Annotated in this window: 44 protein-coding genes and 1 pseudogene (2 of these 45 running past the window's edge); 18 read left to right on the forward strand and 27 right to left on the reverse strand. The window is 69.4% G+C overall.

All coding sequences use genetic code 11. The features are described 5' to 3' along the window. Nucleotides 1-1,212 carry the 3' portion of a CHAT domain-containing protein gene (locus D473_RS0115690; RefSeq protein ID WP_026126999.1) on the forward strand. 711 nt of this gene lie to the left of the window's left edge, so only the last 1,212 of its 1,923 coding nucleotides appear in the window; its start codon lies beyond the left edge, outside the window; it ends in the stop codon at nucleotides 1,210-1,212. Between the two features lie 4 nt (nucleotides 1,213-1,216). On the opposite strand, the gene D473_RS0115695 is transcribed toward D473_RS0115690, so the two are convergent. From D473_RS0115695 to D473_RS0115710, 4 genes are all read right to left on the reverse strand, one after another. After that, nucleotides 1,217-1,870, reverse strand: a complete 654-nt coding sequence (locus D473_RS0115695; RefSeq protein ID WP_017610014.1) for an MBL fold metallo-hydrolase — start codon at nucleotides 1,868-1,870, stop codon at nucleotides 1,217-1,219. Nucleotides 1,871-2,039: 169 nt separating this feature from the next. Further along, on the reverse strand, nucleotides 2,040-2,855 hold the full coding sequence (locus tag D473_RS0115700) for an enoyl-CoA hydratase-related protein (RefSeq protein ID WP_017610015.1): 816 nt from the start codon (nucleotides 2,853-2,855) through the stop codon (nucleotides 2,040-2,042). A gap of 171 nt (nucleotides 2,856-3,026) precedes the next feature. Next, entirely contained in the window at nucleotides 3,027-3,623 is a 597-nt protein-coding gene (locus tag D473_RS0115705; RefSeq protein WP_017610016.1) for a DUF5998 family protein, read from the reverse strand. Nucleotides 3,624-3,688: 65 nt separating this feature from the next. Beyond that, on the reverse strand, nucleotides 3,689-6,409 hold the full coding sequence (locus tag D473_RS0115710; protein WP_017610017.1) for a bifunctional acetate--CoA ligase family protein/GNAT family N-acetyltransferase: 2,721 nt from the start codon (nucleotides 6,407-6,409) through the stop codon (nucleotides 3,689-3,691). 264 nt (nucleotides 6,410-6,673) lie between these two features. On the opposite strand from D473_RS0115710, the gene D473_RS0115715 reads away from it, so the two are divergent. After that, the gene (locus D473_RS0115715; protein ID WP_026127000.1) at nucleotides 6,674-7,609 is read left to right on the forward strand and encodes a carbohydrate kinase family protein; all 936 of its coding nucleotides are present in this window, start codon (nucleotides 6,674-6,676) and stop codon (nucleotides 7,607-7,609) included. Between the two features lie 232 nt (nucleotides 7,610-7,841). Here the strand turns inward: D473_RS0115715 and D473_RS0115720 are convergent, their stop codons facing one another. Continuing rightward, nucleotides 7,842-10,007 carry a RecQ family ATP-dependent DNA helicase gene (locus tag D473_RS0115720; protein ID WP_017610019.1) on the reverse strand — a complete coding sequence of 722 codons (2,166 nt, stop codon included), beginning with the start codon at nucleotides 10,005-10,007 and terminating at the stop codon, nucleotides 7,842-7,844. Nucleotides 10,008-10,448: 441 nt separating this feature from the next. Between D473_RS0115720 and D473_RS0115730 the strand changes: the two genes are divergently transcribed. The 4 genes from D473_RS0115730 to D473_RS0115745 all read left to right on the forward strand — a co-directional run bounded on the left by D473_RS0115730 (nucleotide 10,449) and on the right by D473_RS0115745 (nucleotide 15,328). Further along, entirely contained in the window at nucleotides 10,449-12,938 is a 2,490-nt protein-coding gene (locus D473_RS0115730) for a DNA gyrase/topoisomerase IV subunit A (protein WP_026127001.1), read from the forward strand. A gap of 145 nt (nucleotides 12,939-13,083) precedes the next feature. Continuing rightward, nucleotides 13,084-13,605, forward strand: coding sequence for a beta-class carbonic anhydrase (locus D473_RS0115735; RefSeq protein WP_017610021.1), 522 nt, complete (start codon nucleotides 13,084-13,086; stop codon nucleotides 13,603-13,605). A gap of 197 nt (nucleotides 13,606-13,802) precedes the next feature. Further along, nucleotides 13,803-14,129: a tetratricopeptide repeat protein gene (locus D473_RS0115740; RefSeq protein ID WP_017610022.1), complete on the forward strand. Its 327-nt coding sequence runs from the start codon at nucleotides 13,803-13,805 to the stop codon at nucleotides 14,127-14,129. A 56-nt stretch (nucleotides 14,130-14,185) separates the two neighbouring features. Next, the gene (locus D473_RS0115745; protein ID WP_017610023.1) at nucleotides 14,186-15,328 is read left to right on the forward strand and encodes an L-cysteine desulfhydrase Cds1; all 1,143 of its coding nucleotides are present in this window, start codon (nucleotides 14,186-14,188) and stop codon (nucleotides 15,326-15,328) included. Between the two features lie 105 nt (nucleotides 15,329-15,433). Here D473_RS0115745 and D473_RS0115750 read toward each other — a convergent pair whose 3' ends face one another. Continuing rightward, nucleotides 15,434-17,539, reverse strand: coding sequence for a DNA gyrase/topoisomerase IV subunit B (locus tag D473_RS0115750; protein WP_017610024.1), 2,106 nt, complete (start codon nucleotides 17,537-17,539; stop codon nucleotides 15,434-15,436). A 477-nt stretch (nucleotides 17,540-18,016) separates the two neighbouring features. Between D473_RS0115750 and D473_RS0115755 the strand changes: the two genes are divergently transcribed. Next, entirely contained in the window at nucleotides 18,017-18,241 is a 225-nt protein-coding gene (locus tag D473_RS0115755; protein WP_026115812.1) for a DUF7455 domain-containing protein, read from the forward strand. Between the two features lie 138 nt (nucleotides 18,242-18,379). On the opposite strand, the gene D473_RS0115760 is transcribed toward D473_RS0115755, so the two are convergent. Further along, nucleotides 18,380-19,060: a GNAT family N-acetyltransferase gene (locus D473_RS0115760; protein WP_026127003.1), complete on the reverse strand. Its 681-nt coding sequence runs from the start codon at nucleotides 19,058-19,060 to the stop codon at nucleotides 18,380-18,382. An 87-nt stretch (nucleotides 19,061-19,147) separates the two neighbouring features. Between D473_RS0115760 and yaaA the strand changes: the two genes are divergently transcribed. After that, nucleotides 19,148-19,888 carry a peroxide stress protein YaaA gene (yaaA, locus tag D473_RS0115765; protein WP_017610026.1) on the forward strand — a complete coding sequence of 247 codons (741 nt, stop codon included), beginning with the start codon at nucleotides 19,148-19,150 and terminating at the stop codon, nucleotides 19,886-19,888. 41 nt (nucleotides 19,889-19,929) lie between these two features. Here yaaA and D473_RS0115770 read toward each other — a convergent pair whose 3' ends face one another. The 3 genes and pseudogenes from D473_RS0115770 to D473_RS0115780 form a co-directional block, all read right to left on the reverse strand. Then, nucleotides 19,930-20,226, reverse strand: coding sequence for an MTH1187 family thiamine-binding protein (locus D473_RS0115770; RefSeq protein WP_026127004.1), 297 nt, complete (start codon nucleotides 20,224-20,226; stop codon nucleotides 19,930-19,932). A 320-nt stretch (nucleotides 20,227-20,546) separates the two neighbouring features. Continuing rightward, nucleotides 20,547-22,221 (reverse strand): annotated as a pseudogene (locus D473_RS25770) (RNA polymerase sigma factor). Between the two features lie 248 nt (nucleotides 22,222-22,469). Beyond that, a complete protein-coding gene (locus D473_RS0115780) occupies nucleotides 22,470-24,515 on the reverse strand; it encodes a SpoIIE family protein phosphatase (RefSeq protein ID WP_026127005.1) in 2,046 nt (681 codons plus the stop codon). 573 nt (nucleotides 24,516-25,088) lie between these two features. Here D473_RS0115780 and D473_RS0115785 point away from each other — a divergent pair. Continuing rightward, nucleotides 25,089-25,361, forward strand: coding sequence for a hypothetical protein (locus D473_RS0115785; protein WP_017610029.1), 273 nt, complete (start codon nucleotides 25,089-25,091; stop codon nucleotides 25,359-25,361). A gap of 210 nt (nucleotides 25,362-25,571) precedes the next feature. Further along, nucleotides 25,572-27,173: a hypothetical protein gene (locus tag D473_RS0115790; RefSeq protein ID WP_017610030.1), complete on the forward strand. Its 1,602-nt coding sequence runs from the start codon at nucleotides 25,572-25,574 to the stop codon at nucleotides 27,171-27,173. 21 nt (nucleotides 27,174-27,194) lie between these two features. Here D473_RS0115790 and D473_RS0115795 read toward each other — a convergent pair whose 3' ends face one another. The 4 genes from D473_RS0115795 to D473_RS0115810 all read right to left on the reverse strand — a co-directional run bounded on the left by D473_RS0115795 (nucleotide 27,195) and on the right by D473_RS0115810 (nucleotide 32,230). Next, a complete protein-coding gene (locus D473_RS0115795; RefSeq protein ID WP_026127006.1) occupies nucleotides 27,195-27,992 on the reverse strand; it encodes a tyrosine-protein phosphatase in 798 nt (265 codons plus the stop codon). Between the two features lie 42 nt (nucleotides 27,993-28,034). Then, complete coding sequence (locus D473_RS0115800) at nucleotides 28,035-28,769, reverse strand: nucleotidyltransferase family protein (protein WP_026127007.1); 735 nt, start codon at nucleotides 28,767-28,769, stop codon at nucleotides 28,035-28,037. A 62-nt stretch (nucleotides 28,770-28,831) separates the two neighbouring features. Further along, on the reverse strand, nucleotides 28,832-31,321 hold the full coding sequence (locus D473_RS0115805; protein ID WP_026127008.1) for an AAA family ATPase: 2,490 nt from the start codon (nucleotides 31,319-31,321) through the stop codon (nucleotides 28,832-28,834). Between the two features lie 213 nt (nucleotides 31,322-31,534). Beyond that, nucleotides 31,535-32,230, reverse strand: coding sequence for a ribonuclease HII (locus tag D473_RS0115810; protein WP_017610033.1), 696 nt, complete (start codon nucleotides 32,228-32,230; stop codon nucleotides 31,535-31,537). 697 nt (nucleotides 32,231-32,927) lie between these two features. On the opposite strand from D473_RS0115810, the gene D473_RS0115815 reads away from it, so the two are divergent. Both D473_RS0115815 and D473_RS0115820 read left to right on the forward strand, forming a co-directional pair. Beyond that, on the forward strand, nucleotides 32,928-33,584 hold the full coding sequence (locus tag D473_RS0115815; protein ID WP_017610034.1) for a hypothetical protein: 657 nt from the start codon (nucleotides 32,928-32,930) through the stop codon (nucleotides 33,582-33,584). Between the two features lie 197 nt (nucleotides 33,585-33,781). Beyond that, nucleotides 33,782-33,979, forward strand: a complete 198-nt coding sequence (locus D473_RS0115820) for a hypothetical protein (protein ID WP_017610035.1) — start codon at nucleotides 33,782-33,784, stop codon at nucleotides 33,977-33,979. Nucleotides 33,980-33,994: 15 nt separating this feature from the next. Here D473_RS0115820 and D473_RS0115825 read toward each other — a convergent pair whose 3' ends face one another. Both D473_RS0115825 and D473_RS0115830 read right to left on the reverse strand, forming a co-directional pair. After that, entirely contained in the window at nucleotides 33,995-35,434 is a 1,440-nt protein-coding gene (locus D473_RS0115825; RefSeq protein ID WP_017610036.1) for an SPFH domain-containing protein, read from the reverse strand. Next, nucleotides 35,435-37,180: an SPFH domain-containing protein gene (locus D473_RS0115830; RefSeq protein WP_026127009.1), complete on the reverse strand. Its 1,746-nt coding sequence runs from the start codon at nucleotides 37,178-37,180 to the stop codon at nucleotides 35,435-35,437. 254 nt (nucleotides 37,181-37,434) lie between these two features. On the opposite strand from D473_RS0115830, the gene D473_RS0115835 reads away from it, so the two are divergent. Next, entirely contained in the window at nucleotides 37,435-37,740 is a 306-nt protein-coding gene (locus D473_RS0115835) for a hypothetical protein (RefSeq protein ID WP_017610038.1), read from the forward strand. Nucleotides 37,741-37,879: 139 nt separating this feature from the next. On the opposite strand, the gene D473_RS0115840 is transcribed toward D473_RS0115835, so the two are convergent. Together D473_RS0115840 and nrdR are read right to left on the reverse strand one after the other, a co-directional pair. Next, nucleotides 37,880-40,699: a vitamin B12-dependent ribonucleotide reductase gene (locus D473_RS0115840; protein ID WP_017610039.1), complete on the reverse strand. Its 2,820-nt coding sequence runs from the start codon at nucleotides 40,697-40,699 to the stop codon at nucleotides 37,880-37,882. Between the two features lie 79 nt (nucleotides 40,700-40,778). Further along, nucleotides 40,779-41,261 (reverse strand): transcriptional regulator NrdR, encoded by a 483-nt coding sequence (gene nrdR, locus D473_RS0115845; RefSeq protein ID WP_026115817.1) that lies wholly within the window; start codon nucleotides 41,259-41,261, stop codon nucleotides 40,779-40,781. A gap of 576 nt (nucleotides 41,262-41,837) precedes the next feature. Here nrdR and lexA point away from each other — a divergent pair. Continuing rightward, on the forward strand, nucleotides 41,838-42,542 hold the full coding sequence (gene lexA, locus D473_RS0115850) for a transcriptional repressor LexA (RefSeq protein ID WP_017610040.1): 705 nt from the start codon (nucleotides 41,838-41,840) through the stop codon (nucleotides 42,540-42,542). 9 nt (nucleotides 42,543-42,551) lie between these two features. Next, nucleotides 42,552-43,640 carry an alpha/beta fold hydrolase gene (locus D473_RS0115855; protein WP_026127010.1) on the forward strand — a complete coding sequence of 363 codons (1,089 nt, stop codon included), beginning with the start codon at nucleotides 42,552-42,554 and terminating at the stop codon, nucleotides 43,638-43,640. A 159-nt stretch (nucleotides 43,641-43,799) separates the two neighbouring features. Here D473_RS0115855 and D473_RS0115860 read toward each other — a convergent pair whose 3' ends face one another. The 3 genes from D473_RS0115860 to leuS form a co-directional block, all read right to left on the reverse strand. Then, nucleotides 43,800-44,429 carry a hypothetical protein gene (locus D473_RS0115860; protein WP_017610042.1) on the reverse strand — a complete coding sequence of 210 codons (630 nt, stop codon included), beginning with the start codon at nucleotides 44,427-44,429 and terminating at the stop codon, nucleotides 43,800-43,802. After that, nucleotides 44,426-45,040, reverse strand: a complete 615-nt coding sequence (locus tag D473_RS0115865) for a hypothetical protein (RefSeq protein ID WP_241474804.1) — start codon at nucleotides 45,038-45,040, stop codon at nucleotides 44,426-44,428. Before D473_RS0115865 ends, D473_RS0115860 begins: the two co-directional genes overlap by 4 nt. A 92-nt stretch (nucleotides 45,041-45,132) precedes the next feature. Further along, nucleotides 45,133-47,628, reverse strand: coding sequence for a leucine--tRNA ligase (leuS, locus tag D473_RS0115870; protein WP_017610044.1), 2,496 nt, complete (start codon nucleotides 47,626-47,628; stop codon nucleotides 45,133-45,135). 290 nt (nucleotides 47,629-47,918) lie between these two features. On the opposite strand from leuS, the gene D473_RS0115875 reads away from it, so the two are divergent. Continuing rightward, nucleotides 47,919-49,478: a long-chain-fatty-acid--CoA ligase gene (locus D473_RS0115875; protein ID WP_017610045.1), complete on the forward strand. Its 1,560-nt coding sequence runs from the start codon at nucleotides 47,919-47,921 to the stop codon at nucleotides 49,476-49,478. A 120-nt stretch (nucleotides 49,479-49,598) separates the two neighbouring features. On the opposite strand, the gene D473_RS0115880 is transcribed toward D473_RS0115875, so the two are convergent. Further along, complete coding sequence (locus D473_RS0115880) at nucleotides 49,599-50,411, reverse strand: carbohydrate ABC transporter permease (RefSeq protein WP_017610046.1); 813 nt, start codon at nucleotides 50,409-50,411, stop codon at nucleotides 49,599-49,601. Nucleotides 50,412-50,650: 239 nt separating this feature from the next. Between D473_RS0115880 and D473_RS0115885 the strand changes: the two genes are divergently transcribed. Next, a complete protein-coding gene (locus tag D473_RS0115885) occupies nucleotides 50,651-50,938 on the forward strand; it encodes a hypothetical protein (protein WP_017610047.1) in 288 nt (95 codons plus the stop codon). 68 nt (nucleotides 50,939-51,006) lie between these two features. On the opposite strand, the gene D473_RS0115890 is transcribed toward D473_RS0115885, so the two are convergent. The 5 genes from D473_RS0115890 to D473_RS0115910 all read right to left on the reverse strand — a co-directional run bounded on the left by D473_RS0115890 (nucleotide 51,007) and on the right by D473_RS0115910 (nucleotide 56,894). Beyond that, nucleotides 51,007-51,903 (reverse strand): carbohydrate ABC transporter permease, encoded by an 897-nt coding sequence (locus D473_RS0115890; RefSeq protein ID WP_026127013.1) that lies wholly within the window; start codon nucleotides 51,901-51,903, stop codon nucleotides 51,007-51,009. A gap of 102 nt (nucleotides 51,904-52,005) precedes the next feature. Beyond that, nucleotides 52,006-53,307: a sugar ABC transporter substrate-binding protein gene (locus tag D473_RS0115895; protein WP_017610049.1), complete on the reverse strand. Its 1,302-nt coding sequence runs from the start codon at nucleotides 53,305-53,307 to the stop codon at nucleotides 52,006-52,008. 171 nt (nucleotides 53,308-53,478) lie between these two features. Continuing rightward, entirely contained in the window at nucleotides 53,479-53,964 is a 486-nt protein-coding gene (locus D473_RS0115900; RefSeq protein WP_017610050.1) for a hypothetical protein, read from the reverse strand. A gap of 131 nt (nucleotides 53,965-54,095) precedes the next feature. Next, nucleotides 54,096-55,382: an SAM-dependent methyltransferase gene (locus tag D473_RS0115905; RefSeq protein ID WP_017610051.1), complete on the reverse strand. Its 1,287-nt coding sequence runs from the start codon at nucleotides 55,380-55,382 to the stop codon at nucleotides 54,096-54,098. A gap of 69 nt (nucleotides 55,383-55,451) precedes the next feature. Then, the gene (locus D473_RS0115910; protein ID WP_017610052.1) at nucleotides 55,452-56,894 is read right to left on the reverse strand and encodes an FAD-binding oxidoreductase; all 1,443 of its coding nucleotides are present in this window, start codon (nucleotides 56,892-56,894) and stop codon (nucleotides 55,452-55,454) included. Between the two features lie 201 nt (nucleotides 56,895-57,095). Here D473_RS0115910 and D473_RS0115915 point away from each other — a divergent pair, with 201 nt between their 5' ends. Further along, on the forward strand, nucleotides 57,096-57,671 hold the 5' portion of the coding sequence (locus D473_RS0115915) for a glutamate racemase (protein ID WP_017610053.1). The gene runs 207 nt beyond the window's last position; 576 of the gene's 783 nt are visible here — the first part of the coding sequence; its start codon is at nucleotides 57,096-57,098; its stop codon lies off the right edge, out of view.

Consider the following 57,671-nt stretch of genomic DNA (forward strand, 5'->3'; position numbering starts at 1 on the left):
CACATCGTGCGTGCGGGGCTGGCGCAGGCCTTGTCCGCGGGTGCCGTCGAGACGGCCCTGGAGTGGGCCGAACTGACCCGCGCCTCGACGGAACCCCTCGTTCCCGGTCCGGCCTCGGTTGCAGACCGAGAACACACCGATGCCTACAGGTCCTCGCACGCACGCTCGGGTGCAGCCGGCGCCGAGGCTCGGGCCCGGGAGTGGGAACGGGCCCGATGGCGTTCGTTCTACGCACCGCACCTCCGCCGGGCGCTGGCTGCCCCAGAGGCTCCCCCACCGGCCCGGGGCAACACGCAACCGTGGCGTCCGGTCACGGACGCGCTGCGGGGCCGCCTCGGCGAGTGGGCCTACGTGCGTTACGTGCAGGACGACGACCGGGCCTGGGCGCTGGTGGCCTCGGACGTCGGGGTCGAGGCGTTCCCGCTGGGGCCGGCTGCGGTGCTGTCCGGGCGGGCCGCACGCTTCGCCGCCTGTGCCCCTGGCGGTCCCGGGTACGCGCGGGCTGCGGACGAGGCGGGCAAGGCGCTTCTGGGCCCGGTGCTCACGAGGGTCGGCGACCGGCCCCTGGTTCTGTCGTGGGATCCCTTCCTGGGGGAACCGCCGTGGGGCGCCCTCCCGGCGCTGTGCGGGCGTCCGTTGTCCCTGGTGCCATCGGCGCGCGCGTGGATGGAACGGTCCTTCCGGGGGCCGTCCCTGGACCGTGTCCTGCTCGCGTCGGGCCCCGTGTTGCCCGGGGCCGCGGACGAAGTGGCCGCGCTGTCCCGCCTGTACCCGCAGGCACGGGTCCTGTCCGGGGCGCGGGCCCGGCCGGAGGCGGTGCTGGAGGGGATGGAGCGGGCCGACCTGGCCCACCTGGCCGGACACGGGCACGTGCCCGGGCGTGCGGCGATGCTCGCATCGGTGGAGTTGGAGGGGGCGCCGCTGCTCGCCTGCGATCTGGCCGGGCTCGACCGGGTTCCGTCGGTGGTCACGTTGGCCACGTGCTGGAACGGGCGCGCGTTCGGGCGCCGTTCCGGCCCGCCGTTGGGGTTCGTGGGGGCTTTGCTGGCCCGGGGTGCCCACGCGGTGGTGGCCAGTCCCGTCCCGGTGCGCGACACGGAGACGGGTGCGGCCATGCGGGGGTTCCACCGGGCCTTGGCGGCCGGGACACCCGTGCCCGAGGCGGTCGCGCTCCACCTCGGGCGTGCGGGGTTCTGTTGCTACGGCGGGTGAGCGTCTACCAGCCGCGCTCGCGCCACTCCCCGAGGCCGGGGCGCTCGGCGCCGAGTGTGGTGTCACGGCCGTGACCGGGGTAGACCCACGTGTCGTCGTCCATCGTGCCGAAGACCCGTTCCTCCACGTCGGAGAGGAGGCTGCGGAAGTCCTCGTCGGACCACGTGCGGCCCACGCCGCCCGGGAAGAGGCTGTCCCCGGTGAACAGGTGGGTGTGCCCCTCGGGGTCGTCGTAGCGCAGCGCGATCGACCCGGGGGTGTGCCCGCGCAGGTGGATGACGGTGACCGAGCATGCCCCGACGGGGATGCGCGCGCCGTCCACTGCGGGCTCGTCCACGGACACGGGCAGTTCGTCGGCATCGTCGGGGTGGGCCACGGTACGGGCGCCGGTCTGGCCGACGACCTCGGCCAAGGCCTGCCAGTGGTCCTGGTGGCGGTGGGTGGTGATCACCCGCGCCAGCCCCTTCTCACCGACCAGCTCGAGCAGACGGTCCGCCTCGGCTGCCGCGTCGATGAGTACCGCCTCGCCGGTGGCACGGCAACGCAGCAGGTAGGCGTTGTTGTCCATCGGTCCGACGGCCAGTTTGTTGATCGTCAGGTGCGATAGTTCTCGCAGGTCGGCTGGGCCGCCGACCCTGATGTCTCCGGAGTAGCTCACCCGACCATTGTGGCCTGAGGCCGGACTCGTACAAACCCCGCCCCGGGAACCCGGTCCGGGGATCGCACACCGCCGCTGTCCTGCGGAGGCCCTCCGAAGCCCGAGATCCCCTGCCCGGAACGACCCCCGGCCCCTGGACCGGGGCGCGGGGCCCGAGCGCGTGGTCGGGTCAACGCGACCAGGAGGGCGGGCGCTTCTCGAAGAACGCGGCGCGGCCCTCGGCCGCCTCCTCACCGGCGAAGAACTCCGCGGACAGCTCACCCATGCGGGTGAAGGCCGCGGCGCGGCGCTCCGGTACCGCCTCGCTGCCGCCGCCGACCTCGCCGAGCAGCTGCTTGGTACGCGACAGCGCGGCGGGCGCGGCCGCGCGCAGACCCTCCAGCACCCGTTCCGACTCCTCCTCCATCTCCCCGTCGGGCACCGCCTGGGTGATGAGCCCGGCCTCGACCGCCGCGTCGGCATCGAACTTCTCCCCGGTGAGGAAGTAGCGACTGAGCCGGCGCGAATGCATCCGGGCCGACACGGGCACCGAAATGATCGCCGGGACCGCCCCGATGCGCACCTCGGTGAAGGCGAAGGTGGCACTCTTGGGAGCGAGGGCGATATCGGCCGCGGCCACCAGGCCGATGCCGCCGGCGCGCGCGACACCGTTGAGCACCGCCACCACCGGCTTGGGTCCGCCCATGATCTGCTCGAAGATCTCCGGGAGCTCGGGCGCGGGTTCGATCTCCTCACCCTCCAGGGTGGCACCGATCTCCTTGAGATCGGCCCCGGCGCAGAAGACCGTTCCGGTGGCGGTGAGCACGACCGCGCGCACCTCGTCGTCGGCCAGGGCGGCGGCCAGGGCCTCGGACAGCTCCGTCCGCAGGCGTGCGGAGAGTGCGTTGCGGTTGCGAGGGGAGTCGAGGGTGACGGTGGCGACGGCCCGTTCGACGGTGAGTGTCACCAGCGGGGTGTCGCCGGTGGGGGGCTGCTGCTGCGTCATAGCAGTCGACCTTTCCGGTCCGTCCCCGTCGGTGGGGTGGACGTGAGGACTCGTGTATTGCGTGACGCACCACACGTTAGGCCACCGCCCCCGCACGAGCCTTGCCCGGCCCCGGCGACGACGAGGGCACCGCCCCACCTCGGTGGTGACGGTGCCCTCGAAGAATGCAGGTCAGCGGTTCCCGCTCGCAGCGGAGAGCGCGTCGGCGAAACCCATCATGGAGCGCACGGCGTCGGGGCCGTCGGCCGCCTCGCTCACCCGCAGGGTGAGGGGTTCGGCGGTGATGGCACCGGTGTAGCCGTGGTCGAGCTCGCAGCTCTCGTCGGCGCAGGCGGCCGGTTCGAGATCGATGTGGGCGACCGCTCCCCAGTTCACCGACAGGTTGACACTGAGTACGAGCTCGCTGGGCAGGTTGCCTGATGTGTATTGGGCCGGGTTGGGCACGACGCGGGTCAGGCCCACCGACTGGACGTTGCCGAGTTGGATGCTGTCGGTCGTGGTGGAGGCGTGCGAGGTGCCCCCGGGGTCGGTGGGCGGGTGCTCGTCGGTGTGGCAGACCACGAGCCGGGTGGCGGTCAGCAGCATCACCGTGATGTGCCGACGCATCTCCATCGCCGGGTCGAAGGTCGCCTCGTGGTGCACGACGAACGCCTCGGCGTCCTCCTCGCCCAGGGCGTCGGCGACCGCGTCGATGACCAGCGCGGGATAGTACCCGCTTCGTTCGATCTCCGAACGCCAGTCCGCGGAGACGGCTCGTGTTTTCCTCATACTCCTATCCTGCCCCCTACCACCGACATTTTGCGACCGGGATCGGAAAAGCCCAGGCCACATGGTCAGAAGGTCACCCCGCGCAGGCGACGCGGCCCGACGTCGGGCCGGACCTCGGGCGCCTCGCGCAACCACGCGCGCGCGCCCAGCACGTGGGCGCCGGTGGCGTTGACCAGGACCGGGTCGAGGTCGATGTAGCCGATCTCGGGGAAAGCCTCCACCAGGCGCGAGACCCGGATCAGTAGTTCCTCCAGCGCTTCGACGTTGGGCTGTTCGGCCAGGGAGGTCGATCCGGCCGGCAGCCCGAACAACAGGGGCGCCGCACGCACCGCGTGGATGAGGTCGGCGGCGTCCATGTCACTGAGCGGGGCCAGGCGGAAGGCGCGGTCGTCGAGGAGTTCGGCGGTCACGTCGGCCAGCCCGAAGGAGACCACCGACCCGAAGGACTGGTTGTCCCCGGCCCGGACCACCGTGGGCACGCCGGGCGCGGCCATACGCTGCACGACGAGCTCCGCTTCACCACTGAAGCGGTCGGCCAGGGAATTGTAGGCGCTGCGCACGTCCTCGGGGGTACGCAGGTCGGCCCGCACGAACGTGCCTCCGGCGCGTACCCGCAGGTCGGGGGCGTCGGCTTTGACGACCACGGGGTAACCGAGCTGCCCGGCGGCCACGACGGCCTCGTCGGCTGAGGTGGCGTTGATGTCGGGATAGACGGCGACACCGTAACTGGCGAGGAGGTCACGGACGTCCTGCCCGGGGATGGCGGTCTCCTCGTCGTAGCGGCGCTCGCCGCCGAACCAGGCCACGTCCTCCTCTTGCGGGGTGTCCTTGTCCAGGGCCCGGGTGATGACCGCGCGTGCGCGGGCGCGGTCGATGTCGGGCAGTTCGGGGTGGCGTCCGGACTTGCGGTTGCGCCACTGGGCATAGCGCGTGGCCAGGGCCAGCGCGCGGACGGCGTCCTCGGGGGCGGGGTAGGAGGGCACGGATCCCTTGAGGGTCTCGCCGCTGTCGCCGACGTGGCGCAGCTCCTCGGGGAGACCCTGCCGTGCCAGGTAGGTGGTGACGATGGGCTTGTCCGACTCCTGGGCACGGGCCCGCAGCACCCGTGCGACGTCGTCGGAGATGGGGTGCAGGGCCGGGATGAACACGACCACGACGGAATGGACGTCGGGCGCGGACAGAGCCGCTTCCAGAGCGAGGTCGAAGTCCTTCGCGGTGGCTTGGGGACCCAGGTTCACGGGCTCGTGCGGTTTGAGGCCCTGACGTACGGCGGCGTCCTTGACCAGTAGTTCCAGGGAGTCGGAGTTGCCGATGATGCCCACGCGCGGCCCCTCGGGCAGCGGCTGGTAGGCGAAGACCTGGGCTGCGTCGAACATCTGGGTGATGTCGTCGACGCGTACCACACCGGCCTGCTGGAACAGGGACGTGACGGCGTAGTCGGGCAGGGAGAGCCCGCCGGCGGCGTGACCGGTGGGGGTCGCCTGTGCGGAGCCGCCGCTGCGTACGGCCACGACGGGCTTCTGCTTGGCCAGACGCCGGGCCAGACGGGTGAACTTGCGCGGGTTGCCCAGGGACTCCAGGTACTGGAGCACGACCCCGGTGGTGGGATCCTCCTGCCAGTACTGCATGAGGTCGTTACCGGACACGTCGGCGCGGTTGCCGGCCGAGACGAAGGTCGACAGGCCCATGCCGCGTTCGGCCACACGCTGCAGGATCGCACGGCCCAGGGCGCCGGACTGGGAGAAGAACCCGATGGGGCCACTGGGCGGCAGGTCGGGCGAGAGGGTGGCGTTCAGGGACACCTCGGGGTCGCTGTTGGCGATCCCGAGACAGTTGGGGCCGACCACACGCATACCGGCCGCGCGGGCTGTGCGCACCAGTTCGTCCTGGCGGGCGCGCCCATCGGAGCCGATCTCGCCGAAGCCGGAGCTGACGACGACGAGCCCGTGCACACCCTTCTCGGCGCACTCCTCCACGACGGGCAGGACCGAATCGGCCCGCACGGCGACCACGGCCAGGTCGACCTCGTCGGGGATGTCGCTGACCGTGGGGTAGGCACGCACGCCGGCCACGGCCTTGGCCTCGGGGTGGACGGGATAGACGGGTCCCTGGAAGTCGCCGCCGAGCAGATTGCGCAGGGAGGTCTGGCCGATGGTGTGGGCGGTGCGGCTGGCGCCGATCACGGCGACGGACTCCGGGTAGAGCAGGCGGGCGATCGAGCGCGATTCGGCGCGCTGTTCGCGGGCCTGCATGACTTCCTTGGAGTTGTCGGTGGGCTGCAGGTCCAGCGTGAGGCGGATGACGCCTTCGTCGAAGGTCTGCTGGGCGGTGTACCCGGCCTCGCGGAAGACGTTGACCATGCGGCGGTTCTCGGGCAGGACGTCGGCGATGAAGCGGCGCACGCCCCTCTCCCGCGCGGCCGCGCCGATGTGTTCGAGCAGGACCGATGCGAGGCCGCGGCCCTGGTGGGCGTCCTCCACCACGAAGGCGACCTCGGCCTCCTCCGGGGCGATCTTGTCGTAGCGCACCACCGCGACGAGTGAGTCGGAGATGGTGGCCACCAGCCCGACGCGGTCCTCGTAGTCGACGTTGGTGAACCGGTCGACGTCCCGGTCGGACAGTTTCGGGTAGGGCGCGAAGAACCTGTAGTAGATCGTCTCCGGCGAGAGCCGGGCGTGGAACTCGCGCAACAGGTCGGTGTCTTCAGGGGTGATGGGGCGCATGTGCGCGGTGCCGCCGTCGGTCAACACGACGTCGGCTTCCCAGTGGTTCGGGTAGGACTGCACGACTGCGAGACTAGACGACATTCGGTCGAAACTGGGGAAAGTCTTCGGGGCGGGTACAAAAACACCGGGATGATCACCCAGGGTCAGAGCTTTCCCAACGATCGGCACAGGTCCGTGGTTCCCCTTGCTGTGAGCCGATCACGCCCTGGACACGGCGTGTCCGGGGCGCTGTCACTTCGTTACACGTAGCTGACAGTTCACCTGTTAACGTCGTTCGGGCACAGATTCTCATAACCCTCGGCGGTGGCTGGCGAAATGACACGAGTGGTCGTAATCGGTGATCTCATGACCGATGCAGTCGCGCGCGCGTTCCACCCGTTGGCCCGCGGCAGCGACACCCCTGCATCAGTGGTCATGTACGGCGGAGGCTCGGGCGCCAACACCGCCTCGTGGCTCGCCGTGGAGGGCACCGACACGACCTTCGTCGGTCGGCGCGGCTCCGACATCACCGGCCGCACCCGCGAGATGGAGCTCATGGGCTACGGGCTGGACTCGCGCATGGTAATGGACCCGGAGCGCCCCACCGGTACATGTGTGGTGATGATCACACACCGAGGCGACCGCACGATGCTCAGCGACCCCGGCGCCAACGCCCGCCTGCAGCCCGAGGACCTGCCCCGCGACGTGTTCGCCCCGGACGGGCACCTGCACGTGTCCGGCTACACGCTCATCAACGAGAGCTCCCGCCGTGCGGCCCGTGTGGCGCTGCGGACGGCACAGGAGACCGGGATGTCGATCTCGGTGGACAGCGGTTCGCACGCGCCGCTCAAGCGCGCGGGGGCCGAGGAGTTCCTGGAGTGGACGCAAGGTGTGCGGCTGCTGTTCGCCAACATGGACCAGGCCAAGGTGCTCACCGGCCGCGAGGAGCCCGAGGCCGCCGCCAAAGTACTGACGGCGTGGTTCCCGAACGTGGTGCTCAAACTGGGTGACGAGGGCGGCCTGTGGGCGTCCAAGACCCGTGAGGACTGTGTGAGGGTTCCGGCCGAGCCGGTGGAGCCCTCCCCGGGATCGGTCGGTGCCGGCGACGCGTTCATGGCCGGGTTCCTGCCCGCGTGGCTCATGGGACGCCACCCCAAAGAGGCGCTCGGACGCGCCCAGCGCCTGGCGGCACGTGCCCTGCACCAGCCGGGTGCCCGCCCCGACCTGGGCGAGAGCGAGCCGGTACGGCGCGGAGCCCCGCGCAGCCAGCGCACCCGCTGACACCCGCAGCACGTCCTTCCCCCGAGCGGTTTCGCCGCGCTCCGCGCGCACATCCCTCGACCACGCCGTCCCGCGGCGACCCCGCGGTGACCGCGCCCCCACGTGCACCCCGCAGGCGCCCCACACCGCCGTGTGTGATGAGCGCTGCGTGTGATGAGCACGGAGCAGGGGAGCGGGACACGGCCCCGCACCACGGATTCTCACCGGGCCTCTGCCGCAGACCGACCCCGGCTCACGCGCCGTTGCTGGCGAGCGTGAGCGGCAGGACCGCCGGGGCACCGGAGCGTCGTAGCAGCGAGGCGGCCACGGTCAGGCTCCACCCGGTGTCGACGTGATCGTCCACCAGCAGCACCGGCCCCTCCGACCGCGACGCCCGTTCTGCCGTCTCGGGGCCGATCCGCAGGGCAGCGTGCACCTGGGCCAGGCGCAGGGCGCTGTTGTGCCGCCGCTCCCCCGGCCCGGCGGCGCTGCCGTACTCCAGGGAGCCGAGGGGTTCCATCCGGCCGAGACGGGCGATCCGCGCGGCCAGGTCGGTGATGAGAACCGGTCGGGACACCGACGGCATCGCGGCCACGGCCACGGGGCGATGGGTCCAGTCCCAGTCGGCCAGCACCCGCACCAGCCCTTGGAGGACCCGTTCGCTCACGGGTTCGTCCGGGGCATCGGCGGCCAGGAGACGGCGCAGTTCGGTGCCCCAACCGACGTCTGTGATGCGGGCCAGGGCACGCCCCTCCTCGTGGCGTTCGCCCTCGGGCACCCGTCCGCTGAGCGGTACGTCGAGCGTCTTCATCCCGGTGGGCCACTGGCGGCGCGCACTGATGGGCGTACCGGGACGGTCGAGCAGTCCGGCGGCGGCGCTGCGCCGGTCGGGGTCGACCTCGGTGGGCCAGTACTGGCCGGTACACACGTCGCAGCGCCCACAGGGGCGTGCCTCGGGGTCGTCGAGCTGGGTGCGCAGGAACTCCATGCGGCACGTGGTGGCGGCGATGTAGCCGAGCATGGCCCGGCGCTCGCGCTCCCGGGCGGCCGCCACGGCGGTGTAGCGCTCCGCGTCGTAGACCCAGGGATGGCCGGTGCAGACCCAACCTCCGCGCACGCGCTGCACCGCCCCGTCGACGTCGAGGACCTTGAGCATCTGCTCCAGGCGGGAACGGCGCAGGTCGACACGGGTCTCCAGCCGACTGATGGAGAGCGGTTCGCCGGCCTGTTCGAGCACGTCCAAGGTCTGTCGGACGGTCTGCTCGGGCGGGAAGGACAGGCTCGCGAAGTAGTCCCAGATCTGGGTGTCCTCGCGCCCGGGCAGCAGCACGGCGTGGGCCCGGTCGAGCCCGCGGCCGGCACGTCCGACCTGTTGGTAGTAGGAGATGGGTGACTGGGGCGCGCCCAGGTGGATCACGAAACCGAGGTCGGGCTTGTCGAAACCCATGCCCAAGGCGCTGGTGGCGACCAGGGCCTTGACCTCGTTGGCAAGGAGGGCGTCCTCGGCCTCCCGGCGCTCCTCGGGATCGCTCTGGCCGGTGTAGGCGCGCACGGCCATGCCCTGTTCGGACAGGAACCGGGCGGTCTCCAGGGCCGCGTTGACGGTGAGGGTGTAGATGATTCCGGAACCCTCGATGCGGGGCAGGTACTCGGCCAGCCATCCGAGGCGGGCGGTGGGATCGGGCAGTTCGGCGACGGCCAGGCTCAGGCTCTCGCGTTCGAGAGGACCGCGCAGGACGAGGGTCTCCTGGCGTTCGTCCCCCGAGCGCAGCTGTTCGGCGACGTCGTGGGTGACCCGTTCGTTGGCGGTGGCGGTGGTGGCGAGGACGGGGATGCCGTCGGGCAGGTCGTGCAGGAGCCGGCGGATCCGCCGGTAGTCGGGGCGGAAGTCGTGTCCCCAGTCGGAGACGCAGTGCGCCTCGTCGACCACGACCAGGCCGGCCCCTGCGGCGAGCTCTGGTAGGACCCGGTCACGGAACTCGGGGTTGTTCAGGCGCTCGGGGCTGATGAGCAGGACGTCGACGAGACCGGCCTGGACGTCGGCATAGGTGGACTCCCAGTCCGTGGTGTTGGAACTGTTGATGGTCCGGGCCTGGATACCGGCGCGTTCGGCGGCGGCGATCTGGTTGCGCATGAGCGCCAGAAGCGGGGAGACGATGACGGTGGGCCCGGCCCCCGCGCCCCGGCGCAGGGCCGTGGCGACGAAGTACACGGCGGACTTGCCCCACCCGGTGCGCTGCACGACGAGGGCCCGGCGCTGGTGGGCGACCAGGGCGTGGATGGCCGTCCACTGGTCCTCGCGCAGCCGGGCGCCGTCCCCGGCCAGGGCGCGCAGATGGTGTTCGGCGCGCTCGCGTAGTGCGGCTTCGTCCGAGGCCACCTGGGTGTCGTGGGTGCCGTCGTGCGTGGGGGTCCTCATGCGTTCCTTGTTACCAGAGCCGAGGGACCCGGAATCGGTTGTCCACAGGCCTGATGAGGAGCGCCACACCTCTGGCCCCGGACCAGGCAGAGGAGGCATCGGCCCGCAGGGACCACCACGAGACTCGGGGTAACGGGACAGCCACTCTTCCCTGTCCCGGCATTGCCCTTCGTCCGCGGCGGCTGAACACTCTGCCGTCAGGGCCCACGTCCAGCTGTGCCGACAGCACTCACGGTCACGCGCGAAAGGCGACCGGTGCAGCGGCCGAGGCCCGCCCGAAGCACATCCCCCAAGTGTGCGGGGGTGGTTCTCGTCCCGGTCCGCTCGCGGGACGAGAACCATCGCCCATACCGACAAAAGCACCGCAGTCACGCGACTCACACCCGCCGGACCGGGCTCCGGCGTACGTTCCACTCCTCGGAACAGGACAGAATGACGTTCATGGCCCGTACTACTTCCCGTCCCCCCGAGGATCTCGCCGAGAAGATCATCGACATCGACGTCTCCGAGGAGATGCGCGGCAGCTTCCTGGAGTACGCGTACTCGGTCATCTACCAACGCGCACTGCCAGACGCCCGCGACGGCATGAAGCCGGTGCAGCGGCGCATCCTCTATCAGATGAACGAGATGGGACTGCGGCCCGACCGCGGCCACGTCAAGTGCGCCCGCGTCGTCGGTGACGTCATGGGACGCCTGCACCCGCACGGCGACTCCGCGATCTACGACGCCCTGGTCCGGCTCAGCCAGTCCTTCGCGATGCGTGTGCCGTTGGTGGACGGCCACGGAAACTTCGGCTCCCTCGGCGGCGACGACGCCCCCGCCGCCATGCGCTACACCGAGGCGCGCATGGCCCGCCCCGCACAGCTGCTGGTCGAGGGCATCGACGAGAACGTCGTCGACTTCAAGCCCAACTACGACGGGCAGGAGACCGAGCCCGAGGTCCTGCCCGCCGCCTTCCCGAACCTGCTGGTCAACGGCTCCTCCGGGATCGCCGTCGGTATGGCCACCAACATGGCCCCCCACAACCTGGGCGAGGTCATCACGGCCGCGCGGCACCTGGTGCTGAACCCCGACGCGAGCCTCGAGGAGCTCATGGAGTTCGTCCCGGGCCCGGACCTGCCCACCGGTGGCACCATCGTGGGACTGGACGGGATCCGCGACGCCTACGCCCGCGGCCGCGGCAGCTACAAGACGCGTGCGACCGTCTCCATCGAGAAGGTCTCGGCCCGCCGCACCGGCCTGGTCGTGACCGAGCTGCCCTACAACGTGGGCCCGGAGAAGGTCATCAGCCGCATCAAGGAGCTGGTGCAGTCCAAGAAGCTCCAGGGCATCTCCGACCTCAAGGACCTCACCGACCGCAACCAGGGGCTGCGCCTGGTCGTGGAGCTCAAGAACGGCTTCAACCCCGAGGCCGTCCTCGAGGATCTGTACCGCCTGACGGCGATGGAGGAGTCCTTCGGGATCAACAACGTCGCTCTCGTCGACGGCCAGCCCCGCACTCTGGGCCTGCGCGACCTGCTGCAGGTCTACGCCGACCACCGGCTCGAGGGGGTGCGCCGCCGCAGCGAGCACCGGCGGGACAAGCGCCGCGAGCGCCTGCACCTGGTCGACGGGCTCATGGTGGCGCTGCTCGACATCGACCGTGTGATCGCCCTGATCCGCGAGGCCGACGACACGGCCGGAGCGCGTGAGGCGCTCAAGGGCGCCTACGAGCTCTCCGACGTGCAGGCCCGCTACATCCTCGACACCCCGCTGCGTCGCCTGACTCGTTTCGACCGGCTGGAGCTGGAGACCGAGCGCGAGAAGCTGAACAAGGAGATCGAGGAACTCACCGCGATCCTGGAGTCGGACAAGAAGCTGCGGCGCGTGGTCGCCAAGGAGCTCAACGCCATCACCAAGGAGTACGCCACTCCGCGCCGCACGCAGCTGCGCGATAACGACGGCCAGGCCCGGGCCGCGGTGATCCCTCTGGAGATGGCCGACCAGCCCTGCCACGTACTCATGGGTACCGACGGCACCATCGGGCGCAGCAAGGGCGCGACCCTTCCGTCCGCCTACGAGGGCATCCGTACCACACACGACTCGGTCGCCACCTCGCTGCCGACCACCTCGCGTTCGGAGATCGGCCTCGTCACCGACCTGGGACGGTTGATCCGGTTGCCGGTGGTGGAACTACCCGAAGTGCCCGACTCGGCCGAGGAGGCGCCGCCGTTGGCGTCCGGCCTTCCCGTCGGGGAGTTCGTCCAGCTCGGGGACGACGAACGTGTGGTGTCGGTGGTGGGCATGCACGCCGAGGGGCCCGGGTTCGTCCTGGGCACACGGGGCGGTGTGGTCAAGCGGGTCGCCCCGGACCAGCCACCGAACAAGGACGATTTCGAGGTCATCGCACTCAAGGACGACGATCGGGTGGTGGGCGCCACCCAGCTGTCCACCGGTGAGGAGGACCTCGCTTTCATCACCTCCGAGGCGCAGCTGCTACGTTTTTCCGCGTCGGCAGTGCGGCCCCAGGGCCGTCCCGCTGGCGGCGTGGCCGGGGTCCGGTTGACCGAGGACGCCCGGGTGCTGTGGTTCGGGTCCGTGCCGAGCCCGCAGGACTCGGTGGTGGTGACGGTCTCCGGGTCCTCCCGGACGTTGGACGGAACCGACGGCGGAACTGCCAAGGTCACCCCGTTCGAGTCCTATCCCAGCAAGGGCCGGGCAACCGGCGGTGTGCGCTGTCACCGCTATCTCAAGGGCGAGGACACCCTGTTGTTCGGCTGGATCGGTCGTACCCCGGAACGTGCCGCGCGTGCCGACGGCAAGCCGGTGCGCCTGCCCGACCCGAACGACCGCCGGGACGGGTCCGGGGAGGCGATGAGGAGCCTCGTGACCTCAGCGGGGTCGGGGCAGACCGACTCAGGCATCACCCCCGTGGAAATGCCGCCCTCCTGACCCCGTGGAGCGGCCACCGTCCGGTACCGGGCGTGTGTCGTGACGTGCCGTGCGCAGGGATCCGTTGCCTGCGCACGGCCGCACGACGTCCCTGCGGTGTGCACGGCCGTGCACACCGACGATCACGACGAGGAAGGGCACGAGAATGAGCCAGTCCGACAAGACCCCCTCCGCCTTCGACGACGTGTTCTCGGCCAACGCCGAGTACGCCGCGAACTTTCAGCTGAAGGGCTTGCAGCCCGTCGCCCAGCGCGGTCTGGCTCTGATCACGTGCATGGACTCGCGCATCGAGCCCCTGGACATGTTGGGTCTGGAGCCCGGTGACGCGAAGATCCTGCGCAACGCGGGCGCCCGCGTCACGGACGACACCCTGCGAACGCTGGTCCTGGCCGTGTACCTGCTCGGTGTGGACCGTGTACTGGTGCTGCCGCACACCCGCTGCAAGATGGCGTCCGTGGAGGGCGACGACGCGGTGCACGACGTCATCGAGGAGCAGTACGGCGTGGACACCCGGAGCCTGGAGTTCCACACCGACAACAACCAGCGGGGCGCGCTCCGCCACGATCTCGAGCGCATCCGCCACCACCCGCTGCTTCCCGAGGGCCTGCCCGTCACCGGCGCCATCTACGACGTGGACACCGGCCGTGTGGACCCCACCGGCCTCTGAACACGTGACAGGCCGACGGAGCAGCACCGGCGTGCGTGGGCAGGTGGGAAACACACCGCGTGTGCCGGGGCGGAGAACCCGCTCACGGTGAACGCGCCGCGGGCCGCGGTGGTGGGTAGGTCTCCTGGGGGGCGGGGAATGCCGACGTCCTCCGGGCGGTTCTCACCCCCAGACGGCTCGTCGTCGAGAGGAGCACCGTGGCTGACAGCACCTACGACACCTTCAACCGCGCCCGCCTGTTCATGGAACTCGGCGACCCCATCTACGCGGCCCGCATCCTCGAACCCGTGGCTGATGAGGAGACCGAGAACCGTTCCATGATGGAGCTGCTCGGACGTGCCTACTTCGGCTCGGCACAGCTCAACAAGGCCGAGCGCACCTTCCGCCGGCTCATCGAACTCGACCCCGTCGACAACTGGGCGCACATCGCTCTGGCACGCACCCTCGAACGGCAGAACCGCTACGAGGAAGCGGCCACCTACCGCCGGATGTACTCGGTGATGTCCGGCGGCAGCCTGGACTGACACCGCACGCGGCCGCGCCGAGAGCTCTCCGGCGCGGCCCGACTATGGTGGCTGCCATGATCTCACCTCCACCGCACGTCCCCGAACCCGGCGAGAACCCCCCGTGGGTCGAACGCGACACCCGCACCACACGCCGGTGGGCCGACGAGGCCGTGCGCAAGGTGATGGCCGACGCCAACCGCTCGGCCGACACCCACCTGCACGCCTTCCCCCTCCCGGAGGAATGGGGCATCGACCTCTACCTCAAGGACGAGTCGGTCCACCCCACGGGCAGCCTCAAGCACCGCCTGGCCCGGTCCCTGTTCCTGTACGGGTTGGCCAACGGGTGGATCGCCGAGGGAACGACGATCGTGGAGGCCAGCTCCGGGTCGACCGCGGTCTCGGAGGCCTACTTCGCGCAGTTGATCGGGCTGGAATTCGTCACGGTCATCCCGCGCAGCACGAGCCCGGAGAAGATCGCGCTCATCGAGAGGTACGGCGGCCGCTGCCACTTCGTCGACGCTCCCCCGGCGATGTACACCGAGGCCGAGCGCCTGGCCGCCGAGACCGGCGGGCACTACATGGACCAGTTCACGTACGCCGAGCGGGCCACGGACTGGCGGGGCAACAACAACATCGCCGAGTCGATCTTCGAGCAGCTGGCACTGGAGCGTTATCCCCATCCGGAGTGGGTCGTCGTGGGGGCCGGTACCGGGGGCACTTCGGCAACCATCGGCCGCTACCTGCGTTACCGCCGCCTGGGCACTCGGCTCGCTGTGGTCGACCCCGAGAACTCGGCGTTCTTCCCGGGGTGGGTGACGGGCGCCTCCGACTACGGGACCGGTAGGCCCTCGGGCATCGAGGGGATCGGCCGGCCCCGCATGGAACCGAGCTTCGTCCCCTCGGTGATCGACCTGATGATGCCGGTGCCCGACGCCGCCAGTATCGCGGCCATGCGGGACCTGCACGACCGGACGGGACTGTCGGCGGGCGGCTCGACCGGAACGAACCTGTGGGGTGTGTGGCACCTGATCGCCCGCATGCTCCGTGAGGGCCGCAGAGGCAGTGTGGTCACGCTCATCTGCGACGGCGGCGAGCGTTACCAGCACAGCTACTACGACGACACGTGGGTGAAGGAGCGCGGCATGGATCCGGCCCCCTACCGCACGGCGATCGAGCGGCTGCTGTCGGAAGGTGTGTGGGAGCCTCCCCGCGCCTGATCCTCGCCCGTGAAACAGGAACGGTGGCCGCGATCCCCGGAAGGCAGGGCGTTGCGACCACCGCCAGGGCCCCGGCCCACGGCCGGGTCCCTGGTGTTCGGTGCCTCAGGCGTCGATACGTGCGGCGTCGAGCTCCTGCGCGCCGTCCTGGATGAACCGGCGGCGCGGGGCCACCTCGTTGCCCATGAGCAGGCTGAACACGGACGCGGCCTCCTCGGCCTGTTCCACCTGGATACGGCGCAGCGTACGGTGGCTCGGGTCCATGGTGGTCTCGGCGAGCTGGTCGGCGTCCATCTCACCCAGACCCTTGTACCGCTGCACCGGTTCCTTCCAGGAGATACCGCGCTTCTCGAGGTCGAGCAGGATGCGCTGCAGCTCGGCGTCGGAGTAGGTGTAGATGTAGCGGTCTTCCTTCTTGGCTCCCCGCTTGCGCTTGGTGTTGGTGATCTCGATGCGGTGCAGCGGCGGTACCGCCGCGTAGACCCGCCCGGCCTCCAGCATGGGGCGCATGTAGCGGTAGATGAGGGTGAGCAGCAGGCACCGGATGTGGGCGCCGTCGACGTCGGCGTCGGCCATGAGGATGATGCGGCCGTACCGCGCGGCGTCGATGTCGAAGCTGCGCCCGGAACCGGCACCGATCACCTGCAGGATGGCGGCGCACTCGGCGTTCTTGAGCATGTCTGCCACCGACGACTTCTGCACGTTGAGGATCTTGCCCCGGATCGGCAGCAGCGCCTGGAACTCCGAGTCGCGCGCCAGCTTGGCGGTACCGAGCGCGGAGTCCCCCTCGACGATGAAGAGCTCGCTGTGCTCCAGGCCCTCGCTGCGGCAGTCCACGAGTTTGGCCGGGAGCGCCGAGCTCTCCAGGGCGTTCTTGCGGCGCTGGGTCTCACGCTGCTGGCGGGCGGCCAGGCGGGCCTTGGCGGCGCCCACGACCTTCTCCAGGACGTTGCGTGCCTTGGCCTTGTCCGCGCGCTTGGTGGAAGCGAGCCATTCCTTGAGGTGCGAGCCCATGATCTGGGAGACGATGCGCGTCGCGGCGGAGGTGCCGAGGATCTCCTTGGTCTGGCCCTCGAACTGCGGTTCGGGAAGGCGCACGGTCACGACCGCGGTCAGGCCCTCCTGGGTGTCGTCCTTGGTGACGGGGTCGTCGCTGTTCTTGAGGAGCTTGGTGGCGCGCAGCTGGTCGTTGATCACCCGCACCAGGGCACGTTCGAACCCGTTGAGGTGGGTTCCGCCCTTCGGAGTGGCGATCACGTTGACGAAGGAACGCACGGTGGTGTCGTAGCCGCTGCCCCAGCGCAGGGCGATGTCGACCTCGAGGCGGCGCTCGACGTCGGTGGGCACCATGTGCCCCTCCTCGTCCAACACCGGCACGGTCTCGTTGAACGTGCCGCTGCCCTGGACGCGCAGCACGTCGCTGACGGCCTCGTCGGTCGCCAGGTAGGTGCAGAACTCGCCGATCCCGCCGTCGAAGCGGAATTCCTCCTCGTAGTGGGGGGCGCCCTCGGTGCGCTCGTCGCGCACGGCGATGGTGAGCCCGGGGATGAGGAAGGCCGTCTGGCGCGCACGGTCCATCAGGGACTCACGCGCGATGTCGGCTTCCTTGAGGAAGATCTGGTTGTCGGGCCAGAAGCGGATGCGGGTGCCCGTGTTCTTCTGGGCGACCTTGCGTACCTGCTCCAGGCCGGAATTGGGGGTGAACTCGGCGTCGGGCCCGGCACCGCCGAAACGGCCGGCGATGCCGCGACGGAAGCTGAGCGCGTAGGTGTGGCCCTGGCGGTCGACCTCGACGTCGAGTCGGGACGAGAGGGCGTTGACCACGGAGGCTCCGACACCGTGGAGTCCACCGGAGGCGTTGTAGGAACCGGAGCCGAACTTGCCGCCCGCGTGGAGCTTGGTCATGACGAGCTCGACACCGGAGAGACCGGACTTGGGTTCGGCGTCCACCGGGATCCCGCGTCCGTCGTCGGCCACGGAGACGGAACCGTCTGCGTGGAGGACGACATCGATGCGGGAGCAATAGTTGCCCAGGGCCTCGTCGACGGAGTTGTCGATGATCTCCCACATGCAGTGGGTGAGGCCTCGGCTGTCGGTGGAGCCGATGTACATGCCCGGCCGTTTGCGCACCGCCTCAAGACCTTCGAGGACCGACAGGTGCCGGGCGGAATAGTCCTCGGGGTCGTGGACGGCTGCGGTCAAGGCGGTCACTCGGACATCTCCTGCGTCTTGAGGGCCATCGGGCTCCAGTAGCGGTGCGTGCCCTTTGTACCGCGCCGCACTGACTGAACGAGGGGCGGGCCGCGCCGAAGAGTGGTGATCCCTCACACGGTCGTCGGGACGGGAGGGGACAAAAGTGGCCGGCGGTGTGCGTCCGCCGCTGGGTGCGCGACGGCATCGGGTGTTCCGCGCGGTCGGCGGGTCCTACCTCGCGCGAGACTACCACCTCCCCGCGTGTGCAACCGGTGGCAGCGGCCGGGAAGCTCCCGTGGTCCGGGGATGCAGAACCAGCACGAGGGGTACACCGTTGACAAGGGCCGACGCGCAATGACATTGCTCCCGAAAGAGGACGAAAGGGAATCATCCCGGCTGATTCCGCTGTCGGCGTACAGGGGATCAGGTTGGGAACGTCCGCGCCGGGTTAGATGTTGTCAGAGGTGACTAACGCCGAGTATTGAGGATGGCGAAGTGACTGGAACCCTTGCCCCCACCCAGCCGCTGACGGCTGCTGACCGTTGCGACCGCTGTGGTGCACAGGCGTATGTCCGGGTACTGCTGAACTCCGGCGGCGAGCTGTTGTTCTGCGCTCACCACATGCGCAAGCACGACGACTCGATCCGAAAGATCGCCTCGGACATCCAGGACGAGACGGACAAGCTCCACGAGAGCAACAACGCCACGGACGAGCGTTAGCCACGGCACGGTCGCGGGACCTTCCCGCGACCGGTACGGCACAACAGAAAAAGCTTGTGTAGGCGGCGGTCCCTCGGGGCCGCCGCCTACGTTTTTTCTGGGGCTCGCGCACCGGCCCACACGGCCCCGGGACGCCTCTCAGCCGAGGACCCGGTTGTGGTACCGGCTCGCCGGCACGAACCCGAACCCCTCGTACAGACCGAGCGCCGGACCGTTGCCTTCGACCACGCACAGGTAAGCGCTGCGAGCACCCTTGTCGTGGGCCCAGGTGAGCAGATCCCCGAGTACACCGCGCCCCACGCCCCTTCCCCGTGACGCGGTGGCGGTGACCATGGAACAGATCGCCGCGGATTCCCCGTCGACCACCACACAGCCGCGTCCCCGCCCGCCCGGCGCGACCCCGTAACCGGCCGCGACCTGACCCAGGATGCGTTCGACCCCGCGGGCCTGGCGCTCGGAACCGGCGGTCAGGGCCGACCACTCCAGAGTGGGACGGGTCCCGATCTGCGTGGTTCCGGGCCCTTCGGGGCGTCGGACGAGGCCCCGCTCGAGCACGAGGGTGGGCTCGACCTTCCGGTATCCGGCCGCGGCCAGCCGGATGCCGGTCCCCTCCTCACCCGGCCAGACCTGCACACAGGGGGCGAGGCCGTGTCGGCGATAGAATCCGGTCACCACATCGACGTCGGCGCCGGGTTCCAGGACGAGTGCGCAGTTGGCCCGTTTGGTGACACCCTCGCTCCTCCCCAGGCGCCACCCGCCGCGTTCGACCGTCTCCAGCGCGGGCCAGTCGGCGGCCACCCGCCGCGCCCACTCGTGCATGTCGGCCTCCTCACCTCCGGAAGCCGCGATGTTACCGGGGTTTACCATGGGTGCGTCCTTCCGCCCCCTCCCCATCTGGAGTCCTGCATGCTCGTCCTCCTGCCGCCCTCGGAGGGCAAGGCCACCGACGGCGACGGTCCACCGCTCGACCTGGCTTCTCTGACCCTTCCCGGCCTGACGGCCACGCGCGAGGAGGTCATGGCGGCGCTCATCGAGGTGTGCTCGGGCCCCGAGGAGGAGGCCCGCGGGATCCTGGGGCTCTCCTCCACGCAGACGGACGCGCTCAAACGCAACCTGTCACTGGAGACGGCACCGACCCTGCGCGCCGACCAGCTCTACACCGGGGTTCTCTACGACCGCCTGGGCCTGGCCGACCTGCCCCGCACGGACCGGCTGCTCGTCTTCTCCGGATTGTGGGGCGCGGTGGGCCCTGCCGACCGGTTGCCGCCCTACCGGCTGTCCATGGGGGTCAAACTGCCGCCGCTGGGCGGGCTGGGCGCGTACTGGCGCCGGGCCGCGAAGAAGGAACTGGACGAGTTCACCGAGGGGCACCTGCTGGTGGACTGCCGCTCCTCGGCCTACGCGGGCGTCTACAGGAGCAAGGCGGCACTGGCTGTACGAGTGCTGCGCGAACGTGTGGTGGACGGGCAGGCCAGGCGGTCGGTGGTCAGCCACATGGCCAAGGCCACCCGTGGCGACATCACCCGTTCACTGCTGCTGGAGAACGTGGACGCGCGCACCCCGGAGGAGCTCGCCGATGCCCTGCGCGACCTGGGACACACAGCGGAGCTCGGCCAGGGACGGCTCGATGTCATCGTGCGCGACTGAGCCGGTCCCCGACCGAGCTCCTGGTGTTCAGGACGTGTGGGTCACCGGTTGCCGAGTTCCCGCTCGATCGCGTCGACCTTGCCGTGCAGGGCGTCGCTGACGCCCTCACGGATGTCGGCCTTGATGCTGAGCGAGACCCGGGAAGTGCCTTGGCCGGCAGCCTCGGTGGCACGCCTGACGACGTCCATGACCTCGTCCCACTCACCTTCGACAGTGGTGAACATGGCCGAGGTCTCGTTGGGGAGGCCGCTCTCGCGCACCACCCGGACCGCTCGGGCCACAGCCGGCGCAAGAGACTCGCTATTACCTTCCGGGGCTACGGAGAACGCAAGGATCATGACCCCATGCTGCATCCGCCCCCGGGGCACTTCAAGCATGTCCTTCGGAAACGCACACGAGCCGTCACCCGCTGTCACGATACGACCCAGTATCGCAACTTTATGCCACACCTACAGCACCTGCGGCAGCATGATGCCGTCGGATGGAACACGCCTTGGTGAACACGGGTGCCGTACACACCTCGCGGAGATCAACGCTGACTGATCGCCACACCCGCGCGCGGGCGGGGGCACTCGACGCGACGATGCGCCGCCCCGAGGGGTCGGGGCGGCGCATCGGAGCCGGTCTCTTCGGTCTGACTCACTACCTGTGACGGGACCTAGTCCAGGTAGTCACGGAGCACCTGCGAACGCGACGGATGACGGAGCTTCGACATCGTCTTGCTCTCGATCTGCCGGATGCGCTCACGGGTGACACCGTAGACCTTGCCGATCTCGTCTAAAGTCTTCGGCTGGCCGTCGGTGAGACCGAAGCGCATCGACACGACGCCGGCCTCGCGCTCGGAAAGGGTGTCGAGCACCGAGTGGAGCTGCTCCTGCAGGAGGGTGAAGCTGACCGCCTCGCCCGGCTGGATCGCCTCGGAGTCCTCGATGAGGTCACCGAACTCGCTGTCGCCGTCCTCGCCCAGCGGTGTGTGCAGAGAAATCGGCTCTCGGCCGTACTTCTGCACCTCGACGACCTTCTCCGGGGTCATGTCGAGTTCCTTGGCCAGCTCCTCCGGGGTGGGCTCGCGGCCCAGGTCCTGGAGCATCTGGCGCTGCACACGCGCGAGCTTGTTGATGACCTCGACCATGTGCACCGGGATACGGATGGTGCGTGCCTGGTCGGCCATGGCGCGCGTGATGGCCTGGCGGATCCACCACGTGGCGTAGGTGGAGAACTTGAAGCCCTTGGTGTAGTCGAACTTCTCCACCGCACGGATCAGACCGAGGTTGCCCTCCTGGATGAGATCCAGGAACAGCATGCCGCGGCCGGTGTAACGCTTGGCGAGCGAGACGACCAGACGCAGGTTGGCCTCGAGCAGGTGCTTCTTGGCGCGCCCGCCGTCCTCGGCGATCCAGTCCAACTCGTCGCGCAGTTCGAAGGCGAGGGCGTCGCTCTCGTCGGAGAGCTTCTCCTCCGCGAACAGGCCGGCCTCGATGCGCTTGGCGAGCTCGACCTCCTGCTCCGCGTTGAGCAGCGGCACTTTACCGATCTGCTTCAGGTAGTCCTTGACCGGGTCCGCAGTGGCACCGGCAGCCACCACCTGGGCTGCGGGGGCGTCGTCGTCGTCCTCGTAGAGGACGAAGGAATCGTCCTCGCTGGTGGGCTTGGTCGGGGCGCCCACGGCCTCGGGCTTGGCCGGCTTCTTCTCGGTCTCGGCCGGGTCCTCGACCAGCTCCAGCTCGGCGCCGGTGTGCTCGAGGTCGTCCATCTCCTCGTCGGCGAACTCACCGGCGGGGGCCAGCTCGAGGTCCTTCTTGCCCGACTTCTTGGCCGTGCCGGCCGTGCCGGCCGTGCCGGCCGTGCCGGCCGTGCCGGCCGTGCNTCGTGCTGGTCTTCTTGGCCGCGCTCTTCTTGGAGGTCGACTTGGCGGTGGTCTTGGCCGCCGCAGTCTTCTTCGCAGCGGGCTTCTTGGCCTCCGCCTTCTTGGCAGGGGCCTTCTTCTCCTCGGCCTGCTCGTCGTCGGAGGAGTCCACGACGGCGGTGACCGTCTCGGGCTGTTCCTCCGCAGCGGCCGCACGTGCGGGTTTGGCCGCGGCTGCGGGCTGGTCGGCCGAGCGCGTCCCGGTGGACGCGGCACGGTTGGAGTTGGAGGAGGACTTGCGCCGCGAGGAGGACTTGCGCCGCGAAGAAGCCGATTCGGGAACGAGGACCGTCACACCTTCCTTGGCGAGGCTGCGGAGCACGGACTGCGCCTGGGACATGGGGATTTCGGCCTCTTCGAAGGCACGGCGCACGTCCTCGGGCTCAAGAAAGCCCTGGGACCGCCCACGCTCGATCAGCTGCTGAATGACGGGCTCTTGCAGTGACTCGGACTGCTTCGAGCGAGTCGAACTGGCAGATGACACAAACACCTCTCGAACGGACGTGTGGCGAGACTTCGGACCCGGTGGCCCGCCTGGCCGGGACCGGGCACGTCACCCTCTCCCACCTGCGGCCTGGGATCCCCCACGGGGCGGGGAAGCCGAGCTTCATCCCCGCGTCGCGGGATGGAACGGCTTCTTCACTGTAAGCAAGACATTGGACTTGTTCGTACGGTCTACCGCTCCGGCGCCGAATCGATCACCGGAAGTTGAACAGCGAGCAGCGTGACGTCGTCGTCCTGCTCGTACCCTTCGAGCATGCTCTCCACAAGGTACTCCAGCATCTGCTGTGGGTCGCCCACGACCTCCGGCGGCGCCTCCGACGCCACGTGGACGAGCTCGTCCAACCCGGCGTCGACGGAGCGTTTGCGGTTCTCGACCAGTCCATCGGAGTACAGGGCCACGGTGTTACCGGGTTGCACGAAGAATTTGTGATGACCTCGCTCCGAGCTGATCCCCAGCGGTGTGTCCGGGGCGGTTTCCAGCAACGAGGGACCGGCATTTGCGACCAGCAGCGGCGGCAGGTGCCCGGCGTTGCTGAGATCGAGCTGGCCCGTGACCGGGTCGAGAACGAAGTAGACCAGTGTTGTGACTTGGTCCATTCCCTCTGTGGCCTCGAACATGCGGTCCAATCCGGTCAGCACGTCCGCGGGTTCGGGCATGGAGAAGGCCAGGGCCCGCAGGGCGTTGCGGATCCGGCTCATCCCGGCGGCGGCCGGGATACCCTTGCCCATGACGTCGCCGAGGACCCCGGCCACACGCCCGTCCGGCAGGGGGAAGGCGTCGTACCAGTCCCCGCCCACCTGCACGTGTTGGGAGCCGGACCGGTAGAAGGCGGTCAGGTTGACGCCCTCCACCTCGGGGAGTTCCTCGGGCAGCAGGCTGCGCTGGAGCTCCTCGGCGGTCCCGTGCTCGCGTTCGTAGAGCATGGCCCGTCCGATCGCGAGGGCGCACTGACCGGCCAGGGCCTCCAGGAAGACCCGTTCCTCCTCGCCGACCTCACGCGGGTCCGTGAAGGCGAAACGCAGGGCGCCGATGGGGCGCCCGCCGACCATCATCGGCAGGGCGGCCCAGGCTCGTTCGGGGGTGGCCTCGATGAGTTCCTCGACCTCGGGGGCCTCCTGCAGGAGCGCACGCAGGTCGGCCGGGCAGTCCACCAGTACCGCCTGCCTCCTGGCGACCGCGTGGGCGGCCACGTCGGGATGGTGGAGGGGGAACGCGCGCCGGGGCAGATCATGGCCCTGGCCGGCGGCCATGACCCGCAAGCCGGAGTGGTCGCGGTCCAGCAGGACCACGGAGGTGTGGTGCGCGCCCACGCCGGAGCGCCCGATGTCGCTCATGGCGTGCACGACCTCATCGGCGGTCAGGGCCTCGGCCAGGTCGGAGGTGGCCTTCTGCAGCCGGGCCGTACGCATCGCGGCCTCGCTCAACTGCTGGTTGAGGCGTTGGCGCAGTTCGAGGGCCTCGCGCTCGGTGGTGACGTCGACGAGGGTTCCGACCCATTCGGCGGTCTCTGCGCCGTCCATGATCGGGTGGGCCCGGGCCCGGAAGTGGTCGTAGCCGCCCGAGCGGGTACGCAGGCGGAACATGGCGTCGAAGGGGGTGATGTCGAGGACGGCGTCGCCCCAGGCGCGCTCGACCCGTGGACGGTCGTCGGGGTGGAGCGCGTCGAGCCAGCCGTGGCCCGTGAAGTCCTCGGGGGCCTGGCCGGTGATGGCCCGCCACTTGGGGCAGTCCTCACGGAACTCCCCGCCCGGGCCCGCGGTCCACACGATCTGGTTGCCGGCCTCGAGCAGGGCGCGCAGGCGCTGCTCCTCACGGCCGACGCCGTCGTTGCGTGCTGCGAGGAGGGCGACGTGGTACTCGCCGGCGACGGGTTCGGTGACGGGGAACCAGGTCAGCTCCCACACCTGGTCGTCACGGGTGTGGTGGCGGTCGCGCACTGCCTGGCCGCTCTCGCGCACGGATTCCAGGGATTCGCGGTAGGCGGCGGCGCGGCCGGGGTCCTCGTCCTCCTCGAGCAGGGCGACGGGTTCCCGGCCCAGGCACTGGGCAGGGGTGCGCCCCAGCAGGTCGGCCATGCGTTTGTTGATGGTTCCGAACGTGCCGTCCGGGCCGAGGAGTGCGAAACCGATGGGGGAATCCGTCAACAGGGACGTCACCGCATCGGGAAGTTCCGCCTGGTCGATTCGCGGTGGCGGAATCGATGTCTCGGCGCTCACGTACTCGACACCTCCGGAACCCTGGGATTCCCCAACGGTGTTTCGTGGGGGTTTCTGTCTGGACCGCGTGGCCCCTGTCGGTCTGGGGGCGTCCACGACCGATGTCGTGGAAGGCGCGGAACCGAAGTGCGCTCGGGGGGCTCCGCGACCTTCGGGAGTCACGCTCCATGACTCCTCTCGGCCGCTGTCACGGCACAAGCATAAGACACACGGATCCTCACGCAACGGCCGTCGTCAGCCCGACAGGACCATGAAGGCGGAACGTAAAGGGTAAACCACTGAACGGTCTGATGGTGGTGACGGGGTCGCGCCCGGACCGCGTGTTCTCCTGCGCTTTCCTGTTCTCGGTACTCTGGTGAGCTTTGCAATGAACACGCCGAAACTGATCCGTTATATGCCCGAATCGTCCACTTTAAAGTATTGACCTGCAAGGACGGCGTCCGCCGGGTAAACGTCCGGTGTCCGAGGTTTTATCAGGCACGAGTGGCGGCGGGGGTTGACAGTCGTTCCAGAACAAGTGAAATGGGTGAAGGTCACCGTCCAGACCATCTTCAGCTAGGGGTGTGAGCGAGAATGCTCCAGACCTTCCCGGTCCAGGATCTGAGCCGGATCTCAGCACGGCTCCACGACGAGTACAGCGCGCTGTCCCACCGACGTGTGGAGCGCTGCGTCAGCGACACCTGGAAATGCGCCGAACACCTGGGGATCGCGGTCACCCCGCACCTGGTGGAACGAGTGGCGCGCGAGCACCTGGAAGCCATGGTGACCCCCTCGCAACCGGACCGGGACGCACCGTCGACCGGCGCACTGTTCACCGGTCACCACCCGGTCCCGGGAGCGCGCTGAGACGGGGCCGGACACGAAGGGCACGCAGGTCCACCTCGGACCGCGTGCCCTCGACGTGTGTCGGTACAGGCCACGGCCCCCGTGGCCGCCACAGACCCGACAGACGGCGACGCCCCATCGTAATCTCTGGCATACCCTCTGGTGGTGCCCTCCCCAACGCCTTCTTCACCTGCAGACCCCGAACCCGTCCCCACCGCCGTCTTCGACGAGATGCTGCGTGCGGCCAGAGCCCTGTTGGCCATGCGCCACCCGCTCGACGCCGAGATCGCCTTCAGCGACATGCTCGGCAGTTGGTGGGGCGAGCGTCTGCCCGGTGTGGACGTCGAACGCCTTCTCGGTGAGGGCCTCATCGCCCACGCCACCACCTCCGACCGCCCCGCCGGGCTGGGGATCCTCGCCGCGGTGACCGCTCTGGGCACCAACGACACCCAGCGCACCCTGGCCGAACAGGGGGTCATGGCGCTGCGTGAGCGGGGTCTGACCGTCCCCCGGTGGGCCACCCAACTGGGTTGGGTCACGCCACTGTCGGCCCACGTCAACGGCGACCGGTTCGGCGACATCGACGAGGTGGTGCTGGTCTTCGGACGCGAGAGCGAGCCGGGTGGCGCTTCCCCGGAGGCCGAGCACGCGCTGATCCTGGTCCAGGACCACAACGGCGGCGGAGTGCTGCGGGACGCCTGGATCACCACGAAGGTCGAGACCCTGCTCGAGCAGTGCCGGGAACGTGCCCGGTCCGACGACTTCGCACGTTTCGAGGAGCTCGATCCGGCCACCGCCCGGGCCGTGTTGGAGCGGGCCCTGCGCCGCACCGAGCAAGTGGTCTCCGGCGCCGACCGTTCGGAGGCCCCGGTCCCCCAGGCCGTGGGGTTGACCGCCTCCGATCTGACCGGTGGCTCGCTGGCCACGCACTTCGCCCTGGCCAACTCACGGGTGCGGCACCTGCCGGAGCCCTCACCGGAGGCACCCTCGCCCGTTCCGGTCTGGCGGCGCGACCGGCGCGCCATGCTTGCCGCGCGGTTCCTGTCCTCCGACGAGGCGGCCGAGCTGTCCGACTCCTACGCTGCGAGCCGCTGCACCGACCACATCATCACTCACGGGTGCGACATCGACAGCGGGCGTCCCCTCCGGGTGAGCCCGCGCAAGGTCGAGTCCTTCCTGCTGCACTGGCTGCCCGGACGGGTGGTGCTGCTGCCCGAGGAACAGGAAGCCATGCCGCACGTACTGGCCGCGTGGGTGCGGTGGGCCGGATCGCGCGACGGGCTTCCGGAGGTCGCGGTCGGCGCGACCCTCGACGCGGTGTGGGAGTCCACCGCCGCTTTCGCCCGCACCTACCGGGACCCGGCCCGGCCGTTGGGTCTGCGCCAGGAGGCCGTGCGCCGGCTGTTGCCCGACGGCGACTTCGCGGCGCTGGCCCGGCGCATGTTCGCGTTCCCGCTCATGGCCAGTGAGATCGTGGCCTGGGCCCCGGACGAGTTCGACCTCGACACCTCGCAGGGGCGCCGTGCGCTGTTGCGGCTGGACCATTTCGGTGAGTACGACGCCACGACCCCGCACAACGGCCGCCATTCCAGCGGACGGGACCACTGGTACCGGCCGGTGACCGGGCGCGATCCCGACCGCGAACGCGAGTTGGACCGGCTCGAACGGTTGGCTGTGCGGCTCTGGCACGGGCGACCGCCCAACCTGTGGGCGGCCGCCCGCCGTATGCTCGACCGGAGCGTGGCCCGTCCCACGGTGCTCCGGGCGTTGGACGAAGTACTCGGTGCTGCCACGAGCGAGAGTGAGCTGCGGCGCAGGCTGGATTCCCTCTGACCGGCAGCGCATCCGGGAACCTCACACCAGCATGCGCTCGCGCAGGGCCTCCAGGGTCGCCCCGTTCACACGCAGCCCCTCGCTCACGTAGGTGTCGAAGGATCCGTAGGCAGCGTCGACCTGATCGAAGGCGATGTGCAGGTACTCGGCACGCACCCGTGTCATGGGCACGACGTCCTCCCAGTCCAGCCCGCTGTGCTCCGACAACAACCGCATCCACTTCTCGGTGTTGGCCTGGCGGGTGTTGCTCTCCATGTAATCGCCGACGACGGTCCCGCGTTCCACACCCAGCAGGGTGAGCAGCAGCGCCGCGCCCCATCCGGTGCGGTCCTTGCCGGCGCTGCAGTGGAAGACCAGCGAGGTGGGCCCCTTGGCCGCACGTTCGACCAGGTCGCGGTAGCCGGCCAGGGCCTCGGTGTCGTTGACGAGGTCGCGGTAGACCTTGTCCATGAACCGTGTGGCGCCCCCGTTGCCGAACATGGCCCGTGCGGCCTCCGGGTCCGTGAGGGTCCGGGAGAAGTTGGCGCCGGCCTTCTCGGGGTCCTGGACACCCACGACGGTGTACTCGGCACCCTCGGGCACGATGTCGGGCAGGTTCTCGCGCTCGTGGGAGGTGCGCAGGTCGAGCAACTGGCGGATGCCCAGGCCGTTGAAGGTGGACAGGTCCTCCTCGGAGACCGAGTGCAGGGCGTCGGAGCGGAACAGCAGGCCCGGGCGGACGGTGCGCCCGCTCTCGGTCCGGTGTCCGCCGAGGTCGCGGAAGTTGGGGGCGCTGGGGAGGATGAATCCGTCTCTGTTCACGAAGCAGACCATATCCATCGCCCCGTCACCAGGTCACGGGGTGCCGGGGCGATGGAGGGATCAGCCCTGCTCGCGGAGGGCGGCGATCTCACCGCCGGCTTCCTTGACGTCCTTGGCGGTGTCGACGCCCCGCCAGAAACCGTCGATGCGGTAGGCGGTGAGCTCTCCGTCCTCGGCCAGCTCCGGGAACGTCGAGGACTCGTGGTCGCCCCGGGCCGGAAACAACGGTGTGATGGCGGGCTCGAACAGGTACACACCGGCGTTGATCCACACCGGCAGCAGCGGGCTCTGGGTGAACCCCTCGATGCGGTCGTCGGCGTCGACGTCGACGATGCCCCACGTGGTGCGGAACCGGGCGAGGGCGAGGGTGGCCAGACCGCCCTTGGTTCGGTGGTGCTCGGTCAGCTCCGCGAGGGAGAACCAGGTGAGCACGTCGCCGTTGAGGGCGAAGTAGGGGGCGTTCTGGTCGTTCAGACCGGTGGCCGCGTAGCGCAGAGCCCCGCCCCGTCCCAACGGTTCGTCCTCGACCAGGAGGGAGATCTCGGGGCCGCCGGTACGGGCCGACAGGTGCTCACGCAGCACCTCGGCCTTGTAGCCGCAGGAGACCACGACCTGCTTCACGCCGTGGTCGGCGAGCCACTCGAGCTGGTAGTCGATGATCGGGCGCCCGGCCACCTCGACCATGGCCTTGGGCCGGGTATCGGTGTAGGGCCGCAAACGGGTCGCCTGACCCCCGGCGAGGATCAACGCCTGGGTGACCGGTGTCTGGGGGTTCGGGGATGTAGCGCTCGTCATGGGGAGGACCATAGCAGCACGTCACACCGGATCCTCAGCGGACTTACCGCCGGTAACACCCATCAGGCCCCCTGCGTTGCCTCGCCGTAGGCCAGACGGACGTCCTCACTGGTCAGACGGGTCAGATCGGCGGCGGTGGCCGACTCCCCGATCTCCTGCGACACCCGCAGGTCCCGGTGCGAACAGGCCTTCTCGAACAGGGAGCGGGCGAACCGTCCGTTGCCGAGCTCGTCGATCAGGCCGTCACCGCACACGTGGCCGAAGATGCTGTGCAGGTCCGCGAGCGCGTCCTCGTCGAAGGTGTCACCGGTCCGGGCCGCCACGGTCTCGGCGATCTCGGTGAGCTCCCCGGGGCTGTAGGAGGGAAACCGCACACGCACGTCGAAACGGGAGGCCAGACCGGAGTTGGACCTCAGGAAACGCTCCATCTCCGCGGGGTAGCCGGCCAGGACCACCACCAGCCGGGACCGGTCGTCCTCGGCCCGCTTGAGCAAGGTCTGGATCGCCTCCTGGCCGAACGCGTCCCCGCCGCTGTAACCGGGGTTGACGAGCGAGTAGGCCTCGTCGACGAAGAGCACGCCCCCCAACGCGCGGTCGACCAGTTTGTCGGTCTTGAGCGCGGTCGCCCCCAGGTGCTCTCCCACCAGGTCGGCGCGCTGGGCCTCGACCACGTCGGCCTTGCCCAGCAACCCGAGGGCGGAGAAGACCCGGCCCAGGACCCGGGCCACGGTCGTCTTGCCGGTTCCGGGCGGGCCCGTGAAGACGAAGTGGCGCATCGGGGGCTGGTTGACCAGGCCCTGTTCCTCGCGGAGTTTGGCCACCCGTAGCTGCGCCACGAGCGAACGCACCTGGTTCTTGACCGGGTCCAGGCCGATCATGCCGTCCAGCTCGGCCAGGGCCTCCTCGATGTCGGGCGACTCCCCGAACCCGGCCAGGTGCGCGGTGAGTTCGGTGTAAGCGGTGCGCACGTCGGCGGCACGCACGGTGATGAGGTCCTCGGCCTCGGGACGGGACGCCGGAGCACCGTCCTCCACACCCGAGGTGACCACACGCACGTCACGGGCCTGAGCGGCCTTCTCCACGACCGAGCGGGCGAAACGGCCGTTGCCGAGCTCGTCGACGACCTCGCGCTTGACCGCCTGGTCGAAACCGCGCCGCAGCGCCCGGGCCGCATCGCCGTCCAGGGTGTCACCGCGCCGGTGCACGAGGGTCTCCGAGATACGGAAGAGTTCGTCGGAGGAGTAACTGGGGAAGGTGATGCGGGTGGCGAAGCGCGAGGCCAGACCCGGGTTGGTGGTCAGGAACTCCTCCATCTCCTTGGCGTAGCCGGCCAGGATCACCACGAGCTGGTCGCGATCGTCCTCGGCCCGTTTGAGCAGGGTCTGGACGGCCTCGTTACCGAACCGGTCCTTCTGGCCGTCGCCCTCGTTGACCAGGGAGTAGGCCTCGTCGATGAAGAGCACCCCGCCCAGGGCCCGGTCCACGAGTTCGTTGGTCTTGATGGCGGTCGCACCCAGGTACTCCCCCACCAGGTCGGCGCGCTGGGCCTCGACCACCTGGGCGCTGGGCAGCAGCCCGAAGGAGTGGAAAACCGTGGCGAGTGTGCGGGCGACGCTGGTCTTGCCGGTCCCGGGCGGGCCGGAGAAGACCAGGTGGCGCAGGGGGCGTTCGACGGGGAAGCCGGCGTCGGCGCGCAGGCGGGCCGCTTCGATGGAGGCCGCGAGCCCGCGGACCTGCTGTTTGACCGGGTCCAGGCCGATCATGTCCTCGAGCTCGGCCAAGGCCTGGTCGACGGGGACCGGCTCGTCGTCGGAGGCGGACGCGGCCGGGCCCTGACCCTGGCCCTGGCGTTCCGTGGCGGATGCGTCTTCGCGTCGGTGCGCCTGGCGCCTCTGGTCGTTTCCGGTGGTGCGGGCCGCAGCGGGGTCCGGGCGTTCGGCCTCGCGTTTCTCCCGGGCCTCGTCGGCCTCGCGTTCGATCCGGCGTGCGGAGGTCAGGCGCCACAGCAGGCACCCGGCGGCGGCCAGATAGACCAGGGCGATCGTCCACCAAGCAGGGAAAGGGCCGTCGGCGTCGCCGCTCAGCCCGCGCACGATCATCCACAGCAGGGCGAGGGAGAACCCGGCGAGGAGGCCGGCCGTCAGCGCCAGGGTCGTGGTGTGCCAGACGGGATACTCGCGCACGCGCCCGGCCACGAGGACGGCCAGGATCGGGACCGGCAGGAGCAACAGGACGAGCGGACTGCCCCCGAGGGGGATCTGGAAGAGCAGGGAGGACAGGGTGAGCCACAGCACCGAGACGACGACGGTGATGAAGGCGTCCATGGACCGCATGAGGGCGTGGAAGGCCACCAGGACCACGACGACCGTGGTGAGCGTGCCCAGGACCGACAACCCGACGATCAGGGCGAGCAAGGAGGCGATGAAACAGACCAGGAGCGCGGCGACCAGGCGTCTGCTCAGCGGCAGAGCGTGGTAACGCAGGCGCAAGCGGCCCAACCGCGAGGTCCGTTCGGGCTGCGCCGCGGTGGCCGAGCGCGGCTCGCGCGTCATCCGTGCCCCTTCCTGATGGGGGTCAGTGGGCGGTCGACCGGGCCGGTCCGGGGGCGGGCCGGCTGTGTCGGGGGATACTACGCCGAAGGGTCCTTCGGGGTGGCGGCGACGGGCGGTTCGACGCCCCGGTCCTCCGGGTAAGCCTTGCGCCAACCAGGAGCGGATGTCCAGTGCGGGACGGCGTGTCGTTTCCGGTCCCCCGCGAGGGGCGGGTCAGAGCAGAGGGATCTGGCCACCCGGTGCGGGCCGGGTCCGGCGCAGGTGCCGCCATTTGGGCAGAGCGTCCAGATAGGACCAGGTCATGCGGTGATGCGGCGTGGGCCCCTCCTCGGCCAGTGTCGCGCGGTGGGTCGGCGAGGGGTACCCGGCGCCGCGTTCGAACCCGAACCCGGGGTGGTCCTCGGCGAGATCGGCCATGTGGGCGTCGCGGGCGACCTTGGCCAGGACCGCGGCGGCGGCCACGTTCACACAGGTCAGGTCGCCCTTGACCTGGGTGCGCACCGCCCAGGGACGGCCGATGAAGTCGTGGCGGCCGTCGAGGACGACCGCGTCGGGGCGTGTGCCGAGCCCGTTCAGGGCACGGTGGGCAGCGCGACGCAGCGCCTCGGTCATCCCGACCTCGTCGATCTCGGCCGGCGGGGACCAGCCGAAGGCGTGGTCGGTGACCCAAGGGCCGGTGAGGGCGGCGATCTCGCGGCGACGGACGGGGGTGAGTTTCTTGGAGTCGGTGAGGCCCGCGGGGACGCCGTCGACCGGCCCGGAGACCGCCGCGCACACGAGCACGGGGCCCGCCCAGGCTCCGCGTCCGACTTCGTCCATCCCCGCGATCACACGCGCCCCGCCGCAGCGCAGCTCCTCCTCCAGCTCGAAGGTGGGCGCGGGGGCGGGCTCCGGGGTCGTCGTCGGCACGCCTCCACCTTAAAGCCTCGGACGTGGCCCGCGACCGGTCCCGCGCGCTCCGCATGCCCGCAATACGCGCCCGGAGGCGAGCCCCGGTCCTGCGGGGCCGGGGCCGTCTGCACGACGCGGCCTGCGCCCTGGTCCGGGGCGGCCCCGGTCGTGCCTTCACCCATGACGCTCTGGGGCTGCGCGGGCGTGAGAGCGAGCTCGGCGAACACAGGTCGGGTTCGGTACCGGACCCGCTCGGCCTGCTCTCCCCCGCCCTTCCGGCACTGCTCGTGGCCGTCTCGGTCGCCTTCGCCATGGGGCTGCTCACACGGGTGGCCGACCCGCTGCTCGCCGCGACCTGCTCGTCCGCCTCACCCGGCCTCGGCCGAGCTCGCCCCCTTCTCGGGTCGGGGCACGAGCGCCGGTGCCGGCAGCGTGCCTACTCATCGTGTCTGCGCCCGGAAGATGGTCCTGGGGCCGCCTCGTCCCGGCCTCGCCCCCGCGTACACGGACACGGGCCGGAGACCGACATCCGGGCGGGTCCCGGGCAAAAGACCGCGCGGTTTCCCGCCGTCGCCCCGAACACGCACCGCCACTGCTCTATCCTGTGGGGCGGGCCGAGTACCGTCGGCCCTCCGAACTCTGACGCATCCCGGTGACCCGACGGGTCTTCTGCACGGGTGCGTCCCGACGACACGGATCCGCCTGGGAGTGCGCCATGTCCGCCGAGCCTTACGGCCCGACCCCTGAGGGGTCCGTGGCCAAATTGATGGAGCTCTCCGACAAGCCCACTTGGGGGAGGCGGCTCATCAGTTGGGCCTCGCGTCCGCCCGGACGGCTCTACATCCCCGCCTGCGCGGTGGTCGGGGCCGTGCTGCTGTACGAGGACAGCGTGCCCGGCGGCCACCTGCCGACCTTCCTCTTCGGCCTCATCGCCGGCCTGCTGCTGGCCGGCATGGGAGCGTTGCGCCTGGGGATCGCACTCGCCATCGCACGTCCGATGATCCGCTACTACTGGCTGCGCTGGATCTCCGCGCCGCTCGTGGCCGCGGTCGCCATCGGGATGGCCGTCGCCGACGTGCCCCTGCAGATGCGGGTGCAGGCCTCGACCGATCAGCTCGCCGAACTGCGCGAACAGGTAGACGGCTCCACGACGATCCCGCGCAACGACGAGACGACCGGTCTCTACCAGCTGCACAGTGTCTCTGTGGAGGACGACATCACCCACTACGAGATCGACGGCGCCGGCCTCGCCTCACCGGCAGGGCTGGCCCACAGCAACGAGGAGATCCCCGTCGGGATCTTCCTCCCCGGACAGGGCTCGAAGATCTACGAGCACGTGACCGGCGACTGGTACGTCTGGGTCGCCCACTGAACGTCCCCCGCCGCAGCTACGGGCCCCGAGGTCGAGAGCCGACCCGGGGCCCGAATTCTTACCTTCTCCTTGACGACTCGATGCCGTTCTCCAACACGGCTCTCACCTTCGCCCGATAAGAAGTGAGCGACGAGCCGGAAGAGGAACGAGTCCTCTCCCATCCCCCGGCTGAGAAGCCGAACCAGAGGGAGTCACACATGCGTGAGTTCATGCTCACCCTGCACCTGCGCATCCACGACGCGATCACCGCCATGCGTAGAGCCCACGCAATCGGAGACGACGACCTGGCCACCTCCCAGGCGGGAGAGGTCGAGGACCTCGTCGAGCTCGCAGCCCGCAACGGAATCGACCTCGGCAGCTGCTACGACTCCCTCCCCCTGGCTTCGACAGCCTGACGAGAACGGGCGGCCTCAGCGGCGCCCGTACCCCTCGCCCTGCTCGAACTGCCGGCTCATGGCCTCCTGCTGTCGGCGCTGGTAGTCCTCCGACATGCGCTGCTGGCGTTCGGCCGCAGCGGCCACCGAGCCCCGCGCAGCGTCGAAGGCCTCCGAGCCGTGCTCGTGGGCCGAGCCCGTCGACGAACGGGGCGCGCCGTCCATGACACGTGGCAGCAGCTGCGCGGTGAGCAGCGTCGAGAGGGTCGAACCGTCACCGGAGCCCGGCTCGGTCTGCACCACGACCGGCCGCGGGGCGCTCCCGGCCAGCGACGATCCCACGTCCAGGCGGCGCCGGGCCAACTCGTACTCCAGGACCGCACGGTTGTCTCGGTAGGCCGTGGCCAGACGCTGCTGCGCCTTGGCCTCGTTCTCCGCGGCCACCAGGTCGGCGCGGCCCTTCGTCTCGATCTCGTAGCGCACCCTCTGCGCCTCGGTCTCCTGCTCCTGGAGCATCTGGGCGACGTCCTTGCGTGCCTTGTTCAACGAAGCGTTGACCTCGACGATCTTGGCGTCCCGGGTCTTCTTGGAACGTTCGATGTCCATGAGGAGGGTGTCGATGCGGCGCTTGCGGGTCAGCCCCCACTCCTGCTCGTAGGCGACCAGCTCCTTGGCGACCCGTTCCCGGGTGGCCAGGTGCTGCTGGTACTGGTTGGGCAGCTGCACGTCGGGGATGTTGCAGCCGGTGATGGTCACACCGTACTTCTCGAGCCGGCTGTTGAGCAGGCGCCGCATGTCCTCCACGTTCGAACCGCGCAGGTCGTGGGCGGACTCGGTGTTGACCTGCCTGCTGCGCTGGCGGATGGCATCCTGCACCGCGCTGGAGAGCACCAGGTCGAAGTTGCTGGCCCCGATCATCTTCACGAACCGGACCGGGTCGATGATGCGGAACTTCAGGAAGAACTCGATCGACTTCAGGGGCACGTTCTCCCGTGTGGGGCAGGCCAGCACCGGCGCGGTGTAGGGGATCTCGGTGCGGGTGTCCACGACGAAGTCGACCCTCGCCCACGGGTGCCACAGGTAGTGGCGGCCCGGTTCGATGGCCCGCACGACAGCCCCGTACTTGGTGAGGACACCGTGGGTGCCCTCCTCGATCTCCACGATGGAACCGCGCCACCACCACAGGCCGGCCACGATGATCGCCAGCAGCCCCGCCAGCATCGTGGGCACTGTCAGGAGCGCATAGGTCACGGAGCCGGTGGCAGCGACGTCGATCGCCATCATCAGCGCGGAGAAGAGCGCGAACAGGCCGAACCAGACCAGGACCATCCATTTCAGGCCCCGGTTGTCGCGCGGGATCACCACGGGGACGATCGCTCCGCCGTCACCTCCGCGCAGCAATCCGGCCAGATCGCTCCACGATGCCAGGGACTCCTTGATGGTGGAGCCACTACCGCTGTTCATGGGCCGGCTCATCTACTGACCTCCCTGGTTCGTGTCGGGACCCTGCCCGCCGTGTTCCCACGGCGCCGGCGGGGGCCGGCCGGTGTCTCCGGTGGCTCCCGCCTCATCGGAGCCCTGGGGCTCGACCTCCTGGCTGATGCGCTCCTCCAGGGCGTCCTCCGAGACCGACTGGCGGATCTCCTCCACGAGGGTCTCGTCGGCCTCCTCCCCACCCTGTTGGGGCTCTTCGGCCTCCTGGACCAGCGCGTTGATCTCCTGCTCGCGGTCGGAGATGCGGCCGCGGATGTCCTCCAAGCGGCCACGGATGTCGGCCATGTCCTGCTCGGAGAAGAGCACCGAGTCGGTCTGGCCGATGATCTCCTGGGCGATACGCAGGTAGTCGACGCTGGCCTCGTCGCCCGAGCCGATCCGCAGCACCTGCGGCAGGCTCCCGGCGACCGATTCCAGCTTGGTGAGCACGTCCTCGCGGAAGCGGTAGTTGAGGATCTCGGGCGCCTCGGCCGCACTGACCGCCCGGATGTCCAGCGCCTGGGCCTGCAGGAGCGCGGCGTTGGCGTTGGCCTCCGACTCGGCCTCGACGAACCGTTGGCTCGCCAGTGCGTTGGCGCGGTTGGTCTCGCGCTCCAGGGCGGTGTCCATCTGCGCCTGGTACTGGGCGATGTCGGCCTGGATCGCCGACAGCGTCTCGTTGAGGGTGGCCAGTTCCTTGTTCAGGTCACCCTCGTTCTGCTCCTTGCGGAGCTGGAGCTCGTACTCGAACGTGTAGGCGTCCTTGGCCACACGGACCATTTCCGGTGCGGCCAGGTCCATGCGGTACTCCTGGTTGGAGGGCTCGGCATGGGTGATGTTGGCACTGGTCAGAACCACGATTCCGCTGAACTGGCGGTTGAGGGACTCCACCAGTCCGTGGGTGCTCTCGCCGACCATGTCGTAGATCGCCGAGGCCTCCTGCTCGTAGATGAGGCTGCGGGTGGTCTCGCTGATGGCGTTGCTGAGCTTCTCCTGGAAACCGTGCACACCGCCGAGCGTGTAGACGAAGTCCGTGGCGTTCTCGATGCGGAACTGCACGAACAGGTCGATGGAGGCCTGTACCCCGCTCTTGGTGGGGGCCTCGCGGATCGGCGCGTTGAAGGGGTACTCGCGCGCGGTGTTGACGATGTAGGAGACCCGCTTCCACGGGTTGAACAGGGTGACCCGGCCGGGCGCGTAGTTGTTCTCGCGCTTACCGAAACGGGTGACGATGGCCTCGCAGCCCTCGGGGACCATCACCATGCCCTGGCGCCACCACATGAAGGCGGCCACGGCCACGGTGATGAGCCAGTAGTGGACCCCGAAGAACGGATTGAACAGCGGGTTGCCCTGGCCCATCATCGCCTGCGGGATGAGCACGGTGAACAGCCCGATCACACCGATCGCCACCAGGGCCAGGGCCGGGAGCATGGTCACGAACGTGCGCCCGCGGGGGATCACCATGGGGCAGATCACGTGTACCGGACCGTCGGAACCGCGTTCGTAGGAGCTGCTGTTGATCGCTTCGCCGGCGTTGTTGAGCGACGTGGTCTGCTGTTCGATGCGGGTGCCCACCGAGGCACCTTGGTCGCGGGCGGCCACGAAGTCCCGCGGGTCGAGGCCGTCCTCTCCGGGCGGCCCTCCTTCCTGACCCGCGGCCTGCTGGGCCGCCTGGGTCGCGGCTTCGCGCGGGTCCTCGCCTTGGGCCACCGCGCTCGCCGCTCCGCGCACTGTCTGCGCAAAGGACATGGACACTCCTCGTTACGGAGATGGGGAACTGTAGGTTCCGACGCATCGTTCACCGGTACGGTTCCAGGTCAGAGCGCATCGTATAGCCAAAAACCGGAACCGGCCCTCCCCCACTCTGCTGCAGGGTCGGTCCGAAACCCAGGTATGGGCCCCGGTGTGAGCGGCAGGCCCCATACAAGCCCCTCGGCGGGGCCCGTTAACGTCGGAACGTGACGACCGTGAGGGTCGCACCCCCGGCCACGAGGAGAAGACCGATGCCCGCAGTATCCAGCGCAGCCCTGACCACCGCAGGCCTCATCGGGGGCTATTCGACCGCCCGTGCCACCGGCAACCGGCCCCTGGGCGGTGCAGTGCTCGCGGTCTTCGGCGCGGCCGCCTTCGAGACGGCCCGGCGCCGTTCCGGTGTGGGGACCGCCGTCGCGGTGACCGGTACCTACCTGGCGGCCTTCGGCCTGTCGCACCCGCTGGCGAAGAAGATCGGTGCCTGGCCCGCCGTTCTGAGCACGGCCGCCGCGACCGCCGCCGCGGCCGTGGCTTCGGGCGAACGCGGCGGGACCTGACCGGGCCCGCGATGCGGCCGGTCCTGCGACATGACCGGGACGTGGCGGAAGCGGTGCGGTTGCGTACGGGGGACCGGCCGCCGGGCCGGTCCCCCGTACGAACGGGGCGTCCGCGTGAGGCGGACGCCCCGGCGGGCGATCAGCTGCAGCCGCTGGTGGCGCCACAGCCCTCGCAGGCGTAGCAGCTACCGGACGGGCGCATCTTGGTGCCGCACGTGATGCACAGCGGGGCGTCGGCCATGAACCCCTCCGAGGAACCGACCTCCGCAACGGCCTTCGGGGGCTCCTCCTCGGTGCTCTGCTCGGCGCTCTTCTCGGACGCGGAGGACTCCTGCGACGGCGCGGCCGACTGGGCGTAGGACTCCACCTGCGCGGCGAGCTGCGCAGGGTCCTCCCCGTTGAGCTGGGCCTGGCGCTCGGCGGCCGAGAGCACACCCAGCGCGGCGCGCTCCTCGTAGGGCAGGTGGTCCAGGGCCAGGCGGCGGAAGATGTAGTCCACCACCGACTGGGCCATCCGGATGTCCGGGTCGTCGGTCATGCCGGCCGGGTCGAACCGCATGTTCGTGAACTTCTCCACGTAGGTCTCCAGCGGGACCCCGTACTGGAGCGCGATGGAGATGGCGATGGAGAAGGCGTCCATGACCCCGGCCAGGGTCGAGCCCTGCTTACCGAGCTTGAGGAAGACCTCGCCCAGGCCGTCGTCCGGGTAGGAACCGGCGGTGATGTAGCCCTCGGCTCCACCCACGGAGAAGGACGTGGTCTCGCTCGGGCGCTTCTTCGGCAGGCGGCGGCGCACCGGACGCGGGACCTCCACGGCCTGCGGCTCTTCCCGGCCCTTCTCCTCGCTCTTGACGGTGGAGAGCGGCTGGCCGACCTTGCAGTTGTCCCGGTAGACCGCGAGCGCCTTCAGTCCCAGCTTCCAGCCCTGGAAGTAGATGTGCTCGAGGTCGGCGACCGTGGCCTCCTCCGGCACGTTCACCGTCTTGGAGATGGCCCCGGACAGGAACGGCTGGGCCGCGGCCATCATGCGCACGTGGCCCATGGGCTCGATGTAGCGGCGGCCCATGGCGCAGTCGAAGACCTCGTAGTGCTCCGGGCGCAGGCCGGGAGCGTCGATGACGTGGCCGTACTCGGACACGTACTCCACGATCGCCTCGATCTGCTCGTTCTGGTAACCGAGGTTGGTCAGGGCGCGCGGGATGGCCTGGTTGACGATCTGCATGGAGCCGCCGCCGACCAGCTTCTTGAACTTGACCAGCGAGAAGTCCGGCTCGATGCCGGTGGTGTCGCAGTCCATCATGAAGCCGATGGTGCCGGTGGGGGCCAGCAGGCTCGCCTGCGCGTTGCGCCAACCGTTGCGCTCGCCGACCTTGAGGCAGTCCGCCCACTCACGGGTGGCCGCGGCGTGGATCGGGCGCTCCATGGTCCCGACGGTCACGAGGTCGTCGTTGGCGGCGGCGTGCTTGCGCATGACCCGCTTGTGGCCCTGCTCGTTGCGCTTGTAGCCGTCGTAGGTGCCCACGACACCGGCCATCTCGGCGCTGCGGCGGTAGGCGGTACCGGTCATCAGCGAGGTGATGGCGCCGGCGACCGCACGGCCGCCGTCGGAGTCGTAGGCATGCCCGGTCGCCATGAGCAGGGCGCCGAGATTGGCGTAACCGATGCCGAGCTGACGGTAGGCGCGGGTGGTCTCGCCGATCCTCTGCGTGGGGAAGTCGGCGAAGGTGATGGAGATGTCCATCGCCGTGATGACCAGCTCGGTCAGCTTGGTGAAGGCCTCGACGTCGAAGGTGTCGTCGTGACGGAGGAACTTCAGCAGGTTGATCGAGGCGAGGTTGCAGGAGGAGTCGTCCAGCGACATGTACTCCGAGCACGGGTTGGACGCGGAGATCCGGCCGGTCTCGGGGTTGGTGTGCCAGTCCTGGATGGTGCCGTCGTACTGGATACCTGGGTCGGCGCACTCCCAGGCGGACTGGGCCATCCGGTTGAACAGGCTCGTGGAGTCGACGGTGGCCACGACCTCGCCGGTGGTGCGGGAGGTCAGGCCGAACTCCGAGTCGCTCTCGACCGCACGCATGAACGCGTCGGAGACCCGCACCGAGTTGTTGGCGTTCTGGTACTGGACGCTGAACATGTCGGAGCCGCCCAGGTCGACGTCGAACCCGGCGTCGCGCAGGGCACGGATCTTGTGCTCCTCGCGGGACTTGGTCTCGACGAACTCCTCGATGTCGGGGTGGTCGACGTCGAGCACGACCATCTTGGCGGCCCGCCGGGTGGCGCCGCCGGACTTGATGGTGCCGGCGGAGGCGTCCGCGCCGCGCATGAAGGAGACGGGGCCGGAGGCGGTACCGCCGGAGGAGAGCAGCTCCTTGCTGGAGCGGATGCGGGACAGGTTCACACCCGCGCCGGACCCGCCCTTGAAGATGATCCCCTCTTCCTTGTACCAGTCGAGGATCGACTCCATCGTGTCGTCCACCGACAGGATGAAGCACGCGCTGACCTGCTGCGCGGACGTGGTGCCGACGTTGAACCACACGGGGGAGTTGAAGCTGAAGAACTGGTGGGCCAGGGCGTACTTCAGCTCGTGGTCGAAGATCTCGGCGTCGTCCTCGGAAGCGAAGTAGCCGTGCTCGAGGCCGGTCTCGGTGTAGACGCCGACGACGCGGTCGATGAGCTGCTTGAGGCTCCACTCCCGCTCGAGGGTGCCCATGGCGCCGCGGAAGTACTTGCTGGCCACGATCTGGGTGGCGTTCATCGTCCAGGAGGCGGGGAACTCCACGCCGCGCTGTTCGAAGTTGACCGTGCCGTCACGCCAGTTGGTCATGACGACGTCCCGACGCTCCCATTCGAGAGTGTCGTAGGGGTGGATCCCCTCAGTGGTGAAGACTCGCTTGATCTTCAGGCCCTTGCGTCCCCCCTTGCCCTTGCGTCCCGTCGGTCCGCTGGTGGTTTCCGTCATTGCGGAGTCTCCCCGGAATACTTCGTGGGCACGGTCGTTGTTGCCGTGCGGCGTCCATGGTGTCGAGGCGGGTATGGCGCTACCCGGTGGTGCTGTCGCCGGACGCGGACCCGACCTCACGGTCCGCGCGAAGGCTGGCGATCTCGGTCTCGAAGTCGGCGAGGCTCTCGAAACCGCGGTAGACGCTGGCGAAGTGGAGGTAGGCCACCTCGTCCAGGTCACGCATCGGTCCCAGGATCGCCAGACCGATCTCGTTGGCCGGTACCTCGGCCAGCCCGCGGCCTCGGATCTCCTCCTCGACCTGTTGGCCGAGCTGGGCCAGAGCGTCCTCCGAGACGGGGCGTCCCTGGCAGGCGCGCCGCACCCCGGCGATGATCTTGGTGCGGCTGAACGGTTCGGTGACCCCGGAGCGCTTGGCGACCATGAGCAGGACGTTCTCCTGCGTGGTGAACCGGCGCTCACAGACGGGACAGTTACGGCGACGACGGATGGCTGCGCCCTCGTCGGCGGACCTGCTGTCGATCACCCGAGTGTCTGGATGGCGGCAAAACGGACAATGCACCCCGAAACACCTGCTTCCCACACCCGGAACAACGCCCCTTGGTCCCACTAAACCACAACTTCTGGGCCAGTGACCACCAAGGCCACCCCAGATGTTGTGGTCGAACTTAGACCCCGGCGGACACTCCCGCAACCCTGGCGGTCGCGTGTTCCACGCATGAAGACACGACTGCCCACGGGACAGCTTCTGAACTGGGAGAACGGGGGGTTTCGGCCGACCTTCGGGGCGATCCGACACCACCCCCAAGGGTAACGTCGACACCCCTCACGAGCCGCCCCGGCCGAAGCGTGCGGCGCGCCGGAACCCCTGCCCAGCAGGCATTGCGCACCCCCTGGAAAGGACCGGAGACACGCCCCACACCGGCCCGGGCACCTGCTCACAACACCAGAAACAGACGAGTTCTTCCCGCGTTCGCACCACCCGCGCGCGCACGAACCGGTAAACACGTGTGCAGGAGCGCGCACCCTCCGACGAAAACCGAGGCCACTACCCGAACGCAGTCGAACGCTTGTTTGAAATCACCGTGCGCAACGACTAATCTTGAGATGATCCGACCCAAGTCGAGGAGGCCCGGCCGTGCCGGAGGAACATCCCACAGCCGTGGACAGCAGCAACAGGCTCGCACCCGTGGACGGGCGCTCCGGCGCGGAGACGACCCCCGCGCCGAGACTGACCGCCCGCCAGCAGGCCGTCCTGAACTGCATCCAGCGCTATGTGCGCGACCGGGGCTTTCCCCCCTCCATCAGGGAGATCGGCGAGTCCGTGGGGCTGTCCAGCCCCTCCAGCGTCGCCCACCAGCTCAAGGTGCTCCAGAACAAGGGGTACCTGCACCGTGACCAGAACCGGCCACGCGCGGTCGAGGTCCGGCGCCGCGACGAGAACTCCGCCGAGAACGAGGACGAACACCGGGTGACCGTGCCGCTGGTCGGACGTATCGCCGCGGGCGGGCCGATCCTCGCGGAGGAGTCCGTGGAGGACCTGCTCTCCCTACCGCGCCGTCTCGTGGGCGAGGGCCGCCTGTTCATGCTCACCGTGGTCGGTGACTCCATGACCGACGCCGCCATCACCGATGGCGACCTCGTGGTGGTCCGCCAGCAGGCCGACGCGGAGAACGGAGACATCGTGGCAGCGCTCCTCGGCGACGAGGCCACCGTCAAGGTGCTGAACCGCGCCGACGACGGCCACGTCTGGCTCATGCCGCGCAACGACGCCTACGAACCCATCCACGGCGACGAGGCCACCGTCCTCGGCAAGGTGGTCACGGTCATGCGCCGAGTCTGAGGCGATAACGTGGGTCCTGTGTCCACACCTACGCCCTCTCTGTCCTGGTTCGTCGGCGGGGCCACAGCGCTGCTGCTGACCACTGCGTGCGCACCCGCCGACGCTCCGGCCGACCCGCCCGGGAGCCTCGGCCAGGAGCGCGAGGTGCAGTTCACCACCGGCGAGGACGAGCTCCACGGAACCTTCACCCTGCCCGGGCCCGATGCCGAGGGCGTGCCGGGGGCGCTCATCATCTCCGGAAGCGGCCCCACCGACCGCGACGGCAACAGCGACATGCGCCCCGCGGCCGACACCAACCTCAACTTCGCGCGGTTGCTCGCCGACTCCGGCGTGGCGACGCTGCGTTACGACAAGCTCGGCAGCGGAGAGACCGGGCTCGGCGACCGTGATCCCGAGGAACCGGTGGAACCGGAGAGCTTCGACGAACAGGCCGCCGCCGCTTACGAGCTCCTCGTGGACCAGCCCGAGGTCGACCCCGAACGCACCCTCGTGCTGGGCCACAGCGAGGGCGCCCTGTACGCCCTGCGCATGCACGAGTTGGTCCCCGGTTCCTCCCCCGACGTGGTGCTGGCCGCACCGCCCGGGGAGCGTTACCTGGACATCGTCGACCGCCAGCTCACCGAGCAGGTGCGCGCCGCAGAGGCCATGGGAAACCTCGGCGAGGCCGAGGCCCTGACTCTGCTGTCCGACGCGCGGGCCGTACGCGCCGCGCTGCGTGCGGACCGGCCCATGCCCGAGGAGACGGCCCCCTCCCTGGCGGGCCTGTACGGCCCCGGCAACCGCGAGACGTTGGCGTTCCTGGACGAACTGGTTCCTGCGGAGCTGGCCGCGGACCTGCCCCGGGGGACGAGCTCCCTCGTGCTGTGGGGTGAGCAGGACGCACAGATCTCCCGGAAGGGGGTCGACGAGCTCATGACCGGTTTCGAGGACGGGGGCGCCGGCGAGGACGGTTCCGTCGAGCGGGTGGACCTCCCCGAGACCGGCCACATCTTCCGCGAACAGGACGACGACTCGACCAGGCCCGCGGTCGACGAGGACCGGCCCTTCTCCCCCGACGTCGCCCCGGCCCTGGAATCCTTCATCGAACGGGCGTGGTGAGCCGGGGTTCCCGACCGTTCACGCCCACACCCACGTGAGGCACCGGTACGGGCCAGGGCGCCATGCCCCGGAGGTCTTGGTGCTCGGGCCGTTGCACACACGGCCCGAGCAGGCGCCGGGACCGGGGCACGGGGGAAGGACGAGGGAGCTGAACGCAGGTCAGAGGTCCTCGACGAACGCTTCGGCGAGGACCTCGGAGGCGTCCAGGATCTCCTGTTCATCGGCCGAACGCTGCGCCTCGTAGTCCGCAGCGCCGCTGTAGCAGGTCTCCAGGTACAGGTTGGACACACGCGTGGCCACACACCCGATGGTGAAGGGACCTTCCTCGGTCCAGCCGAGCGCCTCGTCACCGAGCCCGGAGACCTCGTGGGTCTCCCGTCCGGAGGCGGACTCCCGCAGCGTGCCCGCCGCGGTCTCCCGGCCGTTGGGCTCGGGCGCGGCAACGGTGACCGCGGAGGCGAACGCGGGCACCGCGACCGCCCGCCCCTCGGGGGTGGCCCAGCGGCACTGCCATCCAGCACCGAAGGGGGCCTCGGCACCGCCGATCTGCTCCTCCGTCTCCAAGGCGTGGGAGGGCATGAGCTCGTCCAGGACCGCGTTCTGCAGCTGTGCGCACTCGGGCGCCGCCTCGAACTCCCCGGTGTCACCGGAACCGTTGCCGAGCACGTACCACCCGGTCAGCGCGGTCGCCACGAGCACCACCAGGGAACCGGCCACGATCCCGACGACGGCGCAGCCCCGGCTCTGGGGCTGGGCCTCGGGGACAGGGCCGGTGTAGGGAGCGCTCACAGGCCCTCCCCGAGTCGGGCGGCCAATCCCACGACCTCTTCCTCTGCCTCGGAGGGGCTGTCGTCGGAGTAGCCGGCGTAGGAGATGCGGACGAGGAGATTGTCGACGTGGTAGGCGAGCTCGACGGTTCCGGGTACCTGGCCGGACCAGACCCGGGCCTCGCCGCCGGGCAGGTCGACCTTTGCCCCGTTCGCGGGCGCGGCCGCGCCGAGTGACTCCGCGGTCCGTTCGTCCCCGGTGACGAGGGGGTCGGCGGAAGGATCGGTGAACCGTGCGGACAACCCCACCCGGAGCGTTCCGCCCTCCCCCGCCCCGTGGGTGGTCCAGGCGCAGGAGGTGTGTTCGCCCCCATGCAGGGGGCCGGTCGTGTCGGTGTCGTTCACCGCCTCGCCCAGGAGGTCCTCGACCTCCTCGCCGGGTACCAGATCACAGCCGGGCGCGGCCGCGTACGTGTCGTCGGGATAGGGCTCGTCGGGGGTACCGCTCGCGGCCCAGAGCCCGATACCGACGGCCACCGCCGCCACCGCGGCCGCAGCACCACCGATGGCGCCCCATCGCGCACGGGGTGAGTGCAGGGCCCGGCCCCAGTCCTTCGTCCCGATTGCCCGCAACCGGTCACCGCCTCCCTGTCGATCGCCGGACCGACCACGAGGGGCCGCGTGCGGGACAGTCCCGGCACGCGGCCACCATCGCTCACTCGGGGTCAGCCGACGACGATGTTCACCAGCTTCGGTGCGCGCACGACCACCTTGCGGATCTGCTTGTCACCGATGAAATTCTGTGCCTTCTCCGACGCCAGCGCGAGCCGCTCCAGCTCGCCGGCGTCGATGTCGGGCGCCACGGACAGCTTGTCACGCACCTTGCTCTGCACCTGGACGACGCAGGTGACCGACTCCTGCACGAGCAGGTCCGGGTCGGCCTCGGGCCAGTTGCCGATGGCGAGGCTGCCGACGTGGCCCATGCGTTCCCAGCCCTCCTCGGCGATGTAGGGCGCGAAGAGCGACAGGGTGACGGCGATGAACTCGGCGGCCTCGCGCACGGCCGGGTCGCTCGCTCCGGGACCGGAGTCGATGGCCTTGCGTGCGGCCGAGACCAGCTCCATGCACCGGGCGATGGCGACGTTGAAACGGCGCTCCTCGACCAGTGCGCTCACCTGGTCGATGCTGCGGTGAGTGGCCCGGCGCAGGTCGGTGTTCCCGGCGGAGAAGTCCGCGCCGACCGGGGTGCCCCGGCCGGCCTCGACCATGACCTTGAAGGCCCGGTTGAGGAACTTCTGGGCGGCCACGACCGACACGTCCGCCCAGTCGACGTCGTCCTCGGGCGGGCCGGCGAAGAGCATCGTCAGGCGGACGGCGTCGACGCCGTAGGTGTCGATCTGCTCGCCCAGGTCGACACCGTTGCCCAAGGACTTGGACATCGCGCGGCCCTGGTTGATGACCTGGCCCTGGTTGGTCAGGCGGGCGAAGGGCTCGGTGAAGTCGAGCATGCCCATGTCGTGCAGGACCTTGGTGAAGAAGCGCGCGTACAGCAGGTGGAGCGTGGCGTGCTCCTTGCCGCCGATGTAGTGGTCGACGGGCCCCCACTTGTTGACGGCCTCGCTGTCGAAGGGCGCGGTTTCCAGGCGCGGCGAGCAGTAGCGCCACGGGTACCAGGACGAGTCCACGAAGGTGTCCATGGTGTCGGTGTCGCGCTCGGCGGGCCCGCCGCAGGTGGGGCAGTCGACCTCGACCCAGTCCCTGGCAGCGGCCAGCGGCGAAATGCCCTTGGGCGCCAGCTCGGCCCCCTTCATCTCGGGCAGGGTCACCGGAAGCTGGTCGTCGGGCACGGGCACCAGCCCGCAGGAGGGGCAGTGGATGATCGGGATCGGCGTGCCCCAGTAGCGCTGGCGCGAGATCAGCCAGTCGCGCAGTCGGAAGTTGACGGTGGACTCCCCGGTACCGCGCTCGGCCAGGACCTCGACGATGCGGGAGATCGCCTCGTCCTTGCCCAGTCCGTCCAGGGGGCCGGAGGCGCGCAGGGTGCCCTCGCCGGCTGTGGCGACGCCGCTCGTGGCGGGGTCGGGCTCACCGGTCTCGACCACCACACGCACCGGCAGGTCGAAGGCCAGAGCGAAGTCGAGGTCGCGCTGGTCGTGCGCGGGCACGGCCATGATGGCGCCGTGCCCGTATCCGGCCAGCACGTAGTCGGCGGCCCAGACCGGCATACGCTCGCCATTGACCGGGTTGATCGCGTGGCGGCCCAGGAAGACACCGGTCTTGGGCCGCTCGGTGGTCTGGCGCTCGACGTCGGAGAGCTTGGCGATGTCGGAACGATAGGCCTCGAAGGCCTCGCGCTGCTCGGGTGCGCACAGTTCGTCGGCCAGCTCGGCGTCGGCGGCCACGACGAAGAAGGTCGCCCCGTACAGGGTGTCGGGGCGGGTGGTGTAGACGGTGACGGGCTCGTCACGGCCTTCGATGGCGAACCGGACGTCGGCGCCGGTGGAGCGGCCGATCCAGTTGCGCTGGATGGCCAGGATCTCCTCGGGCCAGCGGCCGTTGTCGATCTGGCCCATGTCGTCCAACAGGCGCTGGGCGTAGTCGGTGATCTTGAAGTACCACTGGTTGAGGCTGCGCCGCTCGACGTCGGAGCCGCAGCGCTCGCACTTGCCCGCGACGACCTGCTCGTTGGCCAGCACGGTCTGGTCCTCGGGGCACCAGTTGACCAGGCCGTCCTTGCGGTAGGCCAGGCCCCGATCGAAGAAGCGGTTGAACAGCCACTGGTTCCACTTGTAGTACTCGGGGTCGCTGGTGTGGATGCGGCGGGTCCAGTCCACACCCACGCCGTAACGCTGGAACGAGGCGGCCTGCGTCTCGATGTTGGCGTAGGTCCACTCGTCGGGGCGGCTGTCGCGCTGGATGGCGGCGTTCTCGGCGGGCAGGCCGAAGGAGTCCCACCCGATTGGGTGCAGGACGTTCTCACCGCGCTGGAAGCGGTAACGCCCGATCACGTCACCGATGGCGAAGGCCTCGGCGTGCCCCATGTGCAGGTCACCGGAGGGGTAGGCGAACATGTCGACGACGAAGGAGCGGGGACGCTCGTCGGCCGGGTCCTCACTGGCCGTGAACGGGAGTTCGGCGGCCCAGCGCGCCTGCCACTTGTCCTGGAGGGCGCGGGCGTCGTAGATGCCGCTCGCCGTCTGGTCGCCGTCTACCGCTGTCATCGCTGGTTGTTTCCTTAGCCGGGTCCGGTGGTACTCCCCTTCAGGTTAGCGGCTGGTGACTCGGAGCGTGAACAGCAATTCCCACGCTGTGGACAAACCTCGATCGCCGTCTTCGCAGGGCCTGCCGCCCACTCGTGCCTCCGGTCGCCGCCGGCCGGGATCCGGTATCGGTGGGGTCACGACCTCACCGACCCCTCCACACCGACCGTCCGGTTTGTTACTCTTCCGCAAAAGTGGTGCAGAACACGAGACCAGGGTCACACTCTGGCCCACGCAATGCGGGAGGCCCCATGCTCAACCTGTCCGTCGTGCTCGAGGACGGCGCACGCAACGTCCCCGAGAAGGAATGCCTGGTCTTCGGCGACCTGCGCCTGAACTACGCGCTCACGAACGCGATCGCCAACCAGGTCGCCAACCTGCTGGTCTCCCGCGGTGTCCGTCCCGGCGACCGGGTGGCCCTGGCCAGCCCGAACCTGCCCTACTTCCCGTTCGTCTACTACGGCGCCCTGAAGGCCGGTGCGATCGTCGTGCCGCTCAACGTGCTCCTGACCCCGCGCGAGATCGCCTTCCACCTGGAGGACTCGGGCGCCAAGGCGCTCTTCTCCTTCACCGGATCGCCGGACCTGCCGCTGGGCGAGCGCGCGTTCGAGGCCTTCCAGCAGGTCGACGCCTGCGAGACCTACATCGACCTGCCGGCCTCCCCCGGTGCCACCGAGTCCACGATCGAGGGCGCCGAGACCCTGTGGAAGGCCGTCGAGGCACAGCCCACGGAGTTCGAGAGCGTGCGCACCGAGGCCGACGACACCGCGGTCATCATCTACACCAGCGGCACCACCGGCCGCCCCAAGGGCGCCGAACTCTCGCACCACAACCTCATGATGAACTCCGTCGGGGCTGCGAGCCTGGTCAACACGCACCCGGACGGCCGCGACGTGGCACTGGCGGTACTTCCGCTCTTCCACATCTTCGGGCAGACGGTGATGCTCAACGCGGCCCTGTACCGGCGGGCGACCCTGGTGCTCATGCCGCGTTTCGACGGCAACGAGGCCCTGAGTCTCATGGAGAAGGAAGGCGTGACGGCCTTCGCCGGTGTGCCCACCATGTATTGGGGCCTGCTCAACGCCGTGAAGGAGGCCGAGCCGGGAACCTACGACCTGGAAAGCATCGCGGGCAACGTCGTCGACTCGGTCTCGGGCGGCGCGGCCCTGCCCGCCCAGCTCGCCGAGGACTTCACCAAGACCTTCGGTGTCGGCATCAAGGAGGGGTACGGCCTCTCGGAGACCTCACCCGTCGTCTCGTTCAACAACCCCAAGGTCAAGGCCAAGACCGGGTCCATCGGCCGCCCCATCTGGGGTGTGGAGATCAAGCTCATCGACGGCGACTGGAACGAGCAGGACGAGGTCGGTGAGATCGCGGTGCGCGGCCACTGCGTGATGAAGGGTTACCACAACCGCCCCGAGGCCAACGCCGAGGTCATCAAGGACGGCTGGTTCCGCACCGGTGACATCGCACGCCGCGACGAGGAGGGTTTCTACTTCATCGTCGACCGCTCCAAGGACATGATCATCCGCGGTGGCTACAACGTCTACCCGCGGGAGATCGAGGAGGTCCTCATGACCCACGAAGCGGTCAGCATGGCCGCCGTCATCGGGATCCCCCACGACGCCCGCGGCGAGGAGGTCAAGGCGTTCGTGATCCGTCAGCCCGGCGCATCCATCGAGGCCGCCGAGCTGGTGGAGTGGGCCAAGGAGCGCCTGGCCGGCTACAAGTACCCGCGCGAGATCGAGTTCCGCGACGAGCTGCCGATGACCTCCACCGGCAAGATCCTCAAGCGCGAGCTCCGCAACTGAGCGCAGCCCCGCACGACGACGGGCCCCTCGACCGCACCTCTCGGGTTCTGAGCGGTGGTCGAGGGGCCCGATCGTTTCGGCCCGACCCGTGTGTGCCTTCCCGCGCGGGCGGACCGGCGCTCAGCCCTTGACCGCCCCCTGCACCAGGCCCGCGGCCAGGTAGCGCTGGACGAGGACGAAGAAGACCATCACCGGGATCGTGATGATCGTGGAGGCCGCCATGACGTGGCCCCACTCGTTGGCGTACTGGCCGAAGAACTGGCGCAGCCCCACGGCGACCGTGTACTTGTCGCTCTGCTGCATGAAGGTCAGCGCGAGCACGAACTCGTTCCAGGCCACGATGAAGGAGAAGATCGCGGTGGCCACGAGGCCGGGAGCCACGAGGGGAAAGAGCACCTTCCAGAACATGACCGGCCACGAAGCGCCGTCGATGTAGGCGGCCTCCTCGACCTCCTTGGGGACCGCGGCCACGAACCCGCGCATCATCCACACCGCCAGCGGCAGCGACAGCGCGACGTAGACGATGCCCAGCCCCAGGAGGGTGTTGAGGAGCTGCAGGTCACGCACCTGGAGGAACAGGGGGATGACCAGCGCCTCCAGCGGCACCATCTGCACGATGAGGATCATGACCAGCACCGAGGTGCGGAACTTGAACCGGAACCGTGCCACCGCCACGGACGCGAGCAGGGCCAGCACACACGCGCCGGCCACCGTGATGCCGGCGACGGCCAGGGAGTTGATCAGGTAGGTCGTGAAGTTGCCCTCTGTGAGGACGTGGACGAAGTTGTCCAGAGAGGGATCGGTGGGCAGCAGCGCCCCGGTCCCCGAGGTGGCGCTGTCGGAGAAGGCGCTGACGACCATGAAGTAGACGGGAAAGAGCGTGAACAGCAGCAGAGCGCTCACGGCCAGGCACTTGCCGAGCAGGCGCCACATCCGCGACGCCTCGCCCCGCCGGCGGGCCCGGTGCACCTGGCTCTCCCATGGGGTGGGCTCCGATGTCGGTGCGGTGCGCGTACTCAACGGGTCTCCTCGTGGACGCGGCGCCCGGCGGGCGCGGGCTGTCGTGCGGGCGAAACGTGGAAGTTCGGGCGCGATGCCCTAGAATCCGGCGAAGTCCGGGGCCGCCGTCCGGTGGGCCTCACACGAGTACGGCGGACGAAGGGCGGCCAGGCGTGTACGAGCTCGACGGTCCCTCCCCCACGGAGGTGGTGGTCAGTTGGCTGCCGCACGACGCCCGGTTCCGGGCGAGCGCGGTACAGCACGCGGTGGCCGACCCGACCGGCCGGCTCCTGTACGCGTACGTCCACAACCTGGTCAACCAGTCCAACGACGACGGCCGCCCGTTGAGCGCCTTCGACCTGCGCACGATGGGGGCGGTGCGCGAGGACCTGGACCGGCGTTCCCTCGCCTCGGTGGACTGGCGCCGCGTGCGCGACGAACTCGCCGGTCCCGCGCGCTGACCACGCGGCGCCGTGCGCAGCCCCTGCCGTCCGATTCCTCGTCCGGTCCCGGGGCGTGGCCGCCGCACTCACAGTCCGTCGTCCTTGAACAGCGACCGCAGGTACACGATCGTGATGGCCAGCAGCAACAGGGTGAGGATGACCGCGATGGCCGATCCCGTCCCGTAGTCGTTGTTTCCGAAAGAACTGATGTAGGCCCACACGCCCAGGTTGAGCATCTCGGAACCGCTGACGTCGCCGCCGGGCATCAGGTAGATCTGCGCGAACACCTTGAAGTCCCAGATGGTGGACAGGATGGTGACCACCGCGAAGACCGGGCGCAGAACCGGGAAGGTGACGTGCCAGAACCGCTTCCAGGGGCCGGCGCCGTCGATGAGCGCGGCCTCCTGCAGCTCCTTGGGCACCGTCAGCAGGCCTGCCAGCACCGTGACGGCGACGAACGGAAAGCCGCTGTGCACGATGTTGAGTGTGACGATCGCGTAGAACCAGAACCGGTCCGCGAACCAGTTGTGGCCTCCTTCCTCGATCACCCCCAGGTTCATCAAGGCCTGGGCGACCACACCCTGGTCGACGTCGAAGATCCAGATCCACACGTAGGTGCCGCTCACCACCGGCATGGCCCAGGCGACCATGATGCAGGAGATCACGATCACCCGCGGGACCACCCGGAGATTGACCAGGAGCAGAGCCACCAAGGTGCCCAGCACGACCGTGGTCACGACCGCGACGACTGCGAACACCACGGTGTTCAGCAGCACCACGTTCCACAGATACGGATCGGTGAGCAGGGCGACGTAGTTGTCGAACCCGAGGAACTCCGAATCGCCGGAGACCAGTTCGCGCAGACCGTATTCCCGCATGGAGAGCCATACGATCCTGCCCAGCGGGAAGAGCAGGAGCACCCCGATGACGAACAGGGGCGGGGCCAGGAGCAGCCACGGCAGCGCAGCACGGCGCCCACGCATGCTCATCAACGTCCGGGGACGCCGGGAGGCGGTACCTCCGGGCGTCCCCTTCGCACCCTGTTTCGGCTCACCGGGTCCTACAGAGACCGGTGTACCCACGTGTTAACCCCCGTTGAGGATGCGCTCGATGTCGTCGGCGGCGCTCTCGGTGGCCTCGTCGACGGTCGCGTTGCCGTTGAGGATGTCCTGCTGCATACCGACGATGATGTTCTCGGACTCGACCTGGCCCCACTCGGGTGTGGCCGGGGTCGCGCGGCCCGCTTCGTCCAGCTGGACCGCGAAGGGCCGGACCGTGGGGTCCTCCGATTCGACGTACTCCTGGAGTTCGTCGACACCGCCCGGGAAGAACCCGGTCTCGTCGGCCCACCGGACGGACCAGTCGGGGTCGGTGAGGTGCTCGACGTAGGCCACCCCGGCCGCCTCGTTACCGGTGCCCTCGAAGACGGAGAGGTTGGAGCCGCCGGCGAAGGAGTCGGTGTAGCCCTCCTGCTGTCCGGGGATCGGGAAGACGCCGATGTCGCCCTCGAGGTCGGGGTTGTTCTCGACGATCGCCTTCGGGTTGGCGTTGCCCAGGAGCGCCATGATGGCGTCCCCGTCGGAGAAGGACTCCATGACGTCGATCTCGTTCCAGTTCACGGCACCGGTGGTGGACAGGTCGTCCTCCATCGCCAGGTCGGTGAAGAATTGCATCCCCTCGCGGGCACCGTCGCTGTCGATCTCCGAGACCCAGGTGCCGTCGTCCTGCTCGACGGCGAGCTCGGCACCGCCGCCCCAGATCCACGGCATGACCGAGTACTGGGCGTCGCCGGGAACCGGGAAGGCGATCATCTCCTCCTCGGCCTCGGCCAGGTCGAGGGCGGTCTCGCGCATCTCCTCCCAGTTCTCCGGCTCCTGCGCGCCGTGCTCCTCGAACACGTCGGTGCGGTAGACCATCGACCGGACCGCCGCGTACCAGGGCACCGAGTACACGGCGTCGTCGATCTCGCCCATCTCGAGCATCTCCTCGTTGTAGGCGGAGAGGTCGTCGATGGACGGTGCCACGTCGTGCAGGGCACCGGCGTCGGAGAAGTCCGGGACGAACGTGGTGCCCAGTTCCACGACGTCGGGCATGGTGTCGCCGGCCATGGCGGTGGTGATCTTGTCCTGGGCGTCGGCCCAGGGGATGAACTCCACCTCGACGTCCACACCGTGTTCCTCGGTGAAGGCTTCGTTGGCCTCCTCGAAGAAGCCGGTCGCGTCGGGGTTGGTGCCCTCCATGATCCACACGGTGAGGGTGTCGGTCGCGGAGATGTCACCCCCGCCTCCACCGTCACCGCCACCGTCGCCGCACGAGGTGACGGCCAGGACGAGGGCGAGTGCGGCCGCGGGGAGGGGGGCGTGGGTGAGTAGTGGTCTGCGAGCCATCGGCGCGCCTCCCGTTCCTGTCGAGGTCCCCAAAGGGTTGGTAGGAAACCTACGTAAGGAACGCCACGTTGTGAAGTAAACAACTCGACGTTGTGTCTGAGCTGTTAGGACCCGACGGATCTGTGCACACGCGGACTCCGCGCCATGACTCTCCGCGCCCGGTGCGAGGGGTCACTCGCCGAGCCCGCTCACCTGGCGCAACGTCGAGACGAGTTCGGCCTGTTTGTACACGGCGAGACCGATCGCTGCGCAGAAGGCCGCGAGCATGTGCGCGTAGATCATGGGGTCGCCCAGGGTGAACCGTTCGGCGATCTCCTCCTCCCCCAGGGAGTGCGCCTCCCAGGCGGTGGAGACGGCGAACTCCAGTTCCGGCGGGAGCATCTCGGCGACGGTGCGTGCCACGGCCTCACGCGAGTCGACCGGTTTCCACATGACACCGGTCTCCTGGACCCGCCGGCTGAGGAAGGCGGCGAGCACCTTCAGTTCCGAGACGACCGCGTCGGCGTGGTCGGTGGCCGGGGGGATCACCCGGTCCAGCTCGTCGCGGTCGTTGTCGGCGTAGGCCGCGACGAGGCCGACCGCCGATTCCTTGACCTGCTCGGGCGGGTCGGATCCCTCGTTCTGGTCGCCGGGCAGGGCGCTGTCGTCTGCGGACACGGTGGATCCCTTCGAGCTGCTGGACGGTGGTGCCGGGTCCATCATGCCGCCTGTGCGGGCCGAGACGGGCGACATGGCGCCGGCGTCCCCGGAGGGCGAACACTCCGGGGACGCCGGCCGGGACCGCGGGGTCAGAACTCCGGGCGCAGCGGCATTCGTGCGTCGGTGCCATCGAGCTTCGCCCCGAGGATCTGGTGGAGCTGCACGATGTCCTTCTCGAAGCCGAGCACACACCCGGCCATGTACAGGAGCCAGACCCGTGCCGTGGCCTCCCCGACCTCGGCGACCGCTTCGTCCCAGTGGCGTTCGAGGTTGGCGCCCCAGTGGCGCAGGGTCAGGGCGTAGTGATCGCGCAGGTTCTCCTGGTGGCGGATCTCGAAGCCCGCGTCGTTCATCGACATCTGGAGTTCGGCCGGCCCCTCCAGTTGCCCGTCGGGGAACACGTACCGGTTGATGACCCCCTTGGTGTTCATGCGCGGCAGGTCGTTGCGCGGACGGGTGATGCAGTGGTTGAGCAACCGGCCGCCCGGAACGAGCTTGTCGTAGAGGGAGGCGAAGTAGGCGTCGAGGTTCTTCGCGCCCACGTGTTCGGTGAGCCCGATCGAACTGATCCGGTCGAAGGTGCCGTCGGGCACGTCCCGGTAGTCCATGTGGCGGACCTCGGCCAGGTCGCCCAACCCCTCCTGGGCGATGCGTTTGGAGGCCCACTCGGCCTGTTCCTTGGACAGTGTCACCCCGAGCGCCTTCACACCGTGCTCGCGGGCGGCGTGCAGCACCATGCCGCCCCAGCCGCAGCCCACGTCGAGCAGGCGCATGCCCTTTCGCAGCCCGAGCTTGCGGGCGACCAGCTCGTACTTGCGGTCCTGGGCGCTCTCCAGGGCCCCGTCGTTCTTCTCGACCCGGTCGAGACGGCCGTCCTCGTCATCGAAGACCGCACACGTGTAGGTCATCATCGGACCCAGGACCATCTCGTAGAAACGGTTGGAGATGTCGTAGTGGTGGTGGATCACTTCGGCGTCGCGCCGGCGCGAGTGGCGCCAGCCCATGCTCGCGAGTCTGCCGCGGCCGGCTTCCTGCGGCGGCGGGGCGACCCGGTTGACGAACTTGACCCAGCCCACGGATCTGACGATGGCCGCCGTGTCGGCCAGGGACAGGTTGTTGCCTTGGGCGAATGCGAAGTCGGACACGGTGCTCAGGGCGGTGTACATGTCGCCCTCGAGGTCCAGGTGCCCGGAAACGTAGGCGCGGGTCAGGCCGACCGCGTTCGGGGACTGGGCGAAGTAGTTGACCGCGACGGGGGTGCGCACATGCAAGGCGACCTCGCTGCCGGGGTCCCCGACGCTGCTCCCGTCGTAGGCGGTGAATCGGATGGGTGCGTCGGGGCCGACGACACGCTCGAAGATCTCGGCAAGCCGCATGCTGTGTCCTCTCCTCTCGAAGGATGCGGCCCATAACCAAGGGTCGCTTCCCTGTGGTCCGGTCCCGCCTCAGCGGTTGCCCACGCACTTGGCGTACAGGTCGAGCAACCTGCCGTGCGGGTCGTAGGTGTTCTTCAGTTCCCCGTAGGCGGCGCCGTTGTAGAGCTCCCAGAACTCGTCCTGCCCGTAGAAGGAGTCCGAGTACAGGGACTTGTGCCCTCCGAGGCGGCTCACCTCTTCCTCCACCCGCCGGTTGTGGTGGGCTCTGCGCCGGCCCGGCAGCATGTCGACCATCCCCCAGAAACCGAAGTTGACGTAGAGGCGCTCGTCCTGCAGCGGATACAACGGCCAGACCGGTCCCTGCTGTCCGCCGGGGCTCGGTTCACGCAAGCGCAGCGGGCACATCCACACCGGCGACATCCCGATCTCTTCGTGGAAGAAATCGAGGAACTCCGCACCCTTCTCCACACCCACCTCGACGTCCTGGATCAAGGGCTCCTGCTGGGGCCTGCCCCGGTAGAGGTTGAGCAGGCGGGAGAAGTCGGTTCGGCGGTCCCAGGCGACCAGACGGCGGTAGACGTCGGAGCGTTTGAGGGCGCGCGGCCACAGGGCCCGCACCACCGGGTTCTGCGCTCCGAAGGCCCGCGAGCACCAGAACCAGTCGGTGTCCCAGCGCCACAGGTAGTCGTGGGTGGTGAGGTAGTCGCCCGGGCCCCGGCCGGCCAGACGGGGGATGGAGCGGTAGTAGATGTCCTGACCGGTGTAGTCACTGGTCCAGGGGGCGGAGTCGGTGAACCGGGCCACCGTCAGGTACAGCTCGTCGGGGCCGAAGGAGACCCCGTCCACGAAGTCGACGCGGCCGCCCTCGTACTCGGCGTCGGCGCAGATGCGGTCGAGCGCCTCCATGGCCTCGCGATTGTCGGAGAAACGCAGGTGGCGCAGGTGTACGTAGGGGCCGACGGGTTCGAGCTCGATCCGCAGGCGGAGGGCGTAGCCGAGGGTCCCGTAGGAATTGGGAAAGCCTCGGAAGAGGTCGGCGTGTGCGTTGTCCCGCGTGGCGGTGACGACTTCCCCGCTGCCGGTGAGGATCTCCATCTCCTGGACTGCCTCATGCGGCAGTCCCGACCGGAACGAGGAGGCCTCGATCCCCATGCCGGTGACGGCCCCGCCCAGGGTGATGGTGCGCAGCTGCGGCACGACGTTGGGCATGAGCCCGTGCGGCAGGGTGGCCGCGACCAGGTCTTCGTAGGTGGTCATGCCGCCCACGTCGGCCAGACGCTCGACGGGGTCGATGGAGATCACACCGTCGAAGGCGGACACGTCCAGGGCGGGGGCGGAGGAAGGCTCACGAAACCGGAAGAGGTTCGAGGTGGGTTTGGCGAGGCGGACCGGGGCGTCCTGGGGCAGGTCCCGAAAGTCCCTGCGCAGTTTCTGCACGGCTGCCACGTGTTGGGCCGGACCGTGACGGCCGGGTTCGGAGGTGTCGGCCGTTCCCTGCTGTTGAGAGGTCATCCTTCTCCCGTTTCCGGTGTCGGCGACTCACAGCCCGGTTCGGCCGGCCTGACAGGCCGCCGGGGCGGGCCGATCATCTCCGTTCTACCTATCGGTAACGAGCGGGGCCACCCCATTTCTTCACGTGTCGTGCGAGTCCCGGGACAGCCTGGGGATGTTGGCACCACTCCGTGGTGACCGGCTCACATATCATCGGTACTCGTGCGCATCGCTCTCATTGACTCCGGTATCGGCATGCTCTCGACCGCGGCCGCAGTGTACGCCGCACGGCCCGACGCCGACCTGTTCCTGTCCATGGACCCCGGCCACATGCCTTGGGGAGCCCGTACCCCCGACGAGGTCATCGGACGTGCCCTGGCCGGGGCCCGCGCGGCCTGGGAGACCGCCGGCGGTGTGGACGCGATCGTCGTGCCCTGCAACACCGCGTCCGTGCACGGATTGTCGCGCCTGCGTGAGGAGTTCGAGCCGGACGTGCCGGTCATCGGCACGGTGCCGGCCATCAAACCGGCCGCACGTTCGGGCGGGCCCATCGCCGTGTGGTCGACCGCGGCCACCACACGCAGCGGTTACCAGCGGCGCCTCGTGGAGACCTTCGCCGAGGGGCTGGAAGTGACCGCCGTGGCCTGCGTCGGCCTGGCCGAAGCGGTGGAGTCGGCCGACCCGCGCGAGGTCGCCGACGCCCTCTCCTACGCCGCGGGCCTCACACCCCCGGACGTACGCGCGGTGGTGCTGGGCTGTACCCACTACGACCTGATCGGTGACCGGATCGTCGCCGGC

The organism is Nocardiopsis xinjiangensis YIM 90004 (assembly GCF_000341145.1).
GTDB classification, from domain to species: domain Bacteria; phylum Actinomycetota; class Actinomycetes; order Streptosporangiales; family Streptosporangiaceae; genus Nocardiopsis; species Nocardiopsis xinjiangensis.

What these genes read in the sequence shown, in the direction of transcription:
- D473_RS0115700 (WP_017610015.1), bottom strand. Translation starts at nt 2,855, where the DNA reads ATGACGCAGCAGCAGCCCCCCACCGGCGACACCCCGCTGGTGACACTC.
- D473_RS0115705 (WP_017610016.1), bottom strand. Translation starts at nt 3,623, where the DNA reads ATGAGGAAAACACGAGCCGTCTCCGCGGACTGGCGTTCGGAGATCGAA.
- D473_RS0115720 (WP_017610019.1), bottom strand. Translation starts at nt 10,007, where the DNA reads ATGAGGACCCCCACGCACGACGGCACCCACGACACCCAGGTGGCCTCG.
- D473_RS0115730 (WP_026127001.1), top strand. Translation starts at nt 10,449, where the DNA reads ATGGCCCGTACTACTTCCCGTCCCCCCGAGGATCTCGCCGAGAAGATC.
- D473_RS0115735 (WP_017610021.1), top strand. Translation starts at nt 13,084, where the DNA reads ATGAGCCAGTCCGACAAGACCCCCTCCGCCTTCGACGACGTGTTCTCG.
- D473_RS0115745 (WP_017610023.1), top strand. Translation starts at nt 14,186, where the DNA reads ATGATCTCACCTCCACCGCACGTCCCCGAACCCGGCGAGAACCCCCCG.
- D473_RS0115760 (WP_026127003.1), bottom strand. Translation starts at nt 19,060, where the DNA reads ATGCACGAGTGGGCGCGGCGGGTGGCCGCCGACTGGCCCGCGCTGGAG.
- yaaA (WP_017610026.1), top strand. Translation starts at nt 19,148, where the DNA reads ATGCTCGTCCTCCTGCCGCCCTCGGAGGGCAAGGCCACCGACGGCGAC.
- D473_RS0115770 (WP_026127004.1), bottom strand. Translation starts at nt 20,226, where the DNA reads ATGATCCTTGCGTTCTCCGTAGCCCCGGAAGGTAATAGCGAGTCTCTT.
- D473_RS0115785 (WP_017610029.1), top strand. Translation starts at nt 25,089, where the DNA reads ATGCTCCAGACCTTCCCGGTCCAGGATCTGAGCCGGATCTCAGCACGG.
- D473_RS0115790 (WP_017610030.1), top strand. Translation starts at nt 25,572, where the DNA reads ATGCTGCGTGCGGCCAGAGCCCTGTTGGCCATGCGCCACCCGCTCGAC.
- D473_RS0115795 (WP_026127006.1), bottom strand. Translation starts at nt 27,992, where the DNA reads ATGGATATGGTCTGCTTCGTGAACAGAGACGGATTCATCCTCCCCAGC.
- D473_RS0115800 (WP_026127007.1), bottom strand. Translation starts at nt 28,769, where the DNA reads ATGACGAGCGCTACATCCCCGAACCCCCAGACACCGGTCACCCAGGCG.
- D473_RS0115805 (WP_026127008.1), bottom strand. Translation starts at nt 31,321, where the DNA reads ATGACGCGCGAGCCGCGCTCGGCCACCGCGGCGCAGCCCGAACGGACC.
- D473_RS0115815 (WP_017610034.1), top strand. Translation starts at nt 32,928, where the DNA reads ATGTCCGCCGAGCCTTACGGCCCGACCCCTGAGGGGTCCGTGGCCAAA.
- D473_RS0115820 (WP_017610035.1), top strand. Translation starts at nt 33,782, where the DNA reads ATGCGTGAGTTCATGCTCACCCTGCACCTGCGCATCCACGACGCGATC.
- D473_RS0115825 (WP_017610036.1), bottom strand. Translation starts at nt 35,434, where the DNA reads ATGAGCCGGCCCATGAACAGCGGTAGTGGCTCCACCATCAAGGAGTCC.
- D473_RS0115830 (WP_026127009.1), bottom strand. Translation starts at nt 37,180, where the DNA reads ATGTCCTTTGCGCAGACAGTGCGCGGAGCGGCGAGCGCGGTGGCCCAA.
- D473_RS0115835 (WP_017610038.1), top strand. Translation starts at nt 37,435, where the DNA reads ATGCCCGCAGTATCCAGCGCAGCCCTGACCACCGCAGGCCTCATCGGG.
- D473_RS0115840 (WP_017610039.1), bottom strand. Translation starts at nt 40,699, where the DNA reads ATGACGGAAACCACCAGCGGACCGACGGGACGCAAGGGCAAGGGGGGA.
- leuS (WP_017610044.1), bottom strand. Translation starts at nt 47,628, where the DNA reads ATGACAGCGGTAGACGGCGACCAGACGGCGAGCGGCATCTACGACGCC.
- D473_RS0115875 (WP_017610045.1), top strand. Translation starts at nt 47,919, where the DNA reads ATGCTCAACCTGTCCGTCGTGCTCGAGGACGGCGCACGCAACGTCCCC.
- D473_RS0115880 (WP_017610046.1), bottom strand. Translation starts at nt 50,411, where the DNA reads ATGTGGCGCCTGCTCGGCAAGTGCCTGGCCGTGAGCGCTCTGCTGCTG.
- D473_RS0115890 (WP_026127013.1), bottom strand. Translation starts at nt 51,903, where the DNA reads ATGCGTGGGCGCCGTGCTGCGCTGCCGTGGCTGCTCCTGGCCCCGCCC.
- D473_RS0115895 (WP_017610049.1), bottom strand. Translation starts at nt 53,307, where the DNA reads ATGGCTCGCAGACCACTACTCACCCACGCCCCCCTCCCCGCGGCCGCA.
- D473_RS0115905 (WP_017610051.1), bottom strand. Translation starts at nt 55,382, where the DNA reads ATGCGGCTTGCCGAGATCTTCGAGCGTGTCGTCGGCCCCGACGCACCC.
- D473_RS0115910 (WP_017610052.1), bottom strand. Translation starts at nt 56,894, where the DNA reads ATGACCTCTCAACAGCAGGGAACGGCCGACACCTCCGAACCCGGCCGT.